Genomic DNA, 57,671 nt, shown 5'->3' with positions numbered 1-57,671 from the left:
TATTGTATCTAGTTTTATTACGGGGAAGATTGTCCCTTCGTTTGGAAATGTGAATATGATTTATGTAGCGTCTGTCATTATGATCGTTGGCTTTTTAATTTTAGGGCTTATTCCGAACGGGAACTTAATCATTATTTTAGTGGCGGTTATTTTAACATTTATGAGTTATTCAGCTATTCAAGTATCATTAAACACATTTATACCGAAAACATTACATCCAGCTAAAGTTGGAGTCGGTCTTGGTTTATATAATTTAATTAACTTTTTCGGTATGGCATTTGGACCAGCTGTAGCGAGCAAAGTTATGGAAGCTACAAATAGTTATCGTTTGAATTTTATTTTAATCATCATTTTAATTTCTGCTCATTTCTTCTTATTAATAGGAATGTCTTCTTTCCAAAAAAAGATGGAGCAATAAAGTGAAACTTTAATTAGTGGGGGGCATCCCCCACTAATTATTAGCCTACACCAATCGGACTTTTACGGGCAGCCCGATCCCCCATATAACTTCTTTGCTTTCGCTGAATTTTGAGGTGGGGGTCTTACTGCCTGGCAAATAGCGGGGTAAATACGCAATTTATATAGAAGAAACTGACTTTCATATAGAAGGTCGGTTATTTTTCTGTCTTGCAAATTATGAAAAAAAGGAGCAAAATAAAAAAGGTCCTGATCTATATAGGTACAAATGAAAATTTTTATACAGGGGCACTTTAAGTTAGCGAACTTAAAGTGTGTAAAATATACTGATAAACATAAAAGATGATGAATGAGAAAACGGGTGATTAAGTTGAATAGAGCGATCGGTGTTATTGATTCAGGAGTGGGCGGTTTAACAGTAGCGAAGGAATTAATTCGTCAGTTGCCGAAAGAGCGTATTATATATTTAGGGGATACAGCACGTTGCCCTTATGGTCCGCGTTCTCGTGAAGAAGTGCGTCAATTTACGTGGGAAATGACGGAGCATTTATTAGATTTAAATATCAAAATGTTAGTTATTGCGTGTAATACAGCAACTGCGGTTGTATTAGAAGAAATGCAGAAACAATTACCAATTCCAGTAGTTGGAGTTATTCATCCAGGATCACGTACAGCTTTAAAAGTGACAAATACGTATCATGTTGGGATTATTGGAACGATTGGAACAGTAAAAAGTGGCGCCTATGAAGAGGCGCTAAAGTCTATTAATAACCGTGTTATGGTAGAAAGTTTAGCGTGCCCACCTTTCGTTGAGCTTGTAGAGAGTGGGAATTTCGAAAGTGAAATGGCGTATGAAGTTGTAAGAGAAACATTGCAACCGTTGAAAAGTACTGACATTGATACGCTTATTCTAGGATGTACACATTATCCGATTTTAGGTCCTGTTATTAAAAAGGTAATGGGGGATCAAGTACAATTAATTAGTTCGGGTGATGAAACAGCGCGTGAGGTAAGCACGATTTTATACCATAGTAAGATGCTAAATGAGGGAGAAGAACAAAGTGATCATCTCTTCTTAACGACTGGTAAAATAGGCCTGTTTAAAGAAATTGCATCAAAGTGGTTCGGTCAGCCGATTGAAAATGTGAAGCATATCAATTTAGAAACAGAATAATAGTAGATTCATATAAGAGAACTCCTGAGAAATCAGGGGTTTTTTCTGTATAAGTAGCCATAGCTTGTTCTAAAACATGAAACAGCTCGTATACATAATAGTACAAACTTAGATTTTAGGGGGGAATGGCATGCCTAAATCCACTTTTAAATGGGTTGTTGGTGCTACTGTGAGTGCGATTTTATTATCAGGGTGTGGCTTGTTAAATCAAGAGAAAGCGACAGAACAAATTGATCCGCCAAAAAAAGTTACGTATACAGAAGGTGAAAAGAAAGAAACTGCTAAAAAAGATAAACAAGGGCAAACAGTAAATAGAGAGTTATACCTCGTTGATAAAAATGGATATGTCGTACCGCAAACTATTGCAATGCCTACTCCGAAAGCGAATGAAGTTGTACAGCAAACGTTAGAGTATCTTGTGAAAGATGGACCAGTTACAAATTTATTGCCAAATGGATTTCGAGCAGTCCTTCCAGCGAATACGACGATGACCTTGAATTTGAAAAAAGGCGGGACAGCAGTAATTGATTTCTCTAAAGAAATGAAAAATTATTCAAAAGAAGAAGAACGTCAAATTGTTGAATCAGTAGCGTGGACTTTGACTCAATTTACAGAAATAAAACAAGTGCAGTTCCAAATAAATGGTGAAAAGTTAGTGAAGATGCCTGTTGCGGGTACACCGCTTGGTGAAGGTGTAAGTCGTGCGAATGGAATTAACTTTGATGATGAACAAGTAGCAGATGTGACGCATACAAAACCGGTTACACTTTACTTTATGGCGCAAAATAATAATAAGCAGCAATATTACGTACCGGTAACAAGGCGCGTTGCAGAAGGAAAAGAAAATGATTACTCGGCAATTGTGGATGAGCTTGTAAAAGGTCCGATTCAAGGGTCGCTACTAAATGATTTTAATCCAGGAGCTAAGCTTATTACGAATCCAAAAGTGGAGAACGGAAATATTACATTAAACTTTAATGAAAATATATTTGTGAACCCAGACAAAAACATGATTTCAAATTATGTGTTGAAATCGTTAGTCTTATCTTTAACGGAAAAACAAGGTGTGAAAAATGTTTCTATTGAAGTGAATGGGAAAGCAAATCTTATGGATGAGAAAGGTGAAAAGTTAATAAAACCTGTTGATCGTCCACAAAACGTGAATACAGGTAGTTTTTAATCGCGAATAATTTGATATACTTATGTAAGAAAGGGGAATTGCTTTTTGAGTTCCCCTTCTTTTATTGTTATACATATCGTACATTTAAATTTGGCTATACTAATGAGAGTATTTATGAGGGGGTTATTTTTATGCGAGTAGATGGTAGAGGAAAAGCAGAGCTACGCCATATACATATTCATACAAATTATTTAAAACATCCAGAGGGATCAGTACTAATTGAAGTTGGGGATACAAAGGTAATTTGTTCAGCGACAATTGAAGAGCGTGTACCGCCGTTTATGCGCGGAGAAGGAAAAGGCTGGGTAACAGCAGAATACTCAATGATTCCACGTGCGACAGAGCAACGTACAATCAGGGAGTCAAGTAAAGGGAAAGTAACAGGGCGTACAATGGAAATCCAGCGTTTAATTGGACGAGCATTACGTGCGGTTGTTGATTTAGAAGCGCTTGGCGAAAGAACGGTTTGGATTGACTGTGATGTAATTCAAGCGGATGGCGGAACGAGAACAGCTTCTATTACAGGTGCTTATGTAGCGATGGTATTAGCTTTTGAAAAATTATTGCAAGCAGAAAAAGTATCTAAAATTCCGGTGAAAGATTATTTAGCGGCAACGTCAGTAGGTGTTGTTGAAGAACAAGGTGTTGTTTTAGATTTAAATTATGCTGAAGATTCTAAAGCAGACGTTGATATGAACGTTATTATGACTGGAAAAGGTCAGTTTGTTGAAGTGCAAGGAACTGGAGAAGAAGCGACGTTTAGCAGAGCTGAATTAAATGAATTACTTGATGCTGCTGAACAAGGGATTTTCCAACTTGTTGAAAAGCAAAAAGAAGCGTTAGGTGACATCGTATCTCATATAGAGTAGAGGTGGAAAATATGAAGCAAGTTGTTGTAGCGACGAAAAATCTTGGGAAAGTACGTGAGTTTGCTGAGTTATTTGAGAGATTTGACTTAGAAGTGAAATCTTTACACGATTTTCCTCATATTGAAGAAGTCGAAGAAACTGGTGAAACATTTGAAGAAAACGCAATTTTGAAAGCGGACAGTCTTAGTAGACAGTTGAATTCCATCGTAATTGCGGATGACTCAGGTCTTATTGTAGATGCCTTAAACGGGAAACCAGGTGTATATTCAGCTCGTTTTGCTGGAGAGCCGAAAGATGACCAAGCGAATATCGATAAAGTGTTGCAAGAGTTAACTGACATCGATTTAGAAAAACGTACAGCTCGTTTTTACTGTGCACTAGCGGTTGCTTTCCCTGAGGCAGATAAAGAGCCGGTTATTGTAAACGGAACGTGTGAAGGGAAAATCTTAGAACAGCGCCGCGGGGAAAATGGTTTTGGATACGATCCGATTTTTTATGTAGAAGAATATAAAAAGGCAATGGCGGAACTAAGCTCAGATGAGAAAAATGCCATTAGCCACCGCGGACGCGCTCTTCGTAAATTAGAAGAGAAAATCCCGGAATGGTTTTTAGAAGAATAAGGGAGAGAGATTGATGAAAGCTTTAATCGTAAGCGATAGTCATAGCTCTGTGAAGGAATTACAGCAGTTAAAAGAGAAATATGAAGGGAAAGTAGATGTCATGATTCATTGTGGTGATTCAGAGCTAACGCCTGCTCACGAAGAGCTACAAGGTTTCCAAGTTGTAAAAGGGAATTGTGATTATGCTAACTTTCAAGATGAAATTGTAACTGATGTAGATGGAATTCGTTTCTTAGTTGTACACGGTCATCGTCATGATGTGAAAATGACGTTACAAACGTTAGCGTATCATGCAGAAGAAGTAGGAGCACAAGTAGCGTGCTTTGGACATTCTCATGTATTAGGGGCAGAATTACTTGATGGGATTTTATTTATTAATCCAGGAAGTATTTTGCTCCCGCGCTCTCGTGTGGAAAAGACATTCGCTTTATTAGAAATGGATGAAAATCATATAGAAGTTCGTTTTGAAACATTAGATGGACAGCTGGTGGAACAAGCAATTTTTAAAAGAGGATAAGAAAAATTATCCTCTTTTAAAAAAGTGTTGACTTTATAAGTAGTTATGAATATAATAAATATTGTCGATAGGGCAACGGCGCTAACGAAGAAAAATAAAATAACATATGCGGGTGTAGTTTAGTGGTAAAACAAGAGCCTTCCAAGCTCTGGTCGAGAGTTCGATTCTCTTCACCCGCTCCATGTCCCAGTAGCTCAGCCGGATAGAGCATACGCCTTCTAAGCGTACGGTCGGGAGTTCGAATCTCTCCTGGGACGCTAAAAAAACCTTGTTATCTTTTGATAACAAGGTTTTTTGTTTGTTTTAAATTAGTTATTAATAAATTTTTCAAAGACAAAACCGTAATCTTTCACGTTATATTGCTTTTTCGTATCAACGAGCCAGTTAAAGGCGATCTCGTTCATCTCTTTAAACTGTTCTGCTAAATTTACTTGTGCATTTGAAATACGGCTGAAAGCGTTAGATGCCATATCTAAACTTTTATGTGCATACTGCAATGTAATGTCGTTGTCGTATGAAATTTCTTCGATTTTAAGAAGAGCCTTATATAAATCTTTTAATTCTTCAATATGTTTTTTATGAACATCAATTGAGTAATGCTCATCTCCCATTTGAAATTTAATTTCTACATCTAAATCAATCGTTCCTGCAGTTTCAAGTGCTACGTTTTTAATTTGATATTTACTATAGCTAAAGCGGCGTAATGTACGTTTTTTGCTTGTGGCACTTGTACCATCTAAGTGAATTAATCCTTTGTTTGTAAAGCAATATTCATCCGATTTTGATTTAATAAGAAAGTAAATTTTCTCCCCATCTTCATGCATTACGTAATCATCAGCATCGACCTTATCGTAATCTTTTGGTGTGATAACGGAACCTACATCGCTTAATCCTAAAACGTCAGCTGCCATTTTTTTGAACATATATAATCCCCCTTGTAAATTAAATTCTTAATTGTACAAAAATACATTAACATGATTTTAAACTTATTTTTGAAATCTTACAACTCTGTAAGGTAAGTGTAAGGAAGTTCGATGGTAACAAATTACTAATCTTATATAATGAAGATAACAACGATAAATGAGGAGGAAGAGATGATGAAAGGATTAATCGTAACGGGTTTAACAGTAGCTTTTGGGTTTGTGGCGTATGAAAAGTTAACATATGTAATTGATGTTGTAAAACATTTAGTAGCGTAGAAAAAACTGCCATGAGAGGGAAAGGGAATGAGTGAATGAATGGAATGGTTATTTGGAATTATAGGTACTTGTAGTGTAGTTTTATTGTTCTTTGTCCCAAGTGGTATACTTAGTTCGACAACGAGTTTGTTCTTTTTAAGTTTGTTTGCTTGTACGATGCTTATTATTATGTTTTTAATGAAGCGAAGTAAACCAATCTTCTATTTTAGCATGATTGTTATGGCAATTATTGTTCTCCAAATTATTACCCTTGTTATATACCCCACAATTATAAAAGCTTTCCATTAATGATGAACCCTCTGCCGTCTGTTGCTGAGGGTTTTTGTTTGTGAAAAATGAATTTCATTTAGAAGTTTGTTGCTTTTTTGTTATGAAAATAGAATATTCCTATATTTCAAATAAATAATTTTGGAATGTTGTGTTCTCATTACGCATTTGATATATTTACTTTGAAGATCATTAAAATCTAGAAAAAGAGGCGGACGTATGGATAAAAAAGAAAATACGGTCGTATTGTTTCCGCAACTATCAGAACGCTATATTGATAAAGGTTTTTTAGCGTTGAAAGAGCGGGAATTCGAAGATGCATTGCGCTGCTTTGAAATATTACGTCAGTATAATGCAGAAACGGAACAAACAGAATTAGCTTCCGTTATTTGTTTGCTAGAATTAAAACGTATGGAAGAAGCGAAAGAAAAATGTGAGCAGTTGCTTGAAACAGGAGCTGTATTATTTGGTGATATTCTTGAAACGTATGTAACTATTTTAGTTCAAACAAATGATTATGAAGGTGTCATTGAAACTGTTGAGGAAGTTTTGCAAACGAAAGATATAATTCCTGAGCAAAAGGAAAAATTGGCGCAGCTTGCTTTGTTTGCACAAGGGATGCTGAATGAAGAAGATACACCGCTAGTGGATTCGAATTTTGAATTAGAAGAATTTACCGATGGGCTTTTTGGAGAAAACTTTGGTCAAAAGCTAAGAGTGATCCAGAAACTTTCGTTAAAAGACCTGGATCTCGCACTTCCTACTTTAAAGAAATTTTTAATAGACGAAGATCAGCACCCTTATTTAAAAACTTCTATTTTTTATAAAATGGTAGAAAATCAAATAGAAGAAGAGATAGAAGTAGAGAAGTTTGGAAATACGATAAAGGTGATTCCAGCATTTACAGGTCATAATGAGGAGCAATCCGATAAAATTATACATAAATTCTCAAACCGATTAGAGCAAAATTATCCAGATATATTTAGTACGATGGTTACATACTGGAAAGAATTACAAATTAGCATTTTTCCGTTCCCTCTATTAATGGATAAAGTAGAAATTTGGGCTGCTGTCTTAGAGAGAATTGGAAGAAAGCGTTTCGGATTGGCTATTGATGAAGAAGAACTTATGACAGCGTACAATATTGAGTTTGAGGAATTTCATATTGCCTATCAATGGTTACTGCGCATTGAAAGAGAAGGGTATTTGCCCGTATAATTATGAAAAAGAATCGTTCAGTTATTGAAACGAGCACATTCTATGTTATAATGTAAGGGTTGCAAAAGGCAGAAATCTGCCTGTTTGTAAGAGAAGAGGAGTATAATTCTCTTACTTAATATGTTTCATATTAGTCTCGAACAAAATATACCGTAGTTGTCTTTTAGACAATTAGTAGATTGGAACATTGTATCTGAAAGCTTTTTGCTAGAGGGTTATTTGTACATTTGTTATTTCAAGAAAGAGATAATAAAAATTTTGATCTATAGAGGTATGTGCATACATTATTATAGTTGGAGGGAAAGAATAAATGTCTACAAAATGGGAAAAATTAGAAGGTAACGTTGGCGTTTTAACAATCGAAGTTGATGCTAAAGAAGTAAATAACTCTATCGACGCTGCATTCAAAAAAGTAGTAAAAACAATTAATGTACCAGGTTTCCGTAAAGGGAAAATGCCTCGTCCATTATTCGAACAACGCTTTGGTATTGAATCTTTATACCAAGATGCTTTAGATATCATCTTACCAAAAGCATACGGTGAAGCAATCGATGAAGCTGGTATCTTCCCAGTTGCTCATCCTGAGATTGACATCGAGAAATTCGAAAAAGGCCAAAACTTAATTTTCACTGCAAAAGTTACTGTAAAACCTGAAGTTAAATTAGGTGATTACAAAGGTTTAGCAGTAGAAAAAGTTGAAACAACTGTAACTGACGAGGATGTAGAGAACGAAGTAAAAGCTTTACAAGAGCGTCAAGCTGAACTAGTTGTTAAAGAAGACGGAACTGCTGCAGATGGTGATACAGCTGTAATCGACTTCGAAGGTTTCGTTGATGGCGAAGCATTTGAAGGCGGAAAAGGCGAAAACTATTCTCTTGCAATCGGTTCTGGTACTTTCATCCCAGGTTTCGAAGAGCAAGTAATTGGTCTTAAATCTGGTGATTCTAAAGAAGTTGAAGTATCATTCCCAGAAGAGTACCATGCTGCTGAATTAGCTGGTAAACCAGCAACATTCAAAGTAACAATTCACGAAATCAAAACAAAAGAACTTCCTGAGTTAAACGACGAGTTCGCTAAAGATGCTGACGAAGAAGTTGCAACTCTTGATGAATTAAAAACAAAACTTCGTACAAACTTAGAAGAAGGCAAAAAGCACGAAGCTGAGCACAAAGTACGTGACGAAGTAGTAGAATTAGCTGCTGCTAACGCTGAAATCGACATTCCAGAAGCTATGATCGACACTGAGTTAGATCGTATGGTTCGTGAATTCGAGCAACGTTTAAGCCAACAAGGTATGAACCTTGAGCTTTACTACCAATTCACAGGTACTGACGCTGACAAATTAAAAGAGCAAATGAAAGAGGATGCACAAAAACGTGTAAGAATCAATCTTGTTCTTGAAGCTATCATTGAAGCTGAAAACATCGAAGTTACTGAAGAAGAAGTAACTGCAGAAGTTGAAAAAATGGCTGAAATGTACGGTATGCCAGTAGACGCTATCAAGCAAGCTCTTGGAAGCGTAGACGCTTTATCTGAAGATCTTAAAGTGCGTAAAGCTGTAGACTTCTTAGTAGACAACGCTGCATAATAAAATAACAAGGCGCGATTTTAATCGTGCCTTGTTTTATAAATATAGAAATATATTTATAAAACTTTTCGATGAAGAAGGAAAAGTGCCTTTGTAAGTCGAATATACATATTTCAAAAGTTTTAAAATTTTTTTATTTGTACATAACTAGTCATATTATTTGTATTTCTCGCTACGTAGTGACATAATATGTATTTACATACGATACATTTATCGTGTACATACGAAGGCAAGAGGTTAGCACTTTGTAAGGGGTGTGAAAATATGTTTAAATTTAATGATGAAAAAGGTCAATTAAAATGTTCTTTCTGTGGTAAAACACAAACGCAAGTTCGAAAGTTAGTTGCAGGTCCAGGTGTTTACATTTGTGACGAGTGTATCGAGCTTTGTACTGAAATTGTACAAGAGGAGCTTGCGAAGGACGAAGAAGTAGAATTCAAAGATGTACCGAAACCGGTAGAAATTCGTGAAATCTTAGATGAGTATGTCATCGGACAAGATAACGCGAAAAAAGCACTAGCGGTAGCGGTATATAACCATTACAAACGCATTAATTCTAACAGCAAAATTGATGATGTAGAATTAGCGAAGAGTAATATTTCACTTATTGGGCCAACTGGTAGTGGTAAAACATTATTGGCACAAACATTAGCGCGTATTTTAAATGTTCCATTTGCAATCGCGGACGCAACATCTTTAACAGAAGCTGGATACGTTGGGGAAGATGTAGAAAACATCTTACTAAAACTAATTCAAGCGGCTGATTACGATGTAGAAAAAGCGGAAAAAGGAATTATTTATATTGATGAGATTGATAAAGTGGCACGTAAGTCCGAAAATCCATCAATTACACGTGATGTATCTGGTGAAGGTGTACAGCAGGCACTTCTGAAAATTTTAGAAGGTACTGTAGCGAGCGTTCCACCTCAAGGTGGTCGTAAGCACCCGCATCAAGAGTTTATTCAAATTGATACAACGAACATCCTATTCATTTGTGGTGGAGCGTTTGATGGCATCGAGCCTATTATTAAACGTCGCCTTGGTGAGAAAGTAATTGGATTTGGTGCTGAGAAGAAAAATGCTGATGTAAATGAGAAGCATGTTTTATCTCACGTTTTACCAGAGGATCTTTTAAGATTCGGTTTAATTCCGGAGTTTATCGGTCGTCTTCCAGTTATTGCGAACCTAGAGCCGCTTGATGAAGATGCTCTTGTAGATATTTTAACTAAACCGAAAAATGCACTTGTTAAGCAATTCCAAAAATTATTGGAGCTTGACGATGTTGAGTTAGAGTTTGAAGAAGGTGCACTAGTTGAGATTGCGAAAAAAGCAATTGAACGTAAAACAGGTGCTCGTGGACTTCGTTCTATTATTGAAGGCTTGATGCTTGATGTAATGTTCGAACTTCCATCTCGCAAAGATATCGAGAAGTGTATTCTTACGAAAGAAACAGTAGCTGATAATGAACCGCCGAAATTGGTGTTACAAGACGGTACTGTACTTGATACAAAAACATCTGCATAATGCGAAGAAGAAACAGCAATTTTTATAATTGCTGTTTTTCTTTATGTTTAGCACTATTCCTCCCAGGAAATACTAAAAGGTAAAACATAGCGGGAGGAAATGAATTATGAGCTGGACAAATATATTTTTACTTGTTCAACTTGTTTTTGGCGTAATTGTCGGATTGTATTTTTGGCATTTACTTCGAAATCAGCGAACACAAAAAGTTTCAATTGATCGAGAATCGAAAAAAGAATTAGAGCAGCTTCGTAAAATGCGTGAGGTTTCTTTAACAGAGCCGCTTGCGGAAAAGGTACGTCCTACATCCTTTATAGACATTGTAGGGCAAGAAGACGGGATTAAGTCGTTAAAAGCGGCTCTTTGTGGTCCTAATCCGCAACATGTGATCATATACGGTCCGCCAGGTGTCGGAAAGACAGCGGCAGCACGCCTTGTATTAGAAGAAGCGAAACGAAATCCGAAATCTCCATTTCGTACAAATGCAACATTTATCGAACTTGATGCGACGACAGCTAGGTTTGATGAGCGTGGTATTGCGGATCCATTAATTGGTTCAGTGCATGATCCGATTTATCAAGGAGCAGGTGCAATGGGACAAGCGGGTATCCCGCAACCGAAAAAAGGGGCTGTAACAGATGCGCATGGTGGTATTTTGTTCATTGATGAGATTGGTGAATTACATCCAATTCAAATGAATAAAATGCTAAAAGTGTTAGAAGATCGGAAAGTGTTTTTGGAAAGTGCGTATTATAGTGAAGAAAATTCGATGATTCCAACGTATATACATGATATTTTTCAAAAAGGTTTACCTGCAGATTTTCGCTTAGTTGGTGCAACGACACGTTCACCAGAGGAAATTCCTCCTGCAATTAGGTCGCGTTGTTTAGAAGTGTTCTTCCGTGAGTTAGATACAGAAGAAATTCAAAAAGTAGCGAAAAATGCAGCTGACAAAGTGGAGATGCAAGTAGGTGAGAACGGTATCGAAATGATTGGAATGTATGCAAGAAATGGGCGAGAAGCAATTAATCTCGTGCAAATTTCTGCTGGTATGGCGATAAATGAAGAACGACCTTTCATTAAAGATGAAGATATTGAATGGGTTGTTCATTCTAGTCAGCTTACACCAAAGTACGAAAAACGTATTTATCCAATTCCGAGAATCGGTCTTGTGAACGGGCTTGCTGTATATGGGCCGAATACAGGTGCGTTATTAGAAATTGAGGTAACAGCTATTCCTGCGAAAGATAAAGGATCAGTAAATGTCACTGGAATTGTAGAAGAGGAAAGTATTGGAAATCAAACGAAATCAATCCGCCGTAAAAGTATGGCGAAAGGTTCTGTTGATAATGTGTTAACAGTACTTCGTTCTCTAGATGTGTTGCCAGAAGGGTATGATATACATATTAATTTTCCTGGTGGTATCCCGATTGATGGTCCTTCAGCAGGTATTGCTATGGCAACAGGTGTCTATTCAGCAGTGCATCGTACGTATGTGAATAATGAAGTAGCGATGACAGGTGAGATAAGTATCCACGGAGAAGTGAAGCCTATTGGTGGTGTGTACGCAAAAATAAAAGCTGCGAAAAAAGCGGGAGCTAAGAAAGTCATCATTCCGGCTGAAAACATGCAACCATTTTTGTATACAATAAAGGGAATTGAGATCATTCCTGTTCGCAAATTAAAAGAAGTATTTGAATTAACATTTATGCAGGAAAATATGCATCGTGAGCTTGATGCACATAATGATTTGGACGAAACAGATGCACAATCAATGTGAGAATATACAATAATAAAAATTTGCCAGACTTCGTTTAAGTTTGTATGCTTAAGCGGAGTCTTTTTTCTTTTCGTGAGGCACAAAAAAACAGGGGATTAACAATTGCGAAGAATCTCTGCAATTGCATCTAGATGTATTGTAATATAAAATAGTTGAACAGGAGTTTAATTTATTATGGAGGTGCTATGTCTAGTATGAATACGAATGAAAGAATTGTGCCCCTCCTACCATTAAGAGGCATTCTCGTATATCCAACGATGGTTCTGCATCTTGATGTAGGACGTGATAAATCGATACAAGCACTAGAGCAGGCGGCAATGGATGAAAATATCATCTTTTTAGCAATGCAAAAAGAAATGAATATCGACGATCCGAAAGAAGATGACATATATAGTGTAGGTACAGTGGCGAAAGTGAAGCAAATGTTAAAATTGCCGAACGGTACGCTTCGTGTCCTTGTAGAAGGTTTACATAGAGCAGAAGTAGTAGAGTTTATCGAAGAAGAAAATATAGTGCAAGTTTCTATTAAAACGGTAACGGAAGAAGTAGAAGATGATTTAGAAGAGAAGGCTCTTATGCGTACGTTACTGGAGCATTTCGAACAATATATTAAAGTTTCGAAAAAAGTTTCAAATGAAACATTTGCAACGGTAGCTGATGTAGAAGAACCGGGAAGACTAGCTGATTTAATTGCTTCTCACTTACCGATTAAAACGAAGCAGAAACAAGAGATTTTAGAGATTGTATCTGTGAAAGAACGACTACATACACTTATTTCAATTATTCAAGATGAACAAGAGTTACTTAGCCTAGAAAAGAAAATTGGACAAAAAGTGAAACGTTCAATGGAGCGCACGCAAAAAGAATATTTCTTACGTGAGCAAATGAAGGCAATTCAAACTGAACTTGGTGATAAAGAAGGCAAGGGCGGGGAAGTTGAAGAACTTCGTGAGAAAATTGAACAGTCGGGAATGCCTGAAGAAACAATGAAGGCTGCACTGAAAGAATTAGATCGTTATGAAAAATTACCTGTAAGTTCTGCTGAGAGTGGTGTCATTCATAATTATATTGATTGGTTATTAGCTCTCCCATGGACAACAGCAACAGAGGATATGATTGACCTCACTCATTCGGAAGAAATTTTAAATAAAGATCATTACGGTCTTGAAAAAGTGAAAGAGCGAGTACTTGAATATTTAGCTGTACAGAAGTTAACGAATTCATTAAAAGGGCCAATTCTTTGTCTAGTAGGACCTCCTGGGGTTGGGAAAACTTCGTTAGCTCGTTCTATCGCAACATCGTTAAACCGTAATTTTGTACGTGTTTCTCTTGGTGGTGTGCGTGATGAATCTGAAATTCGTGGTCACCGTCGTACATATGTAGGAGCGATGCCAGGACGTATTATTCAAGGTATGAAGAAGGCGAAAACAGTTAATCCAGTCTTCTTATTAGATGAGATTGATAAAATGTCTAACGATTTCAGGGGAGACCCATCAGCGGCGTTACTTGAAGTGTTAGATCCAGAACAAAACCATAACTTCAGTGATCATTACATTGAAGAGCCATATGATTTATCGAAAGTTATGTTCGTTGCAACTGCTAATACACTTGCAAGTGTTCCGGGCCCATTGCTTGACCGTATGGAAATCATTTCAATTGCTGGTTATACAGAACTTGAAAAGGTGCACATTGCTCGTGAGCATTTATTGCCGAAACAATTAAAAGAGCACGGTTTGCGAAAAGGTAATTTGCAAGTACGTGATGAAGCGCTTCTTGAAATTATTCGTTATTATACACGCGAGGCTGGTGTTCGTACGTTAGAGCGTCAAATTGCAAAAGTTTGCCGTAAAGCAGCAAAAATTATCGTTACAGCAGAACGCAAGCGCATTGTTGTAACAGAGAAAAATATTGTTGATTTACTTGGTAAGCATATATTCCGTTATGGTCAAGCTGAAAAAACAGACCAAGTTGGTATGGCAACAGGTTTAGCTTACACAGCAGCGGGCGGCGATACACTTGCAATTGAAGTGTCTGTAGCGCCAGGAAAAGGGAAATTAATTTTAACAGGGAAACTTGGGGATGTTATGAAAGAATCCGCACAAGCCGCGTTTAGCTATATTCGTTCTCGTGCAGAAGAACTTCATATTGATCCGGATTTCCATGAGAAAAACGATATTCATATTCATGTTCCAGAAGGAGCAGTTCCAAAAGATGGACCATCAGCAGGTATTACGATGGCAACGGCACTTATTTCTGCACTAACAGGTATTCCTGTAAGTAAAGAAGTTGGTATGACAGGTGAAATTACACTTCGTGGTCGTGTATTACCGATTGGTGGTTTGAAAGAAAAAACATTAAGTGCTCACCGCGCGGGATTAACAAAAATTATTTTACCGGCGGAAAATGAGAAAGATTTAGATGATATTCCAGAGAGCGTAAAAGAAAACCTTACGTTTGTGCTTGCATCTCATTTAGACGAAGTATTGGAGCACGCATTAGTAGGAGTGAAACAATGAAAGTAACAAAAGCAGATATTGTAATTAGTGCCGTTAAACCGGAACAATATCCAGACAGTGATTTACCAGAAATTGCCTTAGCAGGTCGTTCTAATGTCGGGAAGTCTTCCTTTATTAATAAAATTTTAAATCGTAAAAAGTTAGTACGTATTTCTTCTAAACCAGGAAAAACGCAAACGCTGAACTTTTTCTTAATCAATGAAATGATGCATTTTGTTGACGTTCCAGGTTATGGATATGCGAAAGTATCTAAAACAGAGCGCGCGGCATGGGGCAGAATGATTGAAACTTACTTTACAACACGTACGCAATTAGACGCAGCTGTATTAGTAGTTGATTTACGTCACCAACCAACAAAAGATGACATTATGATGTATGATTTCTTAAAGCATTATGAAATCCCAACAATTATTATTGCAACGAAAGCCGATAAAATTCCGAAAGGGAAATGGCAAAAGCATTTAAAAGTTGTAAAAGAAACGCTTGCTGTTGAAATTGGCGATGAAATCGTTCTATTCTCTTCTGAAACAGGACTTGGAAAAGAAGAAGCATGGAAAGCAATTCATAAAATGACAAAAACAAAAAACGCGTGACGAATGTCGCGCGTTTTTTTTTTATTTACTAAACTTTTAGCGTACGTTTAATGTAACTTCAATATTTCCTCTTGTTGCTTTAGAGTAAGGACATACACCGTGAGCGGCTTCTACAAGTTCTTGTGCTTCGGCATGAGAAACACCAGCAACATGTACGTCAAGTACAGCAGATAGTCCGAAACCACCATCTGTATCTTTACCGATAGAAACGTGTGCAGTCACTTCTGTACTTTCCACCTTCATACGTTTTGTACGAATTACAAGTTGTAATGCACTATCAAAGCAAGCTGCATAACCAGCTGCAAATAATTGTTCTGGATTTGTTGCTTCTCCGCCTGCGCCACCTAGTGCTTTTGGCATTTTTACATCAAGATTTAATATGCCATCATCTGAAACTACCTTACCGTTTCTTCCACCTGTTGCTGTTACTGAAGCAGTATATAATTTATCCATGTTTATTCCCCTTTTCTGTCATTAATTTTTTTCATTGTTTCAATTAACGTGTTTAATTGGATTAATAAAGAATGATATTCTTGCTCTGTAATGCCTAAATTTGTAGCCATCGTTGTTGGTAATGAACAAGCTATTTCTTTTAAATCTTTACCTTGTTTTGTTAATTCAATACAAACTTTTCGCTCGTCTTCTTTTGAACGAACACGTTGTACAAGTTTTAATGATTCCATACGTTTTAACATAGGTGTTAAAGTACCAGAATCTAAAAATAGACGTTCTCCAATTTCTTTTACTGTTAGTCCGTCTTGTTCCCAGAGTACGAGTAAAGTAATGTACTGGGGATACGTAATGCCCATTTCTTCTAAATAGGGGCGGTAAAAACGGGTAACCTCTCTAGAACAAGCGTAAATAGAAAAACAAAGTTGGTTATCTAGATGCAAAGGATTTTCTTTCATAGGCAACTCCTTGTATTTTTAAATTGTGCACAATTTAATTTTGTAAAACCAATATAACGAAAAAGAAATACAATGTCAAATGCATTGCATCGAGAAAGTGAGTACTATATTTTGGAACAATCATACATATTTTCCTTCATGATGAAAGAAGATAGAAAAGATGATGTTATAATTAATATGGAATAGTTTCCATCACTTGATTATGAGGACTTTTTTTGGTAACGTACAAATAGAGTTGTTATTTTATAATTATTATAAAGTAGAAAGTAGAAAGTTCTTTATTAATCTTACTGAAGCTCCTTTATTACATATGGAGAATAAATAAAAAATAATCAGTTGTTCACACGATTGTCAGATTCATAAGAGGAAAGTTGTATTATGATAGTAGATAAAGTGATAAAACGGGTGAAGGGGGACATGCTGCGTGCATATTCTTGTTGTTAGTGTAAATTATCGAACAGCCCCTGTAGAATTTCGTGAGAAACTCACATTTCAGGCAGCAGAGCTAGAGCAAGCAATGACTACATTACAAAACCAAAAGAGCGTGCTAGAAAATGTCATTGTATCAACTTGTAATCGCACTGAGATTTACGCTGTTGTCGATCAATTACACACGGGACGGTATTACATTAAGAAGTTTTTAGCTGATTGGTTTCAGCTTGAAATAGAAGAAATCGCACCATACTTGTCTATTTTTGAACAAGATGGCGCAATAGATCATTTATTCCGCGTAACGTGCGGTTTGGATTCTATGGTTGTTGGAGAGACGCAAATTTTAGGTCAAATAAAAGATAGCTTTTTAGAAGCACAACAAGTAAAAGCGACAGGTACAATTTTTAATGAGTTGTTTAAGCAAGTGGTTACGTTAGCAAAACGTGCGCACTCAGAAACAACGATTGGTGAAAGTGCGATGTCTGTTAGTTATGCTGCTGTTGAGCTCGGAAAGAAAATATTTGGCGATTTAACAGATTGTCATGTACTTATTCTTGGTGCGGGTAAGATGGGTGAACTTGCACTGCAAAACTTATACGGAAGTGGAGCTCGTAAAGTAACGGTTATGAATAGGACGCTTACGAAAGCGGAAGTGATGGCTGAGAAATATATGGGACATGCAAAGCCTTTAAGTGAATTGCAATGTGCATTATTAGAAGCGGATATTTTAATTAGTTCAACGGGTGCATCAGAATATGTCATTACGAAAGAAATGATGACAAAAGTAGAGAGAATGCGCTCTGGTCGTCCGTTATTTATGGTTGATATTGCAGTACCACGTGATATTGATCCAGCGATTGATGAATTAGAAGGCTCTTTCTTATATGATATCGACGATCTGCAAGGTGTAGTTGAAGCAAACCGTGCTGAACGTTTAAAAGAAGCAGAGAAAATTCAATTTATGATTGAAGAAGAAATGGTTTTATTTAAAACGTGGTTAAGTACGCTAGGTGTTGTACCGTTAATATCAGCTCTTCGTGATAAAGCGCTAGCAATTCAAAGTGATACGATGGAAAGTCTTGAGCGAAAAATACCAAACCTTAGTGATCGTGAGAAAAAAGTAATTAGTAAACATACGAAAAGTATTATTAACCAATTGTTAAAAGACCCAATTTTAGTAGCTAAAGAATTAGCTGTTGAAGAGGGAGCTGGCGAAAAATTAGCTTTATTTGCGAAGATTTTTGATTTAGAAGTGGAAGAAGCGGGAAATACGGAAGAAGTAGAACATAAAAGAGCGTGGACACCATCCGTTCCATCTTTATAACTTGGAAGGATGATCGGATGAGTTTTTTAAATAACAGTATTATTTATCATATTGCAATTATTTTATATGCTTGTAGCATTAGTTTATATTTTATAGATTATTTCCAAAGTAACCGAAAGGCGAACCGCTTTGCTTTTTGGTTACTTTCGATTGTATGGGTTCTGCAGTCTATCTTTATGTTGCTTAGGGCTACAGATTCAGAAACGAATCCTATTTTAACTTTATTATCAGGGATTTATTTTTATGTTTGGTTATTGATTACGATGTCATTAGTCATTAATCGATTTATGCGTATTGACTTTTTAGTCTTTTTTACAAATGTTGTAGCATTTGGCGTAAGCGCTTTTTCTATTTTTACACCGCTCGGGAAGATGTCGCCAGTACTTGCAGAGCAATTAGTTTCAGAACTTGTATACGTGCATGTCGGTATGGCGATTATTTCTTATGCAACGTTTACTGTATCGTTTATTTTTTCTATTATGTATTTATTGCAATACCGACTATTAAAAAAGAAAAAGTGGAATGCGAGATTAAGAAGATTAGGAAATTTGCCGAAGCTTGAATCTATGTCTTACGGATTAAATTTATTTTCTGTTCCGTTTTTCTTATTAGCAATTATATTAGGATGCATATGGGGATATACAAAATTGGATAATTTCCATTGGTATGATACGAAAGTAATTGGGTCTTTTGTCGTTCTATTTGTATATTGCGTGGGCTTATATTTACGAGCAGCAGATGTGTTGCAAGGTAAGAAAATTGTGCAGTGGAATATCGGGGCATTTCTCGTAATGCTAGTTAACATTTTTCTATTAAGCAGTTTATCTAATTTCCACTTTTGGTATTTATAATGAGGAGAGAGAATTATGCGCAAAATTATTGTAGGTTCACGAAAGAGTAAACTAGCATTAACACAAACTAATTGGTTTATTGATCAATTAAAAGCGCTTGGTTTACCATATGAATTTGAAGTGAAAGAAATCGTCACAAAAGGTGATGTTATTTTAGATGTTACTCTTTCAAAAGTAGGCGGAAAAGGTTTATTTGTAAAGGAAATTGAACATGCGTTACTTACGAAAGAAATTGATATGGCTGTACATAGTATGAAAGATATGCCAGCTGTACTTCCAGATGGATTAACGATTGGTTGTACGCCAAAGCGCGTTGACCCTCGTGATGCTTTTATTTCTAAAAACGGAGAATCGTTTAAAGACTTAGCAGAAGGCGCGATCTTAGGAACGAGTAGTTTGAGACGTAGTGCACAACTACTAGCTGCGAGACCAGATTTACAAGTGAAATGGATTCGCGGGAATATCGATACACGCTTACGTAAGTTAAAAGATGAAGATTACGATGCAATTATTTTAGCGACAGCTGGATTACAGAGAATGGGCTGGGACGGAGAAGTTATTACAGAACATTTAGATGAAACGTTATGTGTACCAGCCGTAGGACAAGGTGCATTAGCGATTGAATGTCGTGAGGATGATACGGATTTACTTCAGTTGTTAGCGCATATTAATGATGCAGTAACAGAAAGAACAGTGGCTGCTGAACGAGTATTTCTTCATAAACTTGAAGGTGGATGCCAAGTTCCAATCGCTGGATATGCAACTCTTAAAGAAAATGATGCAATCGAATTAACAGCGCTTGTCGGTTCTATGGACGGTTCTGTTTTATTGAAAGAGATAGTAGTAGGTAATGATCCGAAGCAAGTTGGATTAGAGGCTGCGGACCGTTTAATTAAACAAGGAGCAAAAGAGCTCATCCTTGCTGCAAATAAGGAGCAACAATAAATATGAACGCTCTCGCTGGCAAAACAGTATTGATTACACGTGCCCAGCACCAAGCGAAACAAATGAGTGTAGCAGTGAAAGAAAGGAGCGGAATTCCATTGGAAATTCCGCTTTTGCGTATGGAAGGTACGTCTCATAGGCAAATTCAACACATAGCAGGGCAGCTACATTCGTATGACTGGGTTATTTTCACGAGTAAAAATGGTGTAGCTTTTTTTCTAGATGGTTTAGAAACAAAAATACCATTAACTATTAAAATCGCTGCGGTAGGCGTGAAAACAAAATTAGAGTTAGAAAAAAGGGGCTATCAAGTTCATTTTGTTCCGACCTCGTTTGTTGCAGAAACATTTGCCGAAGAGTTTCTAAAAGAGTTAAGTGGAAACGAGCGTATTTTATTTCCGAAAGGGAATTTAGCAAGAGATGTAATCCCGGTTAAACTTAGGGAGTTTGGTGTTTTTCTAGATGAGTTAATTGTATATGGTACGAAGGTGAATGTAGAGAAAAAACAAGAACTTATAACAGCATTGAAATTAGGGGAAGTAAATATTATTACATTTACGAGCCCTTCAACTGTTGATAGTTTTGTTCGTTTACTTGAGGGTACAAACTGGAGAGAATGGACGAAAAAATGTACAATTGCTTGTATAGGGCCTATTACGGAAAAAGAGGCGAACCTCTATTTTTCACATGTTATTGTGCCAAAAGAGTACACTGTAGAAGCATTACTGCAATGCATTTGTGAATCTATAAAATAAAAGAATGGGGATAGAAATCTATGAATTCTTTACAATTTAATCGTCATCGTCGTTTAAGACAAAGCGGGGGCATGCGTGCGCTTGTACGTGAAACATTTTTACATACAGAAGATTTTATTTACCCTATTTTTGTATTAGAAGGAGAAAATACTCGTAATGAAGTTCCTTCTATGCCAGGCGTATATCAAATGTCTTTAGATTTATTGCAAGCTGAAATGCAAGAGGTCGTTGATTTAGGTATTCGTTCTGTTATTGTATTTGGTTTACCTGCTGAAAAGGACGAAGTTGGATCATCGGCATATTGTGAGCATGGAATTGTACAGCGTGCAATTAAGCAAATTAAAGATGAGTTCCCAGAGCTAGTAGTAGTTGCAGATACATGTTTATGTCAATTTACAAGCCATGGTCATTGCGGTGTTATTGAAGATGGCGTTATTTTAAATGATGAGTCTCTTGCAGCTCTTGCAAAAACAGCTGTAAGTCAAGCGAAAGCAGGGGCAGACATTATTGCACCATCTAACATGATGGACGGATTCGTAACAGCAATTCGCCATGCATTAGATGAAAATGGTTTCGCGCACGTACCAGTTATGTCGTACGCTGTGAAATATTCATCAGCATTTTACGGACCGTTCCGTGATGCAGCACATGGTGCACCGCAGTTTGGTGACCGTAAAACATATCAAATGGACCCAGCGAACCGTATGGAAGCATTCCGTGAAGCAGAATCAGATGTAATGGAAGGGGCCGACTTCTTAATTGTAAAGCCAGCTCTTTCTTATCTAGATATCGTTCGTGATGTGAAAAATAACTTTAACTTACCAGTCGTTGCTTATAACGTAAGTGGTGAATATTCGATGATTAAAGCAGCAGCACAAAATGGTTGGATTAATGAAAAAGAAGTTGTACTTGAGAAATTAATTAGCATGAAACGCGCAGGAGCAGACTTAATTATTACGTATCATGCAAAAGATGCAGCAAGATGGTTACAAGAAGGAGGCGCTAAATAATGAAAAAATTTGATAAATCGATTGCGGCGTTTGAAGAGGCTCAAAATTTAATGCCTGGAGGCGTAAACAGCCCTGTCCGTGCTTTTAAGTCTGTTGGTATGAATCCGCTGTTTATGGAGCGCGGAAAAGGCTCTAAAGTATATGATATCGATGGGAATGAATACATCGATTACGTATTATCGTGGGGACCTTTAATTCATGGTCATGCGAATGATCGTGTTGTTGAGGCTTTAAAAGCTGTTGCTGAAAAAGGAACAAGCTTTGGTGCACCAACAGAAATTGAAAATAAATTAGCGCAGCTTGTTATCGAGCGTGTACCATCAATTGAGATTGTGCGTATGGTTAACTCTGGAACAGAGGCGACAATGAGCGCGCTACGTTTAGCTCGTGGTTACACTGGACGTAACAAAATTTTGAAATTCATTGGTTGTTATCACGGTCATGGTGATTCTTTATTGATTAAAGCAGGTTCGGGTGTAGCAACGCTAGGTTTACCAGATAGCCCTGGTGTACCAGAAGGTGTAGCGAAAAATACGATTACAGTAGCGTATAACGATTTAGAAAGTGTAAAATATGCTTTCGAACAATTCGGTGATGACATCGCTTGTATAATTGTAGAACCAGTGGCAGGGAATATGGGTGTTGTTCCCCCTCAACCAGGGTTTTTAGAAGGACTTCGTGAAGTGACAGAGCAAAACGGTGCACTACTTATTTTTGATGAAGTAATGACAGGATTCCGTGTTGCTTATAATTGTGGACAAGGTTACTACGGTGTAACTCCTGACTTAACTTGTTTAGGTAAAGTAATCGGTGGTGGCTTGCCGGTAGGAGCATACGGTGGGAAGGCAGAGATTATGCGTCAAGTTGCACCAAGCGGACCGATTTATCAAGCTGGAACATTATCGGGTAATCCACTTGCAATGACAGCAGGTTATGAAACGTTAGTGCAGTTAACGCCAGAATCATATGTGGAATTTGAGCGTAAAGCAGAAATGTTAGAGGCTGGACTACGTAAGGCAGCTGAAAAGCATAATATCCCGCATCACATTAATCGTGCAGGTTCTATGATTGGTATTTTCTTTACAGATGAGCAAGTTATTAATTATGATGCAGCAAAATCTTCAAACTTAGAATTCTTTGCAGCTTACTATCGTGAAATGGTAGAACAAGGTGTATTTTTACCACCTTCTCAATTTGAAGGTTTATTCTTATCGACAGCACATGGTGATGCAGATATTGAGGCGACAATTGCGGCGGCCGAAATTGCAATGTCAAAATTAAAAGCATAATTTCTTAGAGAAAATCGCTTTCCATTAGGGGAGCGATTTTTTTTATTCATAAAGTAGCCTTAGGGAACATAAATCTGTAATGACATATAGTTTGGGAGGGGGAAAAGAAGTGGCAACAGATCATTCATTACGATTTTCATTAAAAGAATCTGTTTGGTTCCAGAAGGGACAGGAAGTCGAAGAACTTTTGTCAATTTCGTTAGATCCAGACGTTGAGATAGAGGAGCTCGATCATGAAGTTATCGTGAGGGGGCAATTAGATTTAACGGGAGAGTATGTTGCAAGGCAAGATGATTCAGCTTATTCATTAAGAGAGCTATCACCAGCAAAGGCAATTGATTATGTAGAAACAAGGGCAGACGGGGTTAATGAGCTTGTCCATTCCTTTCCGCTCGAAATATCAATTCCAAGAAATCGAGTGAAAGTAATTGAAGAATTATATGTATCAATCGAGGAATTTGATTATGAATTAAAGGAAAATGGTTGCTTACAACTATTAGCGGATATATCTATTACAGGTTTATGTGACGAAGAAAGAACCGAGGATGAAGAGGAAGAGACTGTGTATGCCGAGTTGGAAGCTGATTCAGCTGAAGAAGATGAAAGTAGACCTGCGCCGCACGAAGAGGTACCAGCCTATAAAGAATCAGATGGATGGGAAGATTATGCATTTGAGCCGTTTCAGTTAGAAGAAAGAAAAGAGCAAGAAATAGAAGAAGAGGAATTAGAAGAACATGAACTTGTGGAGCGTGAAGAGGAGCAAGAAAAGACGCCACAATTTGAATTGTTCGGGCGGAAAAATTTCAAGAAAGAAAAAGCGAAAAAGCAGGAAGAGCCAGAGGAAGAAGCATATTCACAGCGAGATGAAAATGCACTTTATTTAACGAAATTATTTACGAAAGAACCAGAAGAAGAATTTACGAAGTTAAGAATGTACTTCGTACAAGAAGGAGATACAATTGAATCGGTTGCAGAACGTTATGAAACGACTGTACAAAGCTTATATCGTGTAAATCAATCAGAAGATATATATTTAACTACAGGGCAAATTATATATATTCCTGTTTCAAAAGCAACAGTGAAATAAGTGAGTGAGTTTTTTCACTCACCTCTTTTCTTTTCCTAGAAGCTATGTTTTGAATAAGAAAGGGTTATTCGTATGGATATTGAATTACGAAATCGCTATGAACCCATTGTGAGGCAATATAGATTGGACACTCAGCATATGGAAGAGCACGGAAGTGTAATGAAAATTTATACGAATCAAGGTCCGTATGCGTTAAAGAAAATACAAGATAGAAAATTAGAGCGGAATAATTTTTTACACCATATTCAATATTTGAAGGAGAAAGGTTTTTCGAATTATGTACCTATCTATCACACGACGGACGGGAATTATGTTTTAAGTGATGGGGCGTATAGCTATTATTTAATGCCTTGGTTAGAACGTGCGGAAGGAAATGGCGAAGATAATGATCAATACCATAAGATGTTTCAAACGCTCGGGACGTTGCATCAAAAAACGGTGAAAGAGGAGACTTATACAGAAGAAGATTTAGAAAAACATTATACAAATATATCCGACCGTTGGGAAAATGATGGTGAGATATTAGAAGAGTTTCTTGTAGAATCAGAAGCGAAGTGGTATATGTCTCCATTTGAATTACAATATTGTACGTATTATCACCACGCTATGAGAGCACGTGAGTTCGCAACGAAACAATTAAGTGAATGGCATGATGCAATGAAAGAAAAGGAAAAAACACGTACTACTTTCGTTCATGGAAATGTATCGCTTAATCACTTTTTATTTGATTATGAACGAAACGGTTATTTTATTAGTTTAGAAAAGTCTCAGTTTGCTACACCGGTACAGGATATCGTCAGCTTTTATTCAAGGTCTTTGAACACATATCCAATTGCGCGGAGCGACCGCTTTGAATGGTATCAAATGTATCAAAAAAATTTTCCATTTACGAAAGAGGAGCAGCTTCTTATGTTTGCGTATATGACGTACCCGTCGCATTTTATTCGGCAAATTCAGTCGTATACGAAAAGAAGAAAGAGTCGTAATGAAGAAAATGAGCTTCGCGGGGTAAAAATTCTGCAGCAATCGCATTGGCTCATTAGTAATACAGAATATTTCCTTTCGCAATTACAAGCTGCCCAGCAAGGGAACGGATAAAGAAGATAAGTAGGGAGAACCCTGCTTATCTTTTTTTATTAGTTCCATAAAGAGATAAAAGCCGTAGTTTCAAATTTATCTTGACGAATAAGGTTTCGTTTTTTACACTATTGTATATAATAATTAACAATCACATAAATGCATTGAAGGGGAAGAGTATAACATGAAACGTCTTCAGAGAGGGGAACCATTGGCTGGGAGGTTCTCTAGATAGTTATGTTAGAAGGTAGCCCTGGAGCATCTTTTCTGAACGGAATGATTCTTATTAGGAAAAGACGGATTTGTCCGTTATCAAATTAAGAGTATAAGCAAATTCTGAATTTGTTTGTAAATAAAGGTGGTACCGCGATGTCCCTCGTCCTTTTTTGGATGAGGGGCATTTTTTATTTTAAGGAGGGAAAATAATGTCAAACACGGAAAATAATTTACCAACTAAATATGATCATATGTCCGTTGAAGAAGGCCTTTACAAGTGGTGGCTTGAAGGCAAATATTTCGAAGCAACAGGAGATGAGAAGAAACAACCATATACAATTGTAATTCCACCTCCGAACGTAACTGGTAAGTTACACTTAGGTCACGCTTGGGATACGACGCTTCAAGATATTTTAACTCGTACAAAGCGTATGCAAGGTTACGATGTATTATGGCTTCCAGGAATGGACCATGCTGGTATCGCAACGCAAGCGAAGGTAGAAGGAAAACTTCGTGAAGAAGGTATTTCACGTTACGATCTTGGTCGTGAGAAATTCCTTGAAAAAGCTTGGGAATGGAAAGAAGAATACGCTTCTCACATTCGTCAACAATGGGGAAAAGTTGGTTTAGGACTAGACTATTCTCGTGAACGCTTCACATTAGACGAAGGTTTATCTAACGCTGTTAATAAAGTATTCGTTCAATTATATGAAAAAGACTTAATTTATCGCGGTGAGTATATCATCAACTGGGATCCAGCAACACGCACAGCTCTTTCTGATATTGAAGTAATTCATAAAGAAGTTCAAGGTGCATTCTACCATATGAACTATCCGTTAACAGACGGTTCTGGTCACATTCGCCTTGCAACTACTCGTCCAGAAACAATGCTTGGTGATACAGCGGTAGCAGTTCATCCAGAAGATGATCGCTACAAACATTTAATCGGAAAAACAGTTACACTTCCAATCGTAGGCCGAGAGATTCCGATTATTGCTGATGAATACGTAGAAAAAGACTTCGGAACAGGCGTTGTGAAAATTACACCAGCTCATGACCCGAATGACTTTGAAGTAGGTAACCGTCATGACTTACCACGTATTTTAGTAATGAACGAAGATGGAACGATGAACGAAAAAGCTGGTAAGTATAACGGTATGGATCGTTTCGAATGCCGTAAAGAGTTAGTGAAAGACTTACAAGAAGCTGGCGTATTAGTAGAAATCGAGCCTCATATGCACTCAGTAGGTCATAGTGAGCGTAGCGGTGCAGTTGTTGAGCCTTATTTATCAACACAATGGTTCGTAAAAATGGCTCCACTTGCAGAAAAAGCGGTAGAACTTCAACAAAAAGAAGAAGAAAAAGTAACGTTCGTACCAGAGCGTTTTGAAAACACATACTTACGCTGGATGGAAAACATTCATGACTGGTGTATTTCTCGTCAATTATGGTGGGGACACCGCATTCCAGCTTGGTATCATAAAGAAACTGGTGAAGTATACGTAGGTACAGAAGCGCCAGCAGATCTTGAAAACTGGAATCAAGATAATGACGTGCTTGATACATGGTTCAGTTCAGCATTATGGCCATTCTCAACACTTGGCTGGCCGAATGAAGATGCAGCAGACTTTAAAAAGTTCTATTCAACAGATGCTTTAGTAACTGGTTATGATATCATCTTCTTCTGGGTATCTCGTATGATTTTCCAAGGTTTAGAGTTTACAGGAGAGCGTCCATTTAAAGATGTATTAATTCACGGTTTAGTTCGTGATGAGCAAGGACGTAAAATGAGTAAATCTCTTGGTAACGGTATTGATCCGATGGATGTTATCGAGAAGTACGGTGCAGATGCGATGCGTTACTTCTTATCAACAGGAAGTGCACCAGGTCAAGATTTACGTTTCAGCATGGAAAAAGTAGAATCTACTTGGAACTTCATTAATAAAATTTGGAACGCATCACGTTTCGTATTAATGAACATGGATGACATGAAGTATGAAGAAATCGATTTAACTGGTGAAAAATCAGTTGCAGATAAGTGGATTTTAACTCGCTTAAACGAAACAATCGAAAGTGTAACACGTAACATGGATAAATATGAGTTCGGTGAAGCTGGTCGTTCATTATACAACTTCATTTGGGATGATTTCTGTGACTGGTACATTGAGATGGCGAAACTTCCACTATACGGTGAAGATGAAGCAGCTAAGAAAACAACTCGTTCGATTTTAGCTTACGTATTAGACCAAACAATGCGTCTATTACATCCATTCATGCCATTTGTAACAGAGAAAATTTGGCAGCATTTACCGCATGAAGGCGAGTCTATTACAGTAGCAGCATGGCCAACAGTTCGCGAAGATTTACAAGATAAAGAAGCGGCAGCAGAAATGCACCTTCTAGTTGATATCATTCGCTCTGTTCGTAACATCCGTGCGGAAGTAAATACACCAATGAGCAAAAAAGTTCAAATGCAAATTAAAGCAAAAGACGAGGTAGTACTAGCTCAGCTTACGAAAAACAGTTCTTACATCGAGCGTTTCTGTAACCCAAGTGAACTAACAATTAAGATTGATTTACAAGCGCCAGAAAAAGCGATGACTGCAATCGTATCAGGTGCAGAGTTATTCTTACCGTTAGCTGATCTTATCAATCTTGATGAAGAGAAAGCGCGTCTTGAAAAAGAACTTGAGAAGTTCGATAAAGAAGTAGAACGTGTACAGAAGAAACTTTCAAACCAAGGATTCGTAGCGAAAGCTCCTGCAGAAGTTATTGACGGAGAGCGTGCGAAAGAGCAAGATTACCTAGAAAAACGCGAAGCGGTTCGTCAACGTCTAGCGGATCTTGAGAAATAAAAATGTTTTTCAGAGACTCACTATATTGGTGAGTCTCTTTTCTTTGCGTATAATAGAATTAAGAAGTTTGTCTTTTGAAAGGGGAATAGCAAACGTGATACATACATACGAAGAAGCGATAAACTGGATTCATAGCCGATTGAAATTTGGGATAAAACCAGGGCTAGAAAGAATGCAATGGATGTTAGAAGAACTCGGAAATCCAGAGCGTCATATAAAATGTGTTCATCTTGCCGGCACAAATGGAAAAGGTTCAACTTTAACATATATGCGCTACATGTTAGAAGGCGCGAAATATAAAGTAGGAACGTTTACATCGCCTTACATAGAAACATTCAATGAACGTATTAGTGTAAACGGAATACCGATTGCAGATGAAGAGATTGCGGAACTTGTAAATATGGTAAAGCCAGTCGTTGAAAAATTAGATGAGACGGACTTAGGAGAAGCGACTGAGTTTGAAATCATTACAGTAATGGCAATTTATTATTTCGGTAAAGTTAATTTCTGTGATGTTGTTTTATTTGAAACGGGGCTTGGGGGAAGATTTGATTCTACAAATGTTATTCATCCGGTTCTCACGATTATTACGAATATCGGCCACGATCATATGCATATTTTAGGCAATACACTAGGAGAAATTGCATATGAAAAGGCAGGGATTATTAAGTCTGGTGTTCCAGTTATTACTGGTGTGAAAAATGAAGAAGCATTGCAAGTAATTCAAAAGGTTGCTAAGGAAAATCATGCAAGCTTATATGAACTTGGAAAACAGTTTACAACACTACATAAACATTCTAATAAAGATGGGGAACACTTTGATTTTGATTGTCCATTTGCCTCGTTTGAAAATGTTCGGATTTCAATGAAAGGCATTCACCAAGTAGGCAATGCAGCACTAGCGCTTATGGCAGTAATGTATTTAAAAACATATTTATCATTTTTAATTAATGAAGAGGAGATGAAAGTTGGCTTACAAGAAGCATACTGGATTGGTCGATTTGAAAAGTTACAAAGTAATCCAGATATTATAATAGATGGTGCTCATAATCCAGAAGGTATTGAAAGTCTTGTAAAAACAGTAGAGGCACATTATAAAAAGAAGAATGTAATAGTTTTATTTACTGCTCTTGGTGACAAACAGTTACATAACATGGTAGGGCAATTAGAAAAAGTTGCTGATGAAATAATATTTACGACGTTTGCCTTTGATCGTGCCATTTCTGCTGACAAGCTTGCATCGTATTCACAACAAGAGTCAAAATTAGTTTTTGAAGATTGGAAAGAGGCAATTGATACAAAGGTTGACAGGATAGGAGAACATGATGTTTTTATCATAACAGGTTCTTTGTATTTCATTTCCGAAGTTAGAAAATATATTCGCGAGAAAAACTAGATAGTCTTTGCTATCTAGTTTTTTGTTCTACAAATGAAGTCAAATGCATACATATAAGATAATAATATAGGGTTATTTGACGAATTCCTCTGACAAATATCTCGTTTTTTTGTGGAATGAATATGATATGATGCGGACAATGACAAGAGGTGAGGTGTGAGTGTATGGACAAGCAATCACGAACGATCTCGGTGAAAGTAAATGGAACAGAAGCGAAGTATGAGGAAAAAAAGAAGGATGAGTTTGACTGGATGATAGCAGAAAGTGAGAGACCGAAAAATGTAGTTCCGTTTCAAAAAGCGAAATCAGTATCTATGGAAAAATATCGAAAGAAGTGGAGCAATACAATAATCGCAATCGTTGCAACTGCAATAATTATCGGTACTGCATTTGGGATGGGTATGATTCATTTATTAACTGGACAAGGGACGACAGGAGAAGGTAAGGTAACGGCTTCGAAGCAGACAGGTAATGAGGAACAAAAGGTGGGTGGAACGGCAGAACAAACACCAACACCGAAAGAGGAAAAACCAAAGGCACAGGTAGGAACGTCATTAGAACCAATGAAACTATTTTTCGTTCAAGGAGGGCTTTATTCCTCTGAAGAAAAAGGACAGGCTGCTATTGAAGAGTGGAAAAGTAATGGGGGCGTGGCTACTTTGAAACCGAGTGGTGATAAGTATGCGTTAGTTGTTGCTATTACGAGCGATGAACAGGCTGTTAATCAATTAATAGATCAGTATAAGCAAGATGGTGTTTCAGTTTTGAAAAAAAATTGGGATATTACAGATAAAGCATTGCTCAAAAATGATAAAGAAGTAGGAATGTTTTTAGCGAAAGTGCAGCCATTATATACTCATTTAGCAAAATATGTGTCCAGCGTACAAACTAGTGGAAAAAGTAATCCAAAAGATATAGAAGCGATTCAAAAAGAGTGGAAAGCTATGGAAAAGGAAGGGAAGAGTATGAAGCGTGAAGATGCAAAGAAGCTTTATACGTATACGTCAATAGCGGTGCAAACGATTAAGGAAGGGAAGAGCGATAAGGAATCTGTAGCTAAATTAAATCAAGTTATTATTGATGGTATACTTTCGTATGAAAAAATGGTTTCACAAAAAGTGAAATAATAGGATAATGAAATGACGAAGAAAGAAGTACATATACTTCTTTCTTTTCTTTTGAATTTAGAACAAAGTGCTTTCTGTATGGGCAGCATATAATCGTATTTAAAAAGAACTATTATTTTGTTTAGAGAAAATGATATTTCTAGAATTTGTGGGGAAACTATTCCTTTGATACGATTGATTTGAATTATTCTGCTTCATGTGAGAAGGGAAGGAGAAAATATGAGGAAAATTATTTTAGCTTCAGGGTCACCTAGGAGGAAGGAACTGCTTGAATTAGCAGATGTGCCATTTGAAATCGTTGTTAGTGAAGTAGAAGAGACGATTGGTGCATACTCATCACCTTCTGATATTGTTATGTCGCTTGCTTTGCAAAAAGCATCTGCTGTGGCAGAAAACCATAGTAATCACGTTGTACTAGGTGCAGATACAATTGTTACATATGATTCGCGTATTCTTGGAAAGCCGTCTAATGAGGCTGAGGCGAAAGAAATGTTACGATTATTATCGGGGAAAACACACGAAGTATACACAGGTGTTGCAATTATATCGAAAGAAAAAACGGTAACTTTTTATGAACGTACAGAAGTAACATTTTGGGGATTAACAGAAGAGGAAATAGACGTATACGTTGCATCGAAGGAACCACTTGATAAAGCAGGGAGCTATGGAATTCAAGGTAAAGGGTCTATTTTTGTTCAACATATTCAAGGGGACTACTACAGTGTAGTTGGCTTGCCAATTGCGCGTCTTGTCCGTGAATTAAAACAGTTTGATAGCGATGTAACCCATGCGTAAAATTGCATGGGGTTTTCTTTAGGAGAAATCGTAAAAAAAAGGGGTGGAGAGATGAACGGTATTCGTGATGTTGTGAGAGAAGAACAGCCACGGGAGCGTTTATTGTTAGAAGGAGCAGGAAGTTTATCGAATCGAGAACTTCTTGCAGTTTTACTCAGAACGGGTTCTAAAGAAGAAACGGTGTTAACGTTATCAGATAATATTCTCCATCATTTTGACGGCTTACGAATGTTAAAGGATGCAACGTTAGAAGAGATGATGAGCATTCATGGTGTTGGGATTGCAAAGGCGTCGCAGCTTATGGCTGCTTTTGAATTAGGTAGAAGAATGGTACGTTTAGAATATCAAAATAGATATAGTATTCGAAGTCCAGAAGATTGTGCGAGTTATATGATGGAAGAGATGCGTTTTTTGCAACAGGAGCATTTTGTTTGTTTATATTTGAATACGAAAAATCAAGTGATACATAGGCAAACTATTTTTATTGGAAGTTTAAATACGTCGATTGTGCACCCGAGGGAAGTTTTTAAAGAAGCGTTCCGTCGGGCAGCAGCCTCTATTATATGTCTTCATAACCATCCCTCAGGAGATCCGGCGCCGAGCCGTGAAGATATTGAAGTTACAAAACGATTAGTAGAATGTGGTCGAATTATCGGAATTGAAGTACTTGATCATATCATAATAGGTGACCATAAATTCGTGAGTTTAAAGGAAAAAGGTCATATTTAAGACTATTCTTTTTACTTATTTTGTTTTATAATGTGATTTATGAGTTTTTTGTAGAAAATTATCTACAAAAAGGATGCAGATATAAAAAAACGTACTGTTTTTATAAATATAAAGTAAGAAAAATGAGTCCGTGAAAATAAGAAGGGAAGATAAATGATATGTTTGGATTTGGTGGATTTACTCGCGATCTTGGAATAGACTTAGGAACAGCGAATACGCTTGTATATGTGAAAGGGAAAGGTGTAGTTTTACGTGAACCTTCAGTAGTAGCATTACAAACTGATACGAAACAAATCGTTGCGGTAGGTAGCGATGCAAAACAAATGATTGGTCGTACACCAGGAAACGTAGTGGCACTTCGCCCTATGAAAGATGGTGTAATTGCTGATTACGAAACAACAGCAATAATGATGAAATACTACATTCAACAAGCTCAAAAATCAAATGGATTCTTCTCACGTAAACCATACGTAATGGTATGTGTACCATCTGGTATTACAGCTGTAGAAAGACGTGCAGTAATCGATGCGACTCGTCAAGCTGGTGCTCGTGATGCTTATCCAATCGAAGAGCCATTTGCAGCAGCAATTGGTGCAAACTTACCTGTTTGGGAGCCGACTGGTAGTATGGTTGTTGATATCGGTGGTGGTACAACAGAAGTTGCAATTATTTCTTTAGGTGGTATTGTAACAAGTCAATCAGTTCGTGTTGCTGGTGATGATATGGACGATTCAATCATTCAGTACATTAAGAAAAGCTACAACTTAATGATTGGTGAAAGAACAGCAGAAGCACTAAAATTAGAAATCGGTTCTGCAGGCGAGCCAGAAGGTATTGAGCCTATGGAAATTCGCGGTCGTGATTTAGTAAGTGGTTTACCGAAAACAGTACTAATTCAACCAGAAGAAATTGCAGATGCATTAAAAGATACAGTAGATGCAATTGTAGAATCAGTTAAAAATACGTTAGAAAAAACTCCACCTGAATTAGCAGCGGATATTATGGACCGCGGTATCGTATTAACGGGTGGCGGGGCATTACTACGTAACTTAGATAAAGTTATTAGTGAAGAAACAAATATGCCAGTTCTTGTTGCAGAGGATCCATTAGATTGCGTAGCAATTGGAACGGGTAAAGCATTAGACAATATCGACCTTTTCAAAACTGCTGCTCGATAATATTGCAAAATAAAAATCAATGAAATTAAGAGGGTGTGAACGTGCCACAGTTTTTCTTAAACAAAAGATTAATTGTTTTGTTAGTTAGTATTATTCTTCTCGTGGCATTGATTGGAATCTCATTGAAAGAACGGAACAGTTTATCATGGCCAGAGCAGTTTATAAAAGATACTGTCGGTGTTGTAGAACGTGTATTCCAAAAGCCAGCGAATTATGTTGCCGGATTCTTCGAGAATGTAGAAGATGTAAAGCGCACGTATGAAGAGAATAAAAAGCTGAAAGCAAAATTAGATTCTACCGCAGATTTATCTGCCGTAGTGAAAAATTTAGACGATGAGAATAAAAAACTACGAGAATTAACTGGTAAAGAAAAGTCCCGTGGTGATTATACGGAAGTACAAGCTAGTGTGGTTTCTCGTAATCCCGATAAATGGTACGATTTAGTTGGAATTGATAAAGGAGCACAGCAAGGGATCAAAAAAGATATGGCTGTTGTAACTCCGAAAGGTTTAGTTGGACGCGTAAAAAGTGTATCTCAGTTTACATCGTCAGTAGAGTTGTTAAGTTCGATGAGCCGAACAAACCGTGTTTCTGCTATTGTACAAGGACAAGAAAATATCTTTGGATTAATTGAAGGTTACGATAAAGAAAAACAACTACTTCTTTTCACAAAGATTAGCTCTGATGCAGAGGTACAAAAAGATCAACTAGTTGTAACATCTGGACTTGGTGATATCTTCCCTAAAGGTCTTGCGATTGGGAAAATTGTTGATGTTCAGCCAGATCCATACGGTTTAACAAAAACGGCTTATGTAAAACCATCCGCTGATTTGAATGATGTAGAGCATATTATAGTTGCAAAACGTGATATGCCTACAGCGCCGTTAGAATAGGAGGGAGAGAAGAGATGATGACGATTTTAAAAAGAGCAGCTCTTCCTCTTTTGCTCCTTTTTGTTTTTTTATTTGAAAATATGTTCTCTACTGTTGTTCCAACAGACGTCTTTTGGAAAGGCAGTATAGCAGCACCGCATTTCTTTATAATTGTGTTATGTTTTATTACAGTGTACTATAGTCCGGTTCAAGGGATTTACTACGGACTATTATTTGGTTTCTTATTTGATACCGTATACACGGAACTTGTCGGTATATATATATTTGCTTATCCGATTTTAGCTTATTTAGTTTATAGTGTGATGAAAGTATTACAATTGAATTTATTTATTGTCGCTTCTATCGTACTGGCTGGCATTGCAGCATTAGAGTATTATGTGTATGGGTTTTTAACTTTGTTAGGACGTACTCACATGTCAGCATCTGTCTTTTTCACAGATCGTCTCCTTGCTACTTTATTGCTAAATGGAATTTTCTTATTAATAGTTTGTTTCCCACTGAGACGATATTTAGTGCGTCTTTCAAAAGCGATAGAAGAAAAAGAAAAAAGGATTTTCTAATTTTATGTCGAATTGAATCGGTGGGGTGAACTTTAGTGGAAGAAAAAAAGCAACAAAATGTAACGATAAAAGGGACAAAAGATGGAATAACACTTCATTTAGATGATTGCTGTTCATTCTCTGAGCTACTAAAAGAATTGGATGAAAAGCTTTCTACACATTACTATGAGAGTGACGGACGTTCTTTAATTGAAGTGCGTGTTAAAGTAGGAAATCGCTATTTAACAGAAGTACAACAAGAAGAGATTCGTACGTTAATTCGCAATAAGAAGAACCTTGTTGTAGAATCAATCGAAAGTGATGTTATAACAAAAGCAGAAGCAATAGCTTGGAAAGAAGAAACAGAAATTGTCCCTATTTCCAAAATTGTTCGCTCTGGACAAGTGTTACATGTAAAAGGCAATTTATTATTAATTGGAGATGTTAATCCAGGCGGAACGGTTATCGCTGGGGGGAATATTTTTGTCTTGGGATCATTAAGAGGAATTGCACATGCGGGGTATGATGGAGATTCAGAAGCTGTTATTGCTGCATCTATTATGAACCCTATGCAACTCCGAATTAGTGATGTGACAATGCGGGCTCCGGAAGAGAAAGAAGACGGAGCAGAGGCGGCAGAATGTGCGTACATTAATGAGAATAATCACATTGTTGTCGATCGCCTGCAACTTCTCACTCATCTTAGACCTAATTTAACAAAGTTAGAAAGGGGAATTGTATAGCTGTGGGAGAGGCAATAGTAATTACATCTGGAAAAGGCGGAGTAGGTAAAACTACAACGTCTGCGAACATTGGTACAGCCCTTGCGTTATCTGGAAAAAAAGTGTGTTTAATTGATACAGATATCGGTTTACGCAATTTAGACGTAGTAATGGGGCTAGAAAATCGTATTGTATTTGATCTTGTTGATGTCGTTGAAGGGCGTTGTCGTTTACCTCAGGCTCTTATTAAAGATAAGCGTTTTGATGATCTTTATTTATTACCTGCAGCACAAACGAGCGATAAATCGGCGGTAACACCTGAACAAATGGATGAATTAATACAAGTATTACGTCAAGATTATGATTACATATTAATTGATTGTCCTGCGGGGATTGAGCAGGGGTTTAAAAATGCAGTAGCAGGTGCGGATAAAGCAATCGTTGTAACAACACCAGAAGTATCCTCAATGCGTGATGCGGATCGTATTATCGGGCTTTTAGAGAAAGAGGATATTGAACCACCGAAACTTGTCATTAACCGTGTGCGTAGTCATATGCTTCATGAACAGGATATGTTAGACGTTGATGAAATCGTACGTACACTGTCAATCGAGCTTCTTGGAGTTGTCGAGGATGATGATGAAGTTATTCGTGCTACGAATACAGGTGAACCTGTAGCGCTGCAACCTAGCGGGAAAGCAGCAATAGCTTATCGTAATATTGCAAGACGCTTGTTAGGTGAGAATGTACCATTACAAGCATTTGAACAAGAAAAAGTATCGGTATTTACAAAGATGAAAAATTTCTTTGGAATCCGTTAAAAGCACTTCGCATAAATGCGGAGTGCTTTCTTTTTTCTTCGCATGAATATCTTCCTTCTATAACTCATACATATGTACAAACTGTATATAACTGTTTCTATTTGAATAAGGCTAACGAAAGAAAGGAGACAGTATGAAGAATAGACGTGTGGAAGAAATTAAAAAGCGGATTGCGAAAAGGAAAGCAGAGCAAGAATTGCTAGAAGAAGAGCAGTATTTTGCGGGAGGAGATTTTGATAGCGAAACGGTCTTTATTGAAGAGGGGGAGAAGGAAATTCATCCTCTATTTCGAAAAGAAGTTTTTCTCTTCAAAGTTTTGCTATCAGCAATATTAGTTCTTTCGGTTGCTATTTTATTTAAGAACGCACCTTCTTCTTTTGATGGTACTAGAGCTGTTACAGAAAAAGTTATGCAAGAAGAATTTCAATTTGCTACTATATCGAAATGGTATGAAAATCAGTTTGGAAAACCTCTCGTGTTCTTTTCTCCAAATGAGAAAAAAGAAGAGGCTATTCAGCAAAAGGATTATGCGATTCCTGCCTCTGGAAAGGTGATGCAAGGATTTCAAAAAAACGGCCAGGGTGTATTTGTTCAAACGGCTACAAATGCAACGGTGGAGTCAGTAAATGAAGGTATAGTTGTTTTTGCGGGCAAGAAAGAGGAACTTGGAAATACAGTTCAAATTCAGCACGCTGATGGTACGGAGTCATGGTATGCAAATTTAAATGATATGTCAGTAAAATTATATGATTACGTTTCAAAGAAACAAAAAATTGGAATAGTGAGTAATGATGAAAATAATAAAAATGGCAAATTTTATTTTGCAATAAAAAAGAATGAAAAATTTATTGATCCAATTCAGGTGATTTCATTTGATTAAATATAGGGATGTTTTCACGAAAATTTCTGTGCATCCGTTGTTTTGGGTTATTATTGTCATTGGTATTTTTACAGCACGTTTTAAAGAGTTACTATTACTATTTTGTATCGTTTTAGTTCATGAACTTGGGCATGCTTTTGCCGCAGCGTATTATAATTGGCGTATTAAACAAATTCAGCTTTTGCCGTTTGGTGGCGTAGTTGAGATGGAAGAACATGGGAATAAATCTTTAAAAGAAGAATTAATTGTCGTTATGGCGGGGCCAATTCAGCATATATGGATGATTGCGGTCGCTTACATTTTGTATAAAGCGGGCTGGGTAACTGACGATTTGTACCATTTCTTTGTATGGAATAATGTCATTATTTTAGGGTTTAATTTATTGCCTATTTGGCCACTTGATGGTGGAAAAGTATTATTTAATGTATTATCATATCGTTTTCCCTATTTACAAGCACATGAAAAGATGATGAAATTGTCATGTGTTTTTTTTAGTGTAATATTAGGATGGCAGTTACTTTGGAATAGTAATAACATTATGATGTGGGTATTACTCGTTTTTCTAGCGATTTCTTTATATCAAGAATGGAAACAAAGACGGTACGCATTTATGCGTTTTTTATTAGAGCGTTATTATGGGAATAAAAGAGATATTGAAAAAATAGCACCTATTGAGGTGAAAACGGAAGATCATTTATATACGATTTTCACAAAATTTCGCAGAGGATATAAACACTCTATTATCGTCCATGGAAAATATAAAGAGCATTACACATTGGACGAAAATGAATTGTTGTATGCGTATTTTGCTGAAAAACGAACAACCTCATCTGTTGAAGAATTAATTGGTTAGTGTTGACGACGACACTAACCTTTTATATTGTAAGGAAAAGAAATGAAAAGTGAGGAAAGAATTTTGAAGACGTTATATATTAACTACACTGGTTCGGAAAAGCGTGTTGCGATAGAAGAGAAACAAAAAATTGTAGAGCTTTTATGGAAACGGAATGAAGAGCAGGAGATTGTCGGACATATTTATGTTGGGCGTATCGTAAGAACAATTGCTGGAATGAACGCAGCCTTTGTAAATATCGGATTAGAAAAACATGCATATCTTTCATTTGATGATGTACCATCTTCATATCGCATACATGAAGGACAGGCGATACTTGTACAAGTTGTGAAAGAGGCAATTGATACGAAGGGGCCAAAATTAACGGCGAAGATAGAAGTTACCGGAAAATATGTCGTTTACATGCCCTATGATGACATGCGCGCTGTTTCTCGGAAAATAAAAAATAATAAAAGAAGACAACAGTTACTGGGAATTGAAGTAGAAGGAACAGGTGGATACATTTTCCGTTCTGCTTCTGAAAAAGGAACGATCGATGAAATACAAGCTGAAATGCAAGGGTTGCAGCAGTTATATGAAGAGTTAAAAAGAAAAGAAGATCAAGGGAAGGCGCCCTTACTACTTCATCAACCAGCGACGTTTTTAGATCGTGTATTTCAGGAGAACCCAATTGAAACAATTGAAAAAATAGTTGTAGATACGAGAAGTATAGTAAAAGAATTAGAAGAAAAAGTAGGGAAAGAAAGAGTATCCTTTTATAATGAAAAATCTTCGATGTTTAACCACTTTGGAATAGATCGTGAAATCGAGAAAGCACTTCAAAAAATTGTGTGGCTACCAAATGGTGCCTATCTAATTGTAGAACAAATGGAGACGATGACTGTAATTGATGTGAATACAGGTAAATTTACTGGAAAACAAAATTTACAAGATACCGTATTTCGCACAAATGAAATGGCTGCTGAAGAGATTGCTCGTCAATTAAGACTTCGTGATATTGGCGGGATGATATTAATTGATTTTATTAATATGAAAAGACGGGAAGATAAAGAGAAGGTAAGAGAGCGTTTAATGATAGCTTTACAAGATGATCGCACATATACAAGAGTGCTTGGGTTTACAGAGTTAGGTATTTTAGAGATGACGCGTAAGCGCAAGAAACATTCGTTACGTGACGTATTATTAGAAGAGTGTGCGCCTTGTAAAGCGACAGGTTACGTTATATCTAATGAAACAATTGCGTATGAGCTAGAGAGAGAGCTTATTACTTATGGTAATATAGAGGATGAAGCTGTATTGATTGGTGCTTCAAAAAAAGTACAAAAACATTTTTCACAAAAAGAATTACAAAAAAATATTCCATTTGAAATTTATTTCAAAGATGATATTATCGAAAAGTACGCTATTATCCGTTTTGGAAGTAAGAAAGAAATTGTAGAACGGAAAAAATAGTTAGCAGAACATTCATTGACAATAGTCAATGAGTCATGGTAATATTTTTATGTTATAGTTTATAGCACCTAAACTGCTATATGCTACAACCGCACAAGACAGGTTCCCTAAAGACATTTTATGTCTACCTCGTTTTTGGCGAGTCTTAGTAATTAAGAGGAGGTGCAAGTATGTACGCAATTATCGAAACAGGTGGAAAACAAATTAAAGTTGAAGCTGGTCAAGCAATCTACATTGAAAAATTAGATGTTGAAGCTGGTGAAACTGTTACTTTTGACAAAGTTCTTTTCGTTGGTGGCGAAAACGTGAAAGTTGGTAGCCCAGTTGTAGAGGGTGCAACAGTTACTGCGAAAGTTGAAAAACAAGGTCGCGCTAAGAAAATCATCGTTTTCAAATACAAAGCGAAAAAGAACAATCGTAAGAAACAAGGTCATCGTCAACCTTACACTAAGCTAGTAGTTGAAGCTATCAACGCTTAATTCTGGTTAAGATGATTAAGATTACGATAAGTCGCACGAAACTAGGAAGTATCCGATCATTTAAAATGACTGGACATGCCAATTATGCGCCACATGGACAAGATCTTGTCTGTGCTGGAACTACAGCGGTTGTGTTTGGTTCTATAAATGCAGTGGAAGAACTTTGTAATGTGCAGGCAACTATTGAACTCGGAAGTGATGGCGGATTCTTGACGTATGAATTGCCTAATGATTTAGACGTTCATACAGCAGAAAAAGCACAAATACTTTTAGAAGGATTGGTTGTTTCACTTAAGACGATTGAACTTGATTACGGAAAGTATATCCGTTTAATAGAAAAAGTGCAGGAGGTGTAACGTATGTTAAGATTAGATCTTCAGTTTTTCGCATCTAAGAAAGGTGTAGGTAGTACAAAGAACGGTCGTGACTCTCAGTCAAAACGTCTTGGTGCTAAACGCGCAGATGGTCAAACGGTTTCAGGTGGTTCAATTCTTTACCGTCAACGCGGTACAAAAATTTATCCAGGTGTTAACGTTGGTCGTGGTGGCGATGACACTTTATACGCGAAAGTTGACGGCGTAGTACGCTTTGAGCGTCTTGGTCGTGACCGCAAACAAGTGAGCGTATATCCTGTTGCTCAAGAAGCATAAGAACTCACGGAAAACTCTAACCTGAGTGCAGGTTAGAGTTTTTCTATATTAAGGGGTATCTAAATGAATGAAAAATGGACAATTATAGATGCGTTGAGCCACTCGAGACATGATTGGCTCAATCGTTTGCAGATGGTTAAAGGAAATCTTTCCCTTGGAAAAGTGGAAGAGATTCATAGGCTCATCGATCGTTTTGTCCAAGAAGCGAGACAAGAATCCAATCTGATGGGGCTATCAATGCCTTTATTTTCAGAGTGGATTTTAACATATAATTGGAAACAGCAACCGTGCTTATTGGAGTACGAAGTATTAGGGAAATTACATAACTTATCTCATCTAGATGAGACTGTATGTACATGGACGAATCAGTTTTTCTTAATGCTTCAGCATAGTTTAGACGTATATGTTGAAAATTATGTTTGTATCACAATTGAAAGTGACGCGGAGAATGCTCGTTTCTTTTTTGATTTTCGTGGAAAGCTAACGAATGTAGAAGAACTACAAACGTGGCTTGCGAACGAAAACAATAAATGGTATTCCATTTCTTATACAGTACGAGACGAAGAAGTCTCAGTTATATTACAACTAATCGAAAAAAGTGTGGTGAAATAATGTTTGTAGATCAGGTCAAGATATATGTAAAAGGCGGCGACGGTGGTAACGGAATGGTTGCGTATCGTCGTGAGAAGTATGTACCTAAAGGTGGCCCAGCAGGTGGCGACGGTGGTAAAGGTGCAGATGTTGTTTTTGTTGTTGAGGAAGGCTTACGTACATTAATGGACTTCCGCTACCAACGTCATTTCAAAGCTGATCGCGGTCAGCACGGAATGAGTAAAGGTCAGCACGGTCGTAAATCTGAAGATTTAATCGTAAAGGTTCCACCAGGAACAATAGTGAAAGATGAAAAAACAGGTGAAATTCTTGCCGATTTAGTAACGCATGAACAAACAGCTGTAATCGCAAGAGGTGGCCGTGGTGGCCGTGGTAATTCACGTTTCGCAACAGCGACGAACCCAGCGCCAGAAATCGCTGAGAACGGGGAACCAGGTCAAGAACGTGATGTCACGCTAGAACTTAAAGTGCTAGCAGATGTTGGACTTGTTGGATTCCCAAGTGTAGGTAAATCTACATTATTATCTGTTGTATCATCAGCACGTCCGAAAATTGCAGAATATCACTTTACAACAATCGTTCCGAATCTTGGTGTTGTTGAAACTGGTGATAACCGCAGCTTCGTTATGGCTGACCTTCCTGGACTAATTGAAGGCGCACACTCCGGCGTTGGACTTGGACACCAATTCTTACGTCATATCGAACGTACACGTGTAATTGTACACGTTATCGATATGTCTGGTTTAGAAGGACGTGAGCCATATGAAGATTATGTCACAATCAATAATGAACTAAAAGAATACAATATGCGTTTAACTGAGCGTCCACAAGTTGTTGTTGCAAACAAAATGGATATGCCAGATGCAGAAGAAAACTTACAAGCATTTAAAGAGAAATTGGGAGACGAAGTGAAAATTTTCCCAATCTCAGCTGTAACGAAACAAGGTGTTCGTGACTTACTATTTGAAGTAGCGAACTTATTAGAAACAACACCAGAATTCCCAATGTACGATGATGTAGAAGAATCTGAAGCAAGTGTAATGTACAAATTTGAATCTGAATCTAATTTTGAAATTACACGCGAAAGTGATGGCACATTTGTTATTTCTGGTTATGACATTGAGAAAACATTCAAGATGACAGACTTCTCACGTGATGAATCTGTACGCCGATTTGCTCGTCAAATGCGTGGAATGGGTATTGATGAAGCCCTTCGTGCACGTGGTGCAACAGACGGAGATATTGTGAAAATTCTTGAATATCAATTTGAATTTATCGATTAAGACTGCCGAAATATGGCGGTCTTTTTTTTTTCGTTATTTGAGTCCAGTAAAAACCCAATTCATATAGGTGAACCATAAGTCGATATAGGAAAAAATCCCCATTGATTAAAGTTTCAATTTATAATAGAAAAAGGAGTGATTTTAGAAGAATATTTTATGGGGAGAAAAGGAATATGTATAAAATATTAATTGTAGAAGATGATGAAAAAATTGCAGAGATATTAGAGGAGCATTTAGAAAGGTATGGATATCAATCTTTCAGAGTGAGCGATTTACGGCATATAAAAGATGAGTTTGTAAAAGTAAGTCCTCATCTTGTGTTACTTGATATTAATTTACCATACTTTGATGGCTTCTACTGGTGCCGCCAAATCCGCACTGTATCGAATGCGCCGATTATTTTTGTTTCTGCAAGAACAGGGGAAATGGATCAAGTAATGGCGATTGAAAATGGCGGAGATGATTACATTACAAAGCCATTCCATTTAGATATTGTAATGGCAAAGGTGAAAAGTGCACTCCGCCGCGGGTATGGTGAGTATGCTTTGGCCGCGGAAAGTGACTGCTTAGGTGTTAATGGATTGTTATTATTCCCATCACAGCACACAGTAGAGTGGAAAGGTCAACAAACGGAACTTACAAAAAATGAGTTTTATTTATTAGAATGTTTAATGAAACAAGCAAATCAATACGTGACACGTGAAGAGCTGTTAGAGGCTTTATGGGATGAAGTAGCTTTTGTTGATGATAATACATTAACCGTGAATGTAAAGCGTGTAAGGAAGAAACTTGAGGAGTTAGGCATTAAAAATGCAATTGTCACAAAGCGTGGGTACGGTTATGCTCTTCTTACTGAGTGGGGCGAAGGGCATGAAGGTTAAAAATTACCTCATAGAACGTTTTTCCTTAATCCTTTCTTACATTATAAGCCTTTGTTTATTTGGACTCGTATTGCAGTTGCAAAGCCTTTTAGAAAAGCGTGCGCTGGACTGGAGTACATGGTTATACGGACTTTTATTAGGGAAAGTTGTGTTTAGTGTATACCTTATTTACGATTACCGAAAACGAAGTGTGTTTTTAAAGAGGATAGAACAGTATATTGCCGGTGGACATACATTACATGACTCTTTACTTATCGATACTTCTTATACGTCAGAGCAAGAAATGGTTGTTGAAGCGTTTACGCTATTAAGGCAGCAATATATGAATGAAGTTCATAAGCAGCATGCAAAAGAGCAACAGCAAATGATTTTTATGAACCAGTGGATCCATCAAATGAAAACACCAGTATCCGTTATTGAATTATTGTTACAGAAATATGGTAAGGAGCACCGTGAAGCAAGGGGAACGATTGAAAGTATTCGTGAAGAAAATAACCGTATTTTAAATGGGTTAGATTTAGCGTTACATATGGCAAGGTTAGATCAATTTTCGAAAGACTATAAAGTAGAAGTAGTAAATGTTATAGAGGTCATTCGAGATATTATTAATGAAAATCGGAAGTCGTTCATTCAATCTTCTGTATTTCCGAAAATGATGTTTGAAGAAGAGACTTGTATGATTGCGTCTGATAGAAAGTGGCTTAGTATCGCGATGAGCCAAATTATTGTGAATGCAATTAAGTATACAAAAATTTCAGAAGCAGAGAAAAAAGAAATTCAATTTCAAATTGAAGAGAAAGATCAAAAGGTGTTATTACATATTAAGGACAATGGAATTGGTATTCCTGAGCAAGATGTAAAGCGTATATTTGATCCGTTCTTTACGGGAATAAACGGCCGTAAAACAAGGGAAGCGACAGGTATGGGTTTATATATTACGAAGGAAATCTGCGGTAATTTACATCATGGAGTGTATGTACAATCAACTGAAGGGGAAGGAACAACAGTTACGTTCCAATTTGCAAAAGATGAAGAATATCATACATTAATGAGAAAAATGACAAAACTGTAAGATAACAAAACGTTTTGTAAGGGAAATCACTCGTTTCTTTTTCTTATTTTTCTTATAGTAAATGTAAGAAGAAAACACGTAGGGGGATTAGAAATGAGTGTTCTTGAAGTAAAAGGATTAACAAAGGTGTACCAATCAAAAGGTTCAGTAGCGACGACTGCTTTAAATGATATAAATTTTAAAATTGAAGAAGGCGAGTTTGTAGGGATTATGGGGCCTTCAGGAAGCGGAAAAACAACGCTTTTAAATTTATTAGCAACAATTGATAAGCAAACTTCAGGTCATGTGCTTGTAAATGGTGAAGAAATTAATCAAATGCGTGCTGCAAAATTGGCGGAATTTCGCCGTACACATCTAGGATTCATTTTCCAAGATTTCAACTTACTTGATACATTATCGATTAAAGAAAATATTATTTTGCCGCTTGTAATGGCGAAGAAATCTGTAAAAGAAATTGATGCGAAAGTACTTGAAATTGCGAGGTTTTTAAACATTGAAGAAATTTTAAATAAAAAAGTATACGAAGTATCAGGTGGACAACAACAACGTGCAGCAGCTGCAAGGGCGATTATTCATGAACCAACATTAATTTTAGCGGATGAGCCAACAGGAAACCTAGATTCTAAGTCAGCGAAATCATTAATGGGAGCACTTCAAGATTTGCATGAGCAAAAGAAAGTAACGATTGCAATGGTAACACATGATCCAGTAGCCGCTAGTTATTGCGAACGTATCCTTTTCATACGTGATGGAGAGATTTTTTCAGAAATACATAAAGGAAGAACGAAGCAAGCCTTTTTCCAAGAAATTTTAGACGTACTTGCGATGCTAGGAGGAGAATATCATGAACTTTCGCCAGCTCGCGCTTAATAACGTAAAAGGAAATTGGCGTAATTATAAAGCGTTTCTTATTAGTAGTTGTTTATCGATTGTCGTATTTTTCATGTATGCTTCCTTCATTTATCATCCAGATGTCGTAAGCGGTAATATTAGTATGAAGACGATGATTACAAAAGGGTTAGAATCGATGAATTATATTGTAGTCATCTTCTCAGCACTCTTTATTTTATATGCGAATTCAACGTTTTTACGAGCAAGAAAAAAAGAATTTGGCTTATTAACGTTAATAGGTGGAACAAAGTCTCAGCTCGGCCGAATGATTATATTAGAGCAACTGATGTTAGGGAGTATTGCCATTGTAGTAGGTATTGGGATTGGAATGCTTTGTTCAAAACTTTTCTTCCAAGCACTCAGTGTCTTACTAAAAATTGATAAAACACTGCCGCTTGTGTGGAATGGAAAAGCAGTTCTTATTACAGTTGGCATATACTTTGTCCTCTTTTTAATACTATCATTGTTTAGTGTTTGGACAGTAGGCCGCTTGCAAATTATTGATTTATTAAGAGAGGCAAGAAAACAAAAAGTAGAACCTTTTGCATTTACATGGTTAGGGGTAGTTGGTATAGGCTGTATTATTGCTGCGTATATACTTTGTTTCCAAGTAACAATTATGAATTTCATTATGTATTTCTTACCAATTGTCGGACTGACGATTGTCGGAACGTATTTACTATTTACGCAAGGAAGTACAGTCGTATTAAAGGCATTGCAAAAACGAAAACAATCTTTTTATACGTATCCCAATATGTTTGTACTTAGCAATCTTATTTATAAAATGAAAGATAATGCTCGTTTTCTATTTGTTATTTCTATTATTACGGCGGTTGTTTCTTCAGCGGTTGGTACGCTTTATGTATATTTTGAAAATATGAGTGCAAAAACGATAGAGCTTACACCGCATGCTATTTCATATGAGGAAAAGGGACTAAATACGCATAGCCTGATTAATGAAGAAAAAGAACAAGAGATTGTAAAAAAACATGGGTTTGAAGATGCACGAAAAGTAATTTACGTAAAACTACCTGCAACACAGAAAATAATGTTGTTTAACAGTGAACGTGAAGTACCAATGACGATTATTTCAGAAAAAGAATATAACGCGGAAGTACGTGAACAAAAGAAAGAGCAAATTACAGAGGTTCATAATGCACCAGGTAGTGCGACGATGGTTATGGTTGATGCAGCAAATGAACTTATGAAGATAGATCGTACGAAACCGTATGAATTTACAATCAACGGACAAATGCAGTCTGCTCGATTAAATGAGCCAACGTCATATTCTGTTTTTAATGATAGCGAATATCTCATTGTGAATGATCAAGATTTTGAGAAATACGAAAAGCTCGTACCAGATGAAGAAAAGACGAAATATTATGGTTATTATATTGAAGACTGGAAAAGTACGGAAGACCTTGTGCTAGATTTGAAAAAGGAAATTGCACCAGAAAAGCAAGGGGAATTGAGAAACGCAGTGTTCGCTTATAAAGATATAAGAGAAGGTGGAGCAATTACAATGTTCATCGGCTTCTTCGTAGCAGTACTGTTCTTCTTCTTTGCTTGTAGCATGACATACTTTAAATGGTTTAATGATAAAGAACAAGATCGTATTCAATTTAAGTCATTAAAAAGAATTGGTATGACAGATAAAGAAATTCGTAAAATTGCAATTCGACAAATGGGTGTTATCTTCTTTATCCCAATTTTAATCGGTACAATTCATAGTGGATTTGCTCTTCATACGTTAGGAAAAATGCTTTATATTGATTTGTGGAAATCAGGTGCGATAGTAATTGGAGCATATATTTTAGCTTCTACAATTTACTTTATGATTGCGCAAAGAGGATATTTAAAGCACGTAAAAAGCTAGGGGAACCTCTAGCTTTTTACGTGTGTAGTAAGTTACAGGAGGACGATAGATGAACATTCGGCAACTAGCGCTGCAAAATATAAAGGGAAATTGGCGTAATTATAAAGTGTTTTTCTTAAGTAGTTGTTTTGCCATATTAGCTTCTTATGCATACATGTCTGTCATTGTACATCCGTATATGCAAGAGACGATGTGGTATCAAAATGTACGCTGGGGGCTTATCATATGTAACGTTATAATTATTTCTTTTTTCGTCATATTTATTTTGTATTCTACTTCTATTTTCATAGAAGCACGTAAGAAAGAATTAGGGTTATATATGTTAATGGGAGCAACGAAATCTAACGTAATAGGAGTGATTATGACCGAGCAAATATTGATCGGAATTTTCGCTAATATTTTCGGTATTGGGCTGGGCATGATTTCTTTAAAACTCTTTTTTATGGTATTTAGTATGTTACTTCATCTTCCGAAAGAACTCCCTGTCATATTTGACATGAGAGCGATTGGTGTAACGTTTGTTACATATATGCTTGTCTTTGTTCTGTTATCTTTTATAAGTGCTTTACGTATATGGAATATAAAAATCATACGGTTATTAAAAGAATTTCGAACAGATAAACGAGAGAGGAAAACATCAAAGTGGCTTTGTTTATTCGGTTTTGCTTGTTTAGGGACGGGATATGCGTTAGCGCTACAAGTGACGATGACAACGATAGCATTATACTTTTTTCCGGTTGTTATACTCATTTCTTTTGGGACGTATTTTTCATTTACACATGGCGCTACACAAATATTAGAAGTGATAAAAAGAAATAAAAGGATTATGTATACATATCCGTATTTATTTATAGTGAATCAATTGTCACATCGAATGAAGGAAAATAGTCGCTTTTTCTTTCTGTTGTCTATGGCAACAACGTTTGTCGTTACGGCGACAGGTACGGTGTTCTTATATTTTTCTAGCATGCAAGATATGTGGCGTGGCGGAGGAGTACACTCATTTTCATACATAGAAAAAGGCACTTCTGCTCATGAAGTTTTCGAGAAAGACAAGGTTGAAAACTTATTACATCAATATGGATATGATGATTTTCAATATATGAGTTTTGTTGGAGTGTATGCATCTTTTCAGTCCAATAAGGGAGAAACAGAGGTAGCGCCGCTTATAAAGGAAAGTGAATACAATCAAGAGGCGAGAAAACAAAAACAGAAAACGTATCATCCTAAAAAAGGAACAGTTACACTTGTTTATTATAATAAACGCAATCATCCGAATGTATATAATCAAAAAGAGATTCAATTACAAGTAATAAATCAAACATATCAATTTGCATTTAACGGTCAGAAAGAAGGGGTACAATTTAACTATCACCCTTCGCACATTAATGGTCTGTTTTTCGTCATGAATGATGAAGATTTTGAGATTATATCAAATACAATTACGGATTCTGAAAAAATGATATATAGAGGTTACACATTACCAAATATCGAAAATACGAAAGATTTGAATGCAGATTTACGGAAACATATGAAACAAGATACAAATGATGCATTTCGAAGTAATATGGAGTTATATGTGAATATGAAAGAGTTCGGTAATATTACTCTATTTGTAGGCTCATTCATTAGTATATTATTCTTCCTTACTTCATGCAGTATCGTATATTTTAAATGGTTTCATAATATTGCATCGGATCGTAAACAGTATGGTGCACTCTCTAAACTTGGGATGACAAAGGAAGAGGTGTGGAAGATTTCTCGTTGGCAATTATGTATGCTATTTTTTGCGCCTATTATAGTAGGGAGTATGCATAGTGCAGTTGCGTTATATACGTTTCATAATACGATCTTTATGGACGGTTCATTAAGAAAAGTAGGCTTGTTTATTTTATTTTACATTGCTGCATGCATTATGTATTTCTTCTTCGCTCAAAGAGAATATAGGAAACATTTAGACTAGCGAATGCTAGTCTTTTTTAAATATTCGAAATTTACATAGAAGAATATTTAAAATTGTGGTATAACAGTAAGAAAACGAAAAAGAGAGGGAAAAGACGATGATTCGAGTAGGATATTTAGGACCAGAGGCAACATTTACAAATATGGCGGTGAGTCGTTTTTTTCCGGAAGCAGAGCATGTACCGTATCGAACGATTCCAGATTGTATTGATGCAGCTGCAAATGAAAATGTAGATTATGCGGTCGTACCGTTAGAGAACGCCATAGAAGGTTCAGTTAATATAACGGTTGATTATCTCGTACATGAGCAGCCACTTTCCATTGTAGGAGAAATTACAGTGCCAATTCAGCAACATTTACTCGTACACCCGCAGTACGAAGGAGTGTGGAAAGAAGTATACGCTGTACATTCTCATCCGCATGCCATTGCACAGTGCCATAAATTTTTAAATGAGGAATTAAAAGGGGTAACCGTTCGCGATATGACATCAACAAGCGCTGCTGCACAATATGTGAAAGAACATCCTGAAGAAAAAATTGCAGCTATTGCAAATGAAGCAGCGGCAGAAAAATACGGATTAACAATTGTAAGGCGTGATATTCATACGCATAAAAACAATCATACACGTTTCCTTGTTCTCCATAAGAAAAAGAAAGCAGTACTCCCAAATAACGGAGAAAACCGAGGAGAGAAAACGACGCTTATGATAACGTTACCTGCTGATTACGCAGGGGCACTATATCAAGTGTTATCAGCTTTCGCATGGAGAAAATTAAACTTATCCAAAATTGAATCGCGCCCGATGAAAACAGGCCTTGGAAATTACTTTTTCTTAATCGACGTCGACAAAGCATATGATGATGTATTATTGCCAGGCGTAACAATGGAACTTGAAGCACTCGGTTTTTCTGTTACTGTGCTGGGGAGTTATTCTTCTTATTGGTTGTAAGGGGAGTGTTTGTCGTATTTTGTAGTTAAGTCGATATAATTTCGGTCGCTAGTATACCGTATGATAGATAAATAGAGTCCCACCTATAAAAGGTGGGATTTATTATTTTAACTTCGAAAGACGATCCTCTAACTGACTACGCCAAATCCCGGCTAGTTCTTGTACAGCAAGAACCTTCTCAATGCCATCTTTATCTTTCCTATTATGAAAATAAATTTCGTTAGAGAACAAAACAGATACATTGTTTGATGGACGCTCTAGTAATGTAATTTTAGAATCTTTACGCACAGTACCTTCTTGAAGAACGCGGCATAAGTAGCCAGTATATCCAGTTGCTACAATGCGTGGTAAAATGCCAGGAATACCGACACGTTTTGAAATTGTGCTACAAGGTACGCGAGCTTGTGTTACTTGAATGATTGCTTCGCCTAGTTGATATGTATCTCCGATGCAAACATCACGCTCTAACATATTTGTTACGGTAATGTTTTCGCCAAATGTGGAAGCTGGAAGTGTAGTTTGAAATTCCTCTTCCCATAGTGCGTAATGCTCGTGTGGGTACACACAAACTGCGCGATCAGGTCCCCCGTGGTGTTTTAAATCCGCTACATCATCACCACGGAATCCGTCTTTTGAGAGGAAGGCCTCTTCTGTAGGATCTTTACATATACCTGTTATCATTTCTTTATCTTCGCCATATTTCATTTGTTTCGGTTTACCAGTGCTAAAGTGAACGAGTTCAATTCCCATAGTTGATCTCCTTTACAATTGATTTCAATATTATATCACTAAAAAAGCACAGAGAATGATGAAAAACTCTGTGCTGTACATTAATTAATAAACGAGAAATCCAGCTCGATCTAGTGCCTCACAGGCAGCATCTAATTTCTCTTTAGAATCTGCTTCGATTGTATGTAAGTGAATACCATCTGTTAGTTGCGAAAGATAGGAAGCGTTTGTGTTTTCGATTTTTTGTAAATATTGTTCTACATCGAAGCGATTACTTACCATAATCGATGCTGTTAAGTCGCCGTATACAGGATGCTCAACTTTTACGTCTTTAATTGTAACGCCGTGGTCAACTAACATAGTAAGTTCTTGACGTACTTCTGCCGGTTTATGTTGGCATACGATTACGCGTTCAAAAGCTTGTTGTCTTGTTTGTGGCTTTAAATATAAATACCCTTGTGCAGTCGCAATAATTGGTTCATTTCGTGCTTTTAGTAAGGAAATGTCTTGAACGATAACTTGCCTACTTACGTTTGTCTTTTTAGATAGTTCATTCCCTGATAACGGTTCATTTGCAGCAAGAAGCCACTCAAGGATGAGTTGTCGTCTTTCTTCGCCTAAAATCTTTTTTTGATCATTTTGTTTCATTATGATTTAACACCTCTATAAAATTGATTTCCAATTGTGTGTAGTGCATGAATAGTTGTATCAATTTGTTCTTTCGTTGTGTGATGTCCGAAAGAAAAGCGGACATATTGTTTTGCCTCTTCATACGTTTTTCCAATTGCAAGCATTGTTTTTGAAGGGTCTTGTTTACCGACTTGGCAAGCACTTCCAGTTGAAATGGCTATACCATGACGGTTACATTCTAACATTGTATACTGACCTTCTATTCCTTTTATTGTAACCCCAATAATATGTGGTAAACAAGAAATAGAATGTCCTTTCACTTCAATTTCTAGAGGAAGTGTTTGTAATTGCTCTAAAAAATAAGATCGTAATTGTTTAAAACGAAAGCTCTCTTCCTTTTGATTCTTTAATATATGCTCTGCGGCTGTTAAAAAAGCAGCGATTCCAGGAACGTTCACTGTACCAGGGCGAAAGCCTTTTTCATGAGAAGTTCCCGGAAATACTTGTTCCCAGCGAACTTGCGGATTTATATAGCAAGCTCCAACTCCTTTTGGTCCGTATATTTTATGGGCTGAAACAGAAAGACTATCAATCTCCATCGCTTTAACGTCTATTGGAAGTTTACCAAACGTTTGAACACAATCCGAATGAAATAAAACATTATATTTTTTTAAAAGTGCTCCGATCTCTGCAATGTTTTGAACGGTCCCGATTTCAGAGTTTCCGTGCTGTATACTTGCTAGAGCAGTATCTTCTGTAATAGCTGCTTCTAAATCTACTAAATGAATTATCCCACTTTTATCAACAGGAATCTCAGTAATAGTATAACCTTGCGATTGTAAGGATTGAAAATAACTTCGAATCGATGCGTGTTCCATAGGTGTCGTAATAATGTGCTTTCCATTTCTAGCATTTAGAAGGGATTGAATCGCAAGGTAGTTAGATTCTGAACCGCCGCTTGTAAAGAATACACCTTGTTCCTTACCCCCAATCATTTCTGCAAATGTTTCTCTACAAACTTGTAATAAAGATGATGCACTTCCGCCGATATCGTGTAAACTTTGTTCATTTCCGAAATATGTTTTTGCCGCTGCTATATATGTTTCTAAAGCTTCTTCGCTCATAGGTGTTGTCGCTGCATAATCTAGATATATCATCATGTAATTTCCTCTCTTCAGTAAGAGTGACATTTGTTTTCGTTTTTAGAATGGTAGTGAAAATAAGAATTGTAAAAAAACTCTTGTCATTATTTTAAAACTATGTAAATATAGGTGTCAAGACAGTTGGAAAGTGTAAAGTGGGAGGCAACAATTATGCCAAGTGCAGATGTCTTGATTATTGGAAGTGGCGTTGCGGCGCTTCGTGTTGCGAAAGAGCTTTGTCACGAAAAGAATGTGATAATTATCACAAAAAAAACAGGACGTAATAATAATACACATTTAGCTCAAGGAGGAATTGCAGCAGCTGTTGCTACATATGACGATCCGAGTGGGCATTTTGAAGATACATTAGTGGCAGGTTGCCATTATAACAACGAAGAAGCAGTTCGTTATTTAGTTGAAGAGGGACCGAAAGAAATAAGTAAGCTTATTACGAATGGAATGAAATTTGATGGGGATGAAAAAGGGATCCACCTTGGTAAAGAAGGGGCGCATCGAAAACGGCGCATTTTACATGCCGGAGGAGATGCAACTGGTAAAAATCTATTAGAGCATTTAATACAAGAAGTAGTTCCGAACGTTACTGTCGTTGAGCATGAAATGGTGCTCGATTTCATTATAGAAAATAATAAATGCATAGGAGCTTTAACGCGAAATAGTGAAGGGAAGCTGAAGCGTTACTATGCTGATAATACGGTGTTAGCATCAGGAGGGATAGGTGGTTTGTACGCCTTTACATCGAATGATGAGACAATTACAGGCGATGGACTTGCGATGATATATCGAGCTGGGGGGGAACTTGTTGATTTAGAATTTGTACAATTTCATCCGACGATGTTATACGTGGACGGGCGATGTTGTGGTCTCGTTTCTGAAGCAGTCCGTGGTGAAGGAGCTGTCCTTATAAATGGAAAAGGACAGCGTTTTATGATGGATATACATCCCGGGAAAGATCTCGCACCGCGTGATGTAGTGGCAAGGGCTATTCATGAACAACTTCTTGCAGGTGAAAAAGTGTACTTAAACATCGAAACCATTCAAAACTTTGAACAACGTTTTCCGACCGTCTCATCATTATGTAAAAAGAATGGTATTGATTTAAAAGAAAATTCTATTCCGGTCGTACCGGGCGCTCATTTTCATATGGGCGGCGTGAAGACGAATTGTGACGGAGAGACGTCCATTTCAAACTTATATGCGGTCGGTGAAGTGGCTTGTAATGGAGTTCATGGTGCGAATAGATTGGCGAGTAATTCATTATTAGAAGGTCTTGTGTTTGGAAGACGAATAGGAAAACACATTTTAGCTAAGCCAGCAGAGGAAAGAAAAAATGTGCCGGAAGAGAGAGGGAAAAGTTTTATAGCTCTTAATCATTTACCGTTGAAAGAAGAAATACAAGAATGCATGATGAAATATGTTGGGATTGTGCGAACTGAGAAAAATTTATCATATGCTCAGAGATGGTTTAGTAGGTACGGTGTGCGAAATATGATCTTACAATATGATGCACTTACAAATGAAGAGATAACGCTTATTAATATGTTAACAGTTTGTGAGCTTATAACAGTATCAGCTTTGCAAAGAGAAGACAGTATTGGTGGTCATTATCGCATTGATTATCCAGAAAGAAATAGCGTGAAAAAAGAGATTATCCGAGTGAGAAGAAAACTACAACTTGTTTAATAAGGGGAAGAGGGGTTTTATGAATACGTTAAAAGTTAAGGAAGCATTAAATCGATTTTTTCTAGAAGATATAGGAGAAAGAGATGTAACATCTCAGCTTATCTTTCCCGATAATGCACTTGCGAAAGGAACGTTTCTTGTAAAGGATACAGGGGTATTTGCAGGGTGCTTAGTAATTGAAGAAGGATTTAAATTAATTGATCAGAGAATTGGAGTTGAACTTCATAAAAAAGATGGGGATCTTGTAGAAAAAGGAGAAATAATTGCAACCGTGCAAGGCCCAATCGCATCATTATTAACGGCAGAGCGCGTTATATTAAACGTTATTCAGCGTATGAGCGGGATAGCGACGATGACACGTAAGGCGGTTTTTGCTTTAGATAGCAGTCATACACGCATTTGTGATACGAGAAAAACGATGCCAGGACTACGTATGTTTGATAAATATGCTGTAGTATGCGGGGGCGGATTTAACCACAGATTCGGTTTATATGATGGTGTCATGATTAAAGACAATCATATTGCTTTTGCTGGCTCGATTACAAAAGCTGTTACATCGGTGAAAGAAAGATTGGGACATATGGTGAAAGTAGAAGTCGAAACAGAGACAGAGGCGCAAGTAAGAGAAGCAGTAGAGGCCGGCGCAGATGTTATTATGTTCGATAATCGTACGCCAGAAGAGATTCGTGAGTTTTCAAAAATTGTACCAAGTGCCATCGTCACGGAGGCTTCAGGTGGTATTACAATTGAAGATTTATCAAAATACGGAAAAACAGGGGTAGATTATATTTCACTTGGAGCGTTAACACATTCAGTGAAAGCACTTGATATTAGTTTTAATATTGAGGCCTAATGAGAGTGGTTTAGAGGGGGAGAATCATAAATGGGTATTTTAGAGAAAGTTCAGCCAATCGAAGTAATGTTACCAGAGCGTTATCAAACGATGTCTATATTAGAGATGGAAGAGCGTGTCCGTGAAATTAAAGAAAAAATGGGGGCATTACTATTTATTCCAGGACATCATTATCAAAAAGATGAAGTGGTGCAATTTTCAGATGCAGCAGGGGACTCACTTCAACTCGCGCAAGTTGCAGCGAATAATAAAGAGGCAAAATATATTGTGTTTTGTGGTGTGCACTTTATGGCAGAAACGGCAGATATGTTAACGACAGATGATCAAATTGTCATCTTACCAGATATGCGTGCCGGCTGTTCTATGGCAGATATGGCAGATATTGAACAAACAGAAAGAGCGTGGAAAGAGCTCGCGAAATTATTTGGGGATACGATGATTCCATTAACGTATGTAAATTCAACAGCTGCGATCAAAGCGTTTTGTGGTCGTAATGGAGGGGCAACAGTAACCTCTTCAAATGCAAAACAAATGGTGTCTTGGGCGTTTACACAAAAAGAGCGTCTCGTCTTTTTACCAGACCAACATTTAGGAAGAAATACAGCGTATGATTTAGGTATTCCGTTAGAAAAAATGGCAGTGTGGAACCCGCATACAGATTCATTAGAGTACGATGGAGATATAGAAGAAATTCAAGTGATTTTATGGAAAGGCCATTGTTCTGTTCATCAAAACTTCACTGTGAAAAATATTGAAAATGTGCGAAAAAATCATCCGGATATGAATATTATTGTTCACCCTGAATGTTGTTATGAAGTGGTTGCTGCTTCTGATTATGCAGGATCAACGAAATATATTATTGATATGATTGAAGCAGCTCCGGCGGGAAGTAAGTGGGCGATTGGTACAGAGATGAATTTAGTGAACCGAATTATTCAGCAACATCCAGATAAAGAAATTATTTCGCTAAATCCGTTTATGTGTCCTTGCTTAACGATGAACCGAATTGACTTACCTCACCTGTTATGGGTACTTGAGAACATAGAAAGAGGAGAACAAATTAACGTTATTCGTGTAGAGAAACAAGTAACAGAAGAGGCAGTTCTTGCATTAAATCGTATGTTAGAGCGCGTTTAAAGCAGCGGGATTTCCGTTGCTTTTTTTCGTACATATAATCATAACAAGGATGGAATAGGCATACATTGTGTTGAGGAAATCATTGCGGTTTTTCTATGCTTATTCCACTTCGAATCATATTGAAAATAGAAGAAGTGATAAAAGTAAAAGAAGTTAATGTTGTTTAGAAAGTGTTACTTCAAAGTGTTTTTACTTATAGATAAGTTATACAGGAGGGGGAAAATTTGAAAATTCATATCGTGCAAAAAGGGGAGACCCTTTGGAAAATTGCAAAAAAGTACGGAGTGGATTTTGAAACGCTAAAAAAAACAAATACACAGCTTAGCAATCCAGACCTAATTATGCCAGGGATGAAAATTAAAGTGCCATCGCATAGCGTTCATGTGAAACAACAAACTGGATCGGGTTCAGCGCCCCCGAAACAATATGTAAAAGAGGTGCAGCAAAAAGAGTTTGCATCAACACCAACGCCACTTGCAATAGAAGATGAAGATGAGATCACGTATCAATCAACACCTATTACACAACAACCAGCTATGCAACAAACGCAAAAAGAAATGCAGATAAAACCGCAAAAAGAAATACAGGTGAAGCCGCAAAAGGAAGTGCAAGTGAAGCCACAAAAAGAAGTGCAAAAAGAAATTCCGATTCAAAAAGAGAAGCCAGTTGAAAAGCCGCCTGTCATTCAAAAACCACCTGTTGTAGAGAAAGTAGAAAAACTAAAACCTACTACAAAAGAAAATACTAAATTTTCTATCAATGTGTTACCACAGCCACCGCAACCACCAATTAAAGCGAAAAAAGAATATAAAATTTCAGACGTAATAAAAAAGGGAAGCGAGTTAATTGCTCCTCAAATTAATAAAATGAAACCTAACAATGTATTTCGCCGCAAATGAAGAAAGAGAATGTAGGGAATATAGTGTCGCCGCAAGTGAAGAAAGAGAATGTAGGGAATATAGTGTCGCCGCAAGTGAAAAAAGAAAATGTAGGAAGCATAGTCTCACCAAACGTATCAAAAGAAAGTGTTATTATCCCGCAAGTAATACCGCCTAATATTCAAGTGCCGAATATAATGCCAATAATGGATAACAATCAACCACCAAATATAATGCCAATAATGGATAACAATCAACCACCAAATATAATGCCAATAATGGATAACAATCAAACACCAAATATGATGCCGATAATGGATAACAATCAAATGCCAAATATGATGCCGATAAT

54 protein-coding genes, 2 tRNA genes, 2 pseudogenes and 2 other annotated features (1 of these 60 running past the window's edge) are annotated in these 57,671 nt (G+C 37.0%); of the genes and pseudogenes, 52 read left to right on the top strand and 6 right to left on the bottom strand.

What is annotated here, in order from left to right:
• From DN408_RS07855 to DN408_RS07820, 8 genes are all read left to right on the top strand, one after another.
• Nucleotides 1-418 carry the end of an MFS transporter gene (locus DN408_RS07855; protein WP_147740043.1) on the top strand. 1,328 nt of this gene lie to the left of the window's left edge, so 418 of the gene's 1,746 nt are visible here — the last part of the coding sequence; its start codon lies beyond the left edge, outside the window; it ends in the stop codon at nt 416-418.
• A 360-nt stretch (nt 419-778) separates the two neighbouring features.
• Nucleotides 779-1,591 carry a glutamate racemase gene (gene racE / locus DN408_RS07850; protein ID WP_002015338.1) on the top strand — a complete coding sequence of 271 codons (813 nt, stop codon included), beginning with the start codon at nt 779-781 and terminating at the stop codon, nt 1,589-1,591.
• A 130-nt stretch (nt 1,592-1,721) separates the two neighbouring features.
• Nucleotides 1,722-2,771 carry a GerMN domain-containing protein gene (locus tag DN408_RS07845; protein WP_002129281.1) on the top strand — a complete coding sequence of 350 codons (1,050 nt, stop codon included), beginning with the start codon at nt 1,722-1,724 and terminating at the stop codon, nt 2,769-2,771.
• A gap of 131 nt (nt 2,772-2,902) precedes the next feature.
• Nucleotides 2,903-3,640 (top strand): ribonuclease PH, encoded by a 738-nt coding sequence (gene rph / locus DN408_RS07840; protein WP_002015340.1) that lies wholly within the window; start codon nt 2,903-2,905, stop codon nt 3,638-3,640.
• 11 nt (nt 3,641-3,651) lie between these two features.
• Nucleotides 3,652-4,260, top strand: coding sequence for an XTP/dITP diphosphatase (locus DN408_RS07835; RefSeq protein WP_002143277.1), 609 nt, complete (start codon nt 3,652-3,654; stop codon nt 4,258-4,260).
• Between the two features lie 13 nt (nt 4,261-4,273).
• Nucleotides 4,274-4,777: a metallophosphoesterase gene (locus DN408_RS07830; RefSeq protein WP_002129278.1), complete on the top strand. Its 504-nt coding sequence runs from the start codon at nt 4,274-4,276 to the stop codon at nt 4,775-4,777.
• Between the two features lie 108 nt (nt 4,778-4,885).
• Nucleotides 4,886-4,959, top strand: a tRNA-Gly gene (locus DN408_RS07825).
• A gap of 1 nt (nt 4,960) precedes the next feature.
• Nucleotides 4,961-5,034, top strand: a tRNA-Arg gene (locus tag DN408_RS07820).
• Nucleotides 5,035-5,085: 51 nt separating this feature from the next.
• On the opposite strand, the gene DN408_RS07815 is transcribed toward DN408_RS07820, so the two are convergent.
• A complete protein-coding gene (locus DN408_RS07815) occupies nt 5,086-5,700 on the bottom strand; it encodes a PH domain-containing protein (protein WP_000473869.1) in 615 nt (204 codons plus the stop codon).
• Between the two features lie 315 nt (nt 5,701-6,015).
• Here DN408_RS07815 and DN408_RS07810 point away from each other — a divergent pair, with 315 nt between their 5' ends.
• From DN408_RS07810 to yihA, 7 genes are all read left to right on the top strand, one after another.
• A complete protein-coding gene (locus DN408_RS07810; RefSeq protein WP_001983650.1) occupies nt 6,016-6,264 on the top strand; it encodes a hypothetical protein in 249 nt (82 codons plus the stop codon).
• Nucleotides 6,265-6,462: 198 nt separating this feature from the next.
• Complete coding sequence (locus tag DN408_RS07805; protein ID WP_078178160.1) at nt 6,463-7,461, top strand: hypothetical protein; 999 nt, start codon at nt 6,463-6,465, stop codon at nt 7,459-7,461.
• Between the two features lie 310 nt (nt 7,462-7,771).
• The gene (gene tig, locus DN408_RS07800) at nt 7,772-9,049 is read left to right on the top strand and encodes a trigger factor (protein ID WP_002015345.1); all 1,278 of its coding nucleotides are present in this window, start codon (nt 7,772-7,774) and stop codon (nt 9,047-9,049) included.
• Nucleotides 9,050-9,313: 264 nt separating this feature from the next.
• Nucleotides 9,314-10,573, top strand: coding sequence for an ATP-dependent protease ATP-binding subunit ClpX (gene clpX / locus DN408_RS07795; protein WP_000472285.1), 1,260 nt, complete (start codon nt 9,314-9,316; stop codon nt 10,571-10,573).
• A 106-nt stretch (nt 10,574-10,679) separates the two neighbouring features.
• Complete coding sequence (lonB, locus tag DN408_RS07790; RefSeq protein ID WP_002034202.1) at nt 10,680-12,350, top strand: ATP-dependent protease LonB; 1,671 nt, start codon at nt 10,680-10,682, stop codon at nt 12,348-12,350.
• 185 nt (nt 12,351-12,535) lie between these two features.
• Nucleotides 12,536-14,866 carry an endopeptidase La gene (gene lon, locus DN408_RS07785; RefSeq protein WP_002034201.1) on the top strand — a complete coding sequence of 777 codons (2,331 nt, stop codon included), beginning with the start codon at nt 12,536-12,538 and terminating at the stop codon, nt 14,864-14,866.
• On the top strand, nt 14,863-15,459 hold the full coding sequence (gene yihA, locus DN408_RS07780; RefSeq protein ID WP_002088829.1) for a ribosome biogenesis GTP-binding protein YihA/YsxC: 597 nt from the start codon (nt 14,863-14,865) through the stop codon (nt 15,457-15,459). Before lon ends, yihA begins: the two co-directional genes overlap by 4 nt.
• 36 nt (nt 15,460-15,495) lie before the next feature.
• Here yihA and DN408_RS07775 read toward each other — a convergent pair whose 3' ends face one another.
• Together DN408_RS07775 and DN408_RS07770 are read right to left on the bottom strand one after the other, a co-directional pair.
• Nucleotides 15,496-15,912 (bottom strand): organic hydroperoxide resistance protein, encoded by a 417-nt coding sequence (locus DN408_RS07775; RefSeq protein ID WP_002015349.1) that lies wholly within the window; start codon nt 15,910-15,912, stop codon nt 15,496-15,498.
• A 2-nt stretch (nt 15,913-15,914) separates the two neighbouring features.
• Nucleotides 15,915-16,367, bottom strand: a complete 453-nt coding sequence (locus DN408_RS07770; RefSeq protein WP_002034199.1) for a MarR family winged helix-turn-helix transcriptional regulator — start codon at nt 16,365-16,367, stop codon at nt 15,915-15,917.
• A 424-nt stretch (nt 16,368-16,791) separates the two neighbouring features.
• Here DN408_RS07770 and hemA point away from each other — a divergent pair, with 424 nt between their 5' ends.
• The 32 genes from hemA (at nt 16,792) to pheA (ending at nt 50,249) form a co-directional block, all read left to right on the top strand.
• Nucleotides 16,792-18,123 (top strand): glutamyl-tRNA reductase, encoded by a 1,332-nt coding sequence (gene hemA / locus DN408_RS07765; RefSeq protein ID WP_002129273.1) that lies wholly within the window; start codon nt 16,792-16,794, stop codon nt 18,121-18,123.
• Between the two features lie 17 nt (nt 18,124-18,140).
• Entirely contained in the window at nt 18,141-18,974 is an 834-nt protein-coding gene (locus tag DN408_RS07760) for a cytochrome c biogenesis protein (RefSeq protein WP_002015354.1), read from the top strand.
• Between the two features lie 15 nt (nt 18,975-18,989).
• On the top strand, nt 18,990-19,919 hold the full coding sequence (hemC, locus tag DN408_RS07755; protein ID WP_002034194.1) for a hydroxymethylbilane synthase: 930 nt from the start codon (nt 18,990-18,992) through the stop codon (nt 19,917-19,919).
• Nucleotides 19,920-19,921: 2 nt separating this feature from the next.
• A complete protein-coding gene (hemD, locus tag DN408_RS07750) occupies nt 19,922-20,674 on the top strand; it encodes a uroporphyrinogen-III synthase (RefSeq protein WP_002129270.1) in 753 nt (250 codons plus the stop codon).
• 20 nt (nt 20,675-20,694) lie between these two features.
• Nucleotides 20,695-21,684 carry a porphobilinogen synthase gene (gene hemB / locus DN408_RS07745; protein ID WP_002015358.1) on the top strand — a complete coding sequence of 330 codons (990 nt, stop codon included), beginning with the start codon at nt 20,695-20,697 and terminating at the stop codon, nt 21,682-21,684.
• Entirely contained in the window at nt 21,684-22,973 is a 1,290-nt protein-coding gene (gene hemL, locus DN408_RS07740; RefSeq protein WP_147740042.1) for a glutamate-1-semialdehyde 2,1-aminomutase, read from the top strand. The genes hemB and hemL overlap by 1 nt, the downstream gene beginning before the upstream one ends.
• 79 nt (nt 22,974-23,052) lie before the next feature.
• Nucleotides 23,053-24,060 (top strand): stage VI sporulation protein D, encoded by a 1,008-nt coding sequence (gene spoVID / locus DN408_RS07735; RefSeq protein WP_002015360.1) that lies wholly within the window; start codon nt 23,053-23,055, stop codon nt 24,058-24,060.
• 72 nt (nt 24,061-24,132) lie between these two features.
• A complete protein-coding gene (ysxE, locus tag DN408_RS07730) occupies nt 24,133-25,158 on the top strand; it encodes a spore coat protein YsxE (protein WP_002129265.1) in 1,026 nt (341 codons plus the stop codon).
• Nucleotides 25,159-25,292: 134 nt separating this feature from the next.
• Nucleotides 25,293-25,524: a binding site (T-box leader), on the top strand.
• Nucleotides 25,525-25,562: 38 nt separating this feature from the next.
• Nucleotides 25,563-28,208, top strand: coding sequence for a valine--tRNA ligase (locus DN408_RS07725; RefSeq protein ID WP_002129263.1), 2,646 nt, complete (start codon nt 25,563-25,565; stop codon nt 28,206-28,208).
• A gap of 94 nt (nt 28,209-28,302) precedes the next feature.
• Complete coding sequence (locus tag DN408_RS07720) at nt 28,303-29,604, top strand: bifunctional folylpolyglutamate synthase/dihydrofolate synthase (protein WP_002129261.1); 1,302 nt, start codon at nt 28,303-28,305, stop codon at nt 29,602-29,604.
• A gap of 164 nt (nt 29,605-29,768) precedes the next feature.
• Entirely contained in the window at nt 29,769-30,731 is a 963-nt protein-coding gene (locus tag DN408_RS07715; RefSeq protein ID WP_002129259.1) for a hypothetical protein, read from the top strand.
• Between the two features lie 219 nt (nt 30,732-30,950).
• A complete protein-coding gene (locus DN408_RS07705) occupies nt 30,951-31,526 on the top strand; it encodes a Maf family protein (RefSeq protein WP_002129258.1) in 576 nt (191 codons plus the stop codon).
• 51 nt (nt 31,527-31,577) lie between these two features.
• A complete protein-coding gene (gene radC / locus DN408_RS07700; protein ID WP_002015368.1) occupies nt 31,578-32,255 on the top strand; it encodes a DNA repair protein RadC in 678 nt (225 codons plus the stop codon).
• Nucleotides 32,256-32,413: 158 nt separating this feature from the next.
• Nucleotides 32,414-33,433 carry a cell shape-determining protein MreB gene (gene mreB, locus DN408_RS07695; protein WP_002015369.1) on the top strand — a complete coding sequence of 340 codons (1,020 nt, stop codon included), beginning with the start codon at nt 32,414-32,416 and terminating at the stop codon, nt 33,431-33,433.
• A gap of 41 nt (nt 33,434-33,474) precedes the next feature.
• Complete coding sequence (gene mreC, locus DN408_RS07690; protein WP_002129256.1) at nt 33,475-34,326, top strand: rod shape-determining protein MreC; 852 nt, start codon at nt 33,475-33,477, stop codon at nt 34,324-34,326.
• A 14-nt stretch (nt 34,327-34,340) separates the two neighbouring features.
• A complete protein-coding gene (gene mreD, locus DN408_RS07685; protein WP_002015371.1) occupies nt 34,341-34,886 on the top strand; it encodes a rod shape-determining protein MreD in 546 nt (181 codons plus the stop codon).
• A 35-nt stretch (nt 34,887-34,921) separates the two neighbouring features.
• On the top strand, nt 34,922-35,608 hold the full coding sequence (gene minC / locus DN408_RS07680) for a septum site-determining protein MinC (protein WP_002015372.1): 687 nt from the start codon (nt 34,922-34,924) through the stop codon (nt 35,606-35,608).
• Between the two features lie 2 nt (nt 35,609-35,610).
• The gene (minD, locus tag DN408_RS07675) at nt 35,611-36,408 is read left to right on the top strand and encodes a septum site-determining protein MinD (RefSeq protein ID WP_000503308.1); all 798 of its coding nucleotides are present in this window, start codon (nt 35,611-35,613) and stop codon (nt 36,406-36,408) included.
• Between the two features lie 133 nt (nt 36,409-36,541).
• A complete protein-coding gene (locus DN408_RS07670; RefSeq protein WP_002034147.1) occupies nt 36,542-37,288 on the top strand; it encodes a M23 family metallopeptidase in 747 nt (248 codons plus the stop codon).
• Nucleotides 37,281-38,141: a M50 family metallopeptidase gene (locus DN408_RS07665; RefSeq protein ID WP_002088816.1), complete on the top strand. Its 861-nt coding sequence runs from the start codon at nt 37,281-37,283 to the stop codon at nt 38,139-38,141. The genes DN408_RS07670 and DN408_RS07665 overlap by 8 nt, the downstream gene beginning before the upstream one ends.
• 42 nt (nt 38,142-38,183) lie before the next feature.
• Nucleotides 38,184-39,593 (top strand): Rne/Rng family ribonuclease, encoded by a 1,410-nt coding sequence (locus DN408_RS07660; protein WP_002015376.1) that lies wholly within the window; start codon nt 38,184-38,186, stop codon nt 39,591-39,593.
• Between the two features lie 77 nt (nt 39,594-39,670).
• Nucleotides 39,671-39,749: a sequence feature (ribosomal protein L21 leader region), on the top strand.
• 14 nt (nt 39,750-39,763) lie between these two features.
• On the top strand, nt 39,764-40,072 hold the full coding sequence (gene rplU, locus DN408_RS07655) for a 50S ribosomal protein L21 (RefSeq protein WP_000270907.1): 309 nt from the start codon (nt 39,764-39,766) through the stop codon (nt 40,070-40,072).
• A gap of 11 nt (nt 40,073-40,083) precedes the next feature.
• Nucleotides 40,084-40,428, top strand: coding sequence for a ribosomal-processing cysteine protease Prp (locus DN408_RS07650; protein ID WP_002138477.1), 345 nt, complete (start codon nt 40,084-40,086; stop codon nt 40,426-40,428).
• A 3-nt stretch (nt 40,429-40,431) separates the two neighbouring features.
• Nucleotides 40,432-40,722, top strand: coding sequence for a 50S ribosomal protein L27 (gene rpmA / locus DN408_RS07645; RefSeq protein WP_000944957.1), 291 nt, complete (start codon nt 40,432-40,434; stop codon nt 40,720-40,722).
• A 63-nt stretch (nt 40,723-40,785) separates the two neighbouring features.
• Nucleotides 40,786-41,334, top strand: coding sequence for a sporulation initiation phosphotransferase B (locus DN408_RS07640; protein ID WP_002015377.1), 549 nt, complete (start codon nt 40,786-40,788; stop codon nt 41,332-41,334).
• Complete coding sequence (obgE, locus tag DN408_RS07635; RefSeq protein ID WP_002015378.1) at nt 41,334-42,617, top strand: GTPase ObgE; 1,284 nt, start codon at nt 41,334-41,336, stop codon at nt 42,615-42,617. Before DN408_RS07640 ends, obgE begins: the two co-directional genes overlap by 1 nt.
• Before the next feature lie 173 nt (nt 42,618-42,790).
• Nucleotides 42,791-43,498: a response regulator transcription factor gene (locus DN408_RS07630; protein ID WP_002034150.1), complete on the top strand. Its 708-nt coding sequence runs from the start codon at nt 42,791-42,793 to the stop codon at nt 43,496-43,498.
• The gene (locus tag DN408_RS07625) at nt 43,488-44,570 is read left to right on the top strand and encodes a HAMP domain-containing histidine kinase (protein WP_078178158.1); all 1,083 of its coding nucleotides are present in this window, start codon (nt 43,488-43,490) and stop codon (nt 44,568-44,570) included. Before DN408_RS07630 ends, DN408_RS07625 begins: the two co-directional genes overlap by 11 nt.
• 93 nt (nt 44,571-44,663) lie before the next feature.
• Nucleotides 44,664-45,440, top strand: a complete 777-nt coding sequence (locus DN408_RS07620; RefSeq protein ID WP_002015381.1) for an ABC transporter ATP-binding protein — start codon at nt 44,664-44,666, stop codon at nt 45,438-45,440.
• Nucleotides 45,415-47,337 (top strand): ABC transporter permease, encoded by a 1,923-nt coding sequence (locus DN408_RS07615; protein WP_078178157.1) that lies wholly within the window; start codon nt 45,415-45,417, stop codon nt 47,335-47,337. The genes DN408_RS07620 and DN408_RS07615 overlap by 26 nt, the downstream gene beginning before the upstream one ends.
• A 49-nt stretch (nt 47,338-47,386) precedes the next feature.
• Nucleotides 47,387-49,300: an ABC transporter permease gene (locus DN408_RS07610; protein ID WP_033731352.1), complete on the top strand. Its 1,914-nt coding sequence runs from the start codon at nt 47,387-47,389 to the stop codon at nt 49,298-49,300.
• A 97-nt stretch (nt 49,301-49,397) separates the two neighbouring features.
• Complete coding sequence (gene pheA, locus DN408_RS07605; RefSeq protein WP_002167625.1) at nt 49,398-50,249, top strand: prephenate dehydratase; 852 nt, start codon at nt 49,398-49,400, stop codon at nt 50,247-50,249.
• Between the two features lie 102 nt (nt 50,250-50,351).
• On the opposite strand, the gene DN408_RS07600 is transcribed toward pheA, so the two are convergent.
• The 3 genes from DN408_RS07600 to DN408_RS07590 all read right to left on the bottom strand — a co-directional run bounded on the left by DN408_RS07600 (nt 50,352) and on the right by DN408_RS07590 (nt 52,768).
• Nucleotides 50,352-50,999 carry an MOSC domain-containing protein gene (locus DN408_RS07600; protein ID WP_078178156.1) on the bottom strand — a complete coding sequence of 216 codons (648 nt, stop codon included), beginning with the start codon at nt 50,997-50,999 and terminating at the stop codon, nt 50,352-50,354.
• An 84-nt stretch (nt 51,000-51,083) separates the two neighbouring features.
• Nucleotides 51,084-51,626, bottom strand: a complete 543-nt coding sequence (locus tag DN408_RS07595) for a transcription repressor NadR (protein WP_002034157.1) — start codon at nt 51,624-51,626, stop codon at nt 51,084-51,086.
• A complete protein-coding gene (locus DN408_RS07590; protein ID WP_078178155.1) occupies nt 51,626-52,768 on the bottom strand; it encodes an IscS subfamily cysteine desulfurase in 1,143 nt (380 codons plus the stop codon). Before DN408_RS07590 ends, DN408_RS07595 begins: the two co-directional genes overlap by 1 nt.
• Nucleotides 52,769-52,921: 153 nt before the next feature.
• Here DN408_RS07590 and nadB point away from each other — a divergent pair, with 153 nt between their 5' ends.
• From nadB to DN408_RS32440, 5 genes and pseudogenes are all read left to right on the top strand, one after another.
• Entirely contained in the window at nt 52,922-54,451 is a 1,530-nt protein-coding gene (gene nadB, locus DN408_RS07585; RefSeq protein ID WP_078178154.1) for an L-aspartate oxidase, read from the top strand.
• 19 nt (nt 54,452-54,470) lie between these two features.
• Nucleotides 54,471-55,304 carry a carboxylating nicotinate-nucleotide diphosphorylase gene (nadC, locus tag DN408_RS07580; RefSeq protein ID WP_002034160.1) on the top strand — a complete coding sequence of 278 codons (834 nt, stop codon included), beginning with the start codon at nt 54,471-54,473 and terminating at the stop codon, nt 55,302-55,304.
• A 30-nt stretch (nt 55,305-55,334) separates the two neighbouring features.
• On the top strand, nt 55,335-56,441 hold the full coding sequence (nadA, locus tag DN408_RS07575; protein WP_002034162.1) for a quinolinate synthase NadA: 1,107 nt from the start codon (nt 55,335-55,337) through the stop codon (nt 56,439-56,441).
• Nucleotides 56,442-56,665: 224 nt separating this feature from the next.
• Nucleotides 56,666-56,822, top strand: a pseudogene (safA, locus tag DN408_RS32445) (SafA/ExsA family spore coat assembly protein); the annotation flags it as partial.
• A 514-nt stretch (nt 56,823-57,336) separates the two neighbouring features.
• Nucleotides 57,337-57,671 (top strand): annotated as a pseudogene (locus tag DN408_RS32440) (peptigoglycan-binding protein LysM); the annotation flags it as partial.

This window comes from Bacillus sp. AR13-1 (genome assembly GCF_008042285.1).
Lineage (GTDB): Bacteria > Bacillota > Bacilli > Bacillales > Bacillaceae_G > Bacillus_A > Bacillus_A mycoides.
Note: the sequence above shows the minus strand (reverse complement) of the source record. Positions and strands in the feature narration are given on the sequence as shown.

What these genes read in the sequence shown, in the direction of transcription:
- DN408_RS07845 (WP_002129281.1), top strand. Translation starts at nt 1,722, where the DNA reads ATGCCTAAATCCACTTTTAAATGGGTTGTTGGTGCTACTGTGAGTGCG.
- rph (WP_002015340.1), top strand. Translation starts at nt 2,903, where the DNA reads ATGCGAGTAGATGGTAGAGGAAAAGCAGAGCTACGCCATATACATATT.
- DN408_RS07835 (WP_002143277.1), top strand. Translation starts at nt 3,652, where the DNA reads ATGAAGCAAGTTGTTGTAGCGACGAAAAATCTTGGGAAAGTACGTGAG.
- DN408_RS07830 (WP_002129278.1), top strand. Translation starts at nt 4,274, where the DNA reads ATGAAAGCTTTAATCGTAAGCGATAGTCATAGCTCTGTGAAGGAATTA.
- DN408_RS07815 (WP_000473869.1), bottom strand. Translation starts at nt 5,700, where the DNA reads ATGTTCAAAAAAATGGCAGCTGACGTTTTAGGATTAAGCGATGTAGGT.
- DN408_RS07810 (WP_001983650.1), top strand. Translation starts at nt 6,016, where the DNA reads ATGGAATGGTTATTTGGAATTATAGGTACTTGTAGTGTAGTTTTATTG.
- DN408_RS07805 (WP_078178160.1), top strand. Translation starts at nt 6,463, where the DNA reads ATGGATAAAAAAGAAAATACGGTCGTATTGTTTCCGCAACTATCAGAA.
- tig (WP_002015345.1), top strand. Translation starts at nt 7,772, where the DNA reads ATGTCTACAAAATGGGAAAAATTAGAAGGTAACGTTGGCGTTTTAACA.
- clpX (WP_000472285.1), top strand. Translation starts at nt 9,314, where the DNA reads ATGTTTAAATTTAATGATGAAAAAGGTCAATTAAAATGTTCTTTCTGT.
- lonB (WP_002034202.1), top strand. Translation starts at nt 10,680, where the DNA reads ATGAGCTGGACAAATATATTTTTACTTGTTCAACTTGTTTTTGGCGTA.
- lon (WP_002034201.1), top strand. Translation starts at nt 12,536, where the DNA reads ATGTCTAGTATGAATACGAATGAAAGAATTGTGCCCCTCCTACCATTA.
- yihA (WP_002088829.1), top strand. Translation starts at nt 14,863, where the DNA reads ATGAAAGTAACAAAAGCAGATATTGTAATTAGTGCCGTTAAACCGGAA.
- DN408_RS07775 (WP_002015349.1), bottom strand. Translation starts at nt 15,912, where the DNA reads ATGGATAAATTATATACTGCTTCAGTAACAGCAACAGGTGGAAGAAAC.
- DN408_RS07770 (WP_002034199.1), bottom strand. Translation starts at nt 16,367, where the DNA reads ATGAAAGAAAATCCTTTGCATCTAGATAACCAACTTTGTTTTTCTATT.
- DN408_RS07760 (WP_002015354.1), top strand. Translation starts at nt 18,141, where the DNA reads ATGAGTTTTTTAAATAACAGTATTATTTATCATATTGCAATTATTTTA.
- hemC (WP_002034194.1), top strand. Translation starts at nt 18,990, where the DNA reads ATGCGCAAAATTATTGTAGGTTCACGAAAGAGTAAACTAGCATTAACA.
- hemD (WP_002129270.1), top strand. Translation starts at nt 19,922, where the DNA reads ATGAACGCTCTCGCTGGCAAAACAGTATTGATTACACGTGCCCAGCAC.
- hemB (WP_002015358.1), top strand. Translation starts at nt 20,695, where the DNA reads ATGAATTCTTTACAATTTAATCGTCATCGTCGTTTAAGACAAAGCGGG.
- hemL (WP_147740042.1), top strand. Translation starts at nt 21,684, where the DNA reads ATGAAAAAATTTGATAAATCGATTGCGGCGTTTGAAGAGGCTCAAAAT.
- spoVID (WP_002015360.1), top strand. Translation starts at nt 23,053, where the DNA reads ATGACATATAGTTTGGGAGGGGGAAAAGAAGTGGCAACAGATCATTCA.
- ysxE (WP_002129265.1), top strand. Translation starts at nt 24,133, where the DNA reads ATGGATATTGAATTACGAAATCGCTATGAACCCATTGTGAGGCAATAT.
- DN408_RS07725 (WP_002129263.1), top strand. Translation starts at nt 25,563, where the DNA reads ATGTCAAACACGGAAAATAATTTACCAACTAAATATGATCATATGTCC.
- DN408_RS07715 (WP_002129259.1), top strand. Translation starts at nt 29,769, where the DNA reads ATGGACAAGCAATCACGAACGATCTCGGTGAAAGTAAATGGAACAGAA.
- DN408_RS07705 (WP_002129258.1), top strand. Translation starts at nt 30,951, where the DNA reads ATGAGGAAAATTATTTTAGCTTCAGGGTCACCTAGGAGGAAGGAACTG.
- radC (WP_002015368.1), top strand. Translation starts at nt 31,578, where the DNA reads ATGAACGGTATTCGTGATGTTGTGAGAGAAGAACAGCCACGGGAGCGT.
- mreB (WP_002015369.1), top strand. Translation starts at nt 32,414, where the DNA reads ATGTTTGGATTTGGTGGATTTACTCGCGATCTTGGAATAGACTTAGGA.
- mreD (WP_002015371.1), top strand. Translation starts at nt 34,341, where the DNA reads ATGATGACGATTTTAAAAAGAGCAGCTCTTCCTCTTTTGCTCCTTTTT.
- DN408_RS07670 (WP_002034147.1), top strand. Translation starts at nt 36,542, where the DNA reads ATGAAGAATAGACGTGTGGAAGAAATTAAAAAGCGGATTGCGAAAAGG.
- DN408_RS07660 (WP_002015376.1), top strand. Translation starts at nt 38,184, where the DNA reads ATGAAAAGTGAGGAAAGAATTTTGAAGACGTTATATATTAACTACACT.
- rplU (WP_000270907.1), top strand. Translation starts at nt 39,764, where the DNA reads ATGTACGCAATTATCGAAACAGGTGGAAAACAAATTAAAGTTGAAGCT.
- DN408_RS07650 (WP_002138477.1), top strand. Translation starts at nt 40,084, where the DNA reads ATGATTAAGATTACGATAAGTCGCACGAAACTAGGAAGTATCCGATCA.
- rpmA (WP_000944957.1), top strand. Translation starts at nt 40,432, where the DNA reads ATGTTAAGATTAGATCTTCAGTTTTTCGCATCTAAGAAAGGTGTAGGT.
- DN408_RS07640 (WP_002015377.1), top strand. Translation starts at nt 40,786, where the DNA reads ATGAATGAAAAATGGACAATTATAGATGCGTTGAGCCACTCGAGACAT.
- obgE (WP_002015378.1), top strand. Translation starts at nt 41,334, where the DNA reads ATGTTTGTAGATCAGGTCAAGATATATGTAAAAGGCGGCGACGGTGGT.
- DN408_RS07630 (WP_002034150.1), top strand. Translation starts at nt 42,791, where the DNA reads ATGTATAAAATATTAATTGTAGAAGATGATGAAAAAATTGCAGAGATA.
- DN408_RS07625 (WP_078178158.1), top strand. Translation starts at nt 43,488, where the DNA reads ATGAAGGTTAAAAATTACCTCATAGAACGTTTTTCCTTAATCCTTTCT.
- DN408_RS07620 (WP_002015381.1), top strand. Translation starts at nt 44,664, where the DNA reads ATGAGTGTTCTTGAAGTAAAAGGATTAACAAAGGTGTACCAATCAAAA.
- DN408_RS07615 (WP_078178157.1), top strand. Translation starts at nt 45,415, where the DNA reads ATGAACTTTCGCCAGCTCGCGCTTAATAACGTAAAAGGAAATTGGCGT.
- DN408_RS07610 (WP_033731352.1), top strand. Translation starts at nt 47,387, where the DNA reads ATGAACATTCGGCAACTAGCGCTGCAAAATATAAAGGGAAATTGGCGT.
- pheA (WP_002167625.1), top strand. Translation starts at nt 49,398, where the DNA reads ATGATTCGAGTAGGATATTTAGGACCAGAGGCAACATTTACAAATATG.
- DN408_RS07600 (WP_078178156.1), bottom strand. Translation starts at nt 50,999, where the DNA reads ATGGGAATTGAACTCGTTCACTTTAGCACTGGTAAACCGAAACAAATG.
- DN408_RS07595 (WP_002034157.1), bottom strand. Translation starts at nt 51,626, where the DNA reads ATGAAACAAAATGATCAAAAAAAGATTTTAGGCGAAGAAAGACGACAA.
- DN408_RS07590 (WP_078178155.1), bottom strand. Translation starts at nt 52,768, where the DNA reads ATGATGATATATCTAGATTATGCAGCGACAACACCTATGAGCGAAGAA.
- nadB (WP_078178154.1), top strand. Translation starts at nt 52,922, where the DNA reads ATGCCAAGTGCAGATGTCTTGATTATTGGAAGTGGCGTTGCGGCGCTT.
- nadC (WP_002034160.1), top strand. Translation starts at nt 54,471, where the DNA reads ATGAATACGTTAAAAGTTAAGGAAGCATTAAATCGATTTTTTCTAGAA.
- nadA (WP_002034162.1), top strand. Translation starts at nt 55,335, where the DNA reads ATGGGTATTTTAGAGAAAGTTCAGCCAATCGAAGTAATGTTACCAGAG.